Annotated in this window: 53 protein-coding genes (2 of these 53 only partly in view); 22 read left to right on the top strand and 31 right to left on the bottom strand. The window is 62.0% G+C overall.

What is annotated here, in order from left to right; genetic code table 11:
• The 4 genes from ASG68_RS23610 to ASG68_RS23595 all read left to right on the top strand — a co-directional run.
• A protein-coding gene (locus ASG68_RS23610) for a zinc-binding alcohol dehydrogenase family protein (RefSeq protein WP_062585970.1) crosses the window boundary here: on the top strand, positions 1–454 show its 3' end. It extends 566 nt beyond the left edge of the window; only the last 454 of its 1020 coding nucleotides appear in the window; the start codon falls outside the window, past its left edge; it ends in the stop codon at positions 452–454.
• A 276-nt stretch (positions 455–730) separates the two neighbouring features.
• A complete protein-coding gene (gene phaZ, locus ASG68_RS23605; RefSeq protein ID WP_062585968.1) occupies positions 731–2005 on the top strand; it encodes a polyhydroxyalkanoate depolymerase in 1275 nt (424 codons plus the stop codon).
• A gap of 146 nt (positions 2006–2151) precedes the next feature.
• On the top strand, positions 2152–2574 hold the full coding sequence (locus tag ASG68_RS23600; protein WP_062585966.1) for a DUF2852 domain-containing protein: 423 nt from the start codon (positions 2152–2154) through the stop codon (positions 2572–2574).
• Between the two features lie 123 nt (positions 2575–2697).
• Positions 2698–3456: a M48 family metallopeptidase gene (locus tag ASG68_RS23595; RefSeq protein ID WP_062585964.1), complete on the top strand. Its 759-nt coding sequence runs from the start codon at positions 2698–2700 to the stop codon at positions 3454–3456.
• A gap of 6 nt (positions 3457–3462) precedes the next feature.
• Here ASG68_RS23595 and ASG68_RS23590 read toward each other — a convergent pair whose 3' ends face one another.
• Positions 3463–3663 (bottom strand): YqaE/Pmp3 family membrane protein, encoded by a 201-nt coding sequence (locus ASG68_RS23590; RefSeq protein ID WP_062585962.1) that lies wholly within the window; start codon positions 3661–3663, stop codon positions 3463–3465.
• Positions 3664–3795: 132 nt separating this feature from the next.
• Here ASG68_RS23590 and ASG68_RS23585 point away from each other — a divergent pair, with 132 nt between their 5' ends.
• From ASG68_RS23585 to ASG68_RS23565, 5 genes are all read left to right on the top strand, one after another.
• Positions 3796–4479: a phosphoribosylanthranilate isomerase gene (locus tag ASG68_RS23585; RefSeq protein WP_062585960.1), complete on the top strand. Its 684-nt coding sequence runs from the start codon at positions 3796–3798 to the stop codon at positions 4477–4479.
• Entirely contained in the window at positions 4476–5696 is a 1221-nt protein-coding gene (gene trpB / locus ASG68_RS23580) for a tryptophan synthase subunit beta (RefSeq protein WP_062585958.1), read from the top strand. Before ASG68_RS23585 ends, trpB begins: the two co-directional genes overlap by 4 nt.
• Before the next feature lie 4 nt (positions 5697–5700).
• Complete coding sequence (gene trpA, locus ASG68_RS23575; protein ID WP_062585956.1) at positions 5701–6540, top strand: tryptophan synthase subunit alpha; 840 nt, start codon at positions 5701–5703, stop codon at positions 6538–6540.
• Between the two features lie 50 nt (positions 6541–6590).
• On the top strand, positions 6591–7511 hold the full coding sequence (gene accD / locus ASG68_RS23570) for an acetyl-CoA carboxylase, carboxyltransferase subunit beta (RefSeq protein WP_062585954.1): 921 nt from the start codon (positions 6591–6593) through the stop codon (positions 7509–7511).
• 97 nt (positions 7512–7608) lie between these two features.
• Positions 7609–8955: a bifunctional folylpolyglutamate synthase/dihydrofolate synthase gene (locus tag ASG68_RS23565; protein WP_062585952.1), complete on the top strand. Its 1347-nt coding sequence runs from the start codon at positions 7609–7611 to the stop codon at positions 8953–8955.
• A 68-nt stretch (positions 8956–9023) separates the two neighbouring features.
• Here ASG68_RS23565 and trxA read toward each other — a convergent pair whose 3' ends face one another.
• The 12 genes from trxA to ASG68_RS23505 form a co-directional block, all read right to left on the bottom strand.
• Positions 9024–9347 (bottom strand): thioredoxin, encoded by a 324-nt coding sequence (trxA, locus tag ASG68_RS23560; RefSeq protein ID WP_062586495.1) that lies wholly within the window; start codon positions 9345–9347, stop codon positions 9024–9026.
• Between the two features lie 89 nt (positions 9348–9436).
• On the bottom strand, positions 9437–13000 hold the full coding sequence (gene addA, locus ASG68_RS23555; RefSeq protein WP_062585950.1) for a double-strand break repair helicase AddA: 3564 nt from the start codon (positions 12998–13000) through the stop codon (positions 9437–9439).
• Complete coding sequence (addB, locus tag ASG68_RS23550; RefSeq protein WP_062585949.1) at positions 12990–16175, bottom strand: double-strand break repair protein AddB; 3186 nt, start codon at positions 16173–16175, stop codon at positions 12990–12992. Before addB ends, addA begins: the two co-directional genes overlap by 11 nt.
• Positions 16172–16918: a nucleotidyltransferase family protein gene (locus tag ASG68_RS23545; protein WP_062586493.1), complete on the bottom strand. Its 747-nt coding sequence runs from the start codon at positions 16916–16918 to the stop codon at positions 16172–16174. The genes addB and ASG68_RS23545 overlap by 4 nt, the downstream gene beginning before the upstream one ends.
• 42 nt (positions 16919–16960) lie before the next feature.
• Positions 16961–18451 carry a tRNA (adenosine(37)-N6)-threonylcarbamoyltransferase complex ATPase subunit type 1 TsaE gene (gene tsaE, locus ASG68_RS23540; protein ID WP_156373609.1) on the bottom strand — a complete coding sequence of 497 codons (1491 nt, stop codon included), beginning with the start codon at positions 18449–18451 and terminating at the stop codon, positions 16961–16963.
• Positions 18451–20931 carry a PAS domain-containing sensor histidine kinase gene (locus tag ASG68_RS23535; protein WP_062585945.1) on the bottom strand — a complete coding sequence of 827 codons (2481 nt, stop codon included), beginning with the start codon at positions 20929–20931 and terminating at the stop codon, positions 18451–18453. The genes tsaE and ASG68_RS23535 overlap by 1 nt, the downstream gene beginning before the upstream one ends.
• A 405-nt stretch (positions 20932–21336) precedes the next feature.
• On the bottom strand, positions 21337–22737 hold the full coding sequence (gene ahcY / locus ASG68_RS23530; RefSeq protein ID WP_062585943.1) for an adenosylhomocysteinase: 1401 nt from the start codon (positions 22735–22737) through the stop codon (positions 21337–21339).
• Positions 22738–22962: 225 nt separating this feature from the next.
• Positions 22963–23235, bottom strand: a complete 273-nt coding sequence (locus tag ASG68_RS23525) for an HPr family phosphocarrier protein (RefSeq protein ID WP_062585941.1) — start codon at positions 23233–23235, stop codon at positions 22963–22965.
• 13 nt (positions 23236–23248) lie between these two features.
• Positions 23249–23650 carry a PTS sugar transporter subunit IIA gene (locus ASG68_RS23520; RefSeq protein ID WP_062585939.1) on the bottom strand — a complete coding sequence of 134 codons (402 nt, stop codon included), beginning with the start codon at positions 23648–23650 and terminating at the stop codon, positions 23249–23251.
• 154 nt (positions 23651–23804) lie between these two features.
• Complete coding sequence (locus tag ASG68_RS23515) at positions 23805–24266, bottom strand: HPr kinase/phosphorylase (protein ID WP_062585938.1); 462 nt, start codon at positions 24264–24266, stop codon at positions 23805–23807.
• Complete coding sequence (locus ASG68_RS23510; protein ID WP_244484324.1) at positions 24263–26017, bottom strand: sensor histidine kinase; 1755 nt, start codon at positions 26015–26017, stop codon at positions 24263–24265. The genes ASG68_RS23515 and ASG68_RS23510 overlap by 4 nt, the downstream gene beginning before the upstream one ends.
• A 221-nt stretch (positions 26018–26238) precedes the next feature.
• Entirely contained in the window at positions 26239–26973 is a 735-nt protein-coding gene (locus ASG68_RS23505) for a response regulator transcription factor (protein ID WP_112408942.1), read from the bottom strand.
• 341 nt (positions 26974–27314) lie between these two features.
• Here ASG68_RS23505 and ASG68_RS23500 point away from each other — a divergent pair, with 341 nt between their 5' ends.
• From ASG68_RS23500 to ASG68_RS23480, 5 genes are all read left to right on the top strand, one after another.
• The gene (locus tag ASG68_RS23500; protein ID WP_062585933.1) at positions 27315–28925 is read left to right on the top strand and encodes a phosphoenolpyruvate carboxykinase; all 1611 of its coding nucleotides are present in this window, start codon (positions 27315–27317) and stop codon (positions 28923–28925) included.
• A 400-nt stretch (positions 28926–29325) separates the two neighbouring features.
• Positions 29326–29760 carry an alternative ribosome rescue aminoacyl-tRNA hydrolase ArfB gene (gene arfB / locus ASG68_RS23495; protein ID WP_062585932.1) on the top strand — a complete coding sequence of 145 codons (435 nt, stop codon included), beginning with the start codon at positions 29326–29328 and terminating at the stop codon, positions 29758–29760.
• 84 nt (positions 29761–29844) lie between these two features.
• Entirely contained in the window at positions 29845–30321 is a 477-nt protein-coding gene (gene lysM, locus ASG68_RS23490; protein ID WP_062585930.1) for a peptidoglycan-binding protein LysM, read from the top strand.
• A gap of 2 nt (positions 30322–30323) precedes the next feature.
• Entirely contained in the window at positions 30324–30764 is a 441-nt protein-coding gene (locus ASG68_RS23485; protein WP_062585929.1) for a hypothetical protein, read from the top strand.
• Positions 30765–30773: 9 nt separating this feature from the next.
• Entirely contained in the window at positions 30774–31385 is a 612-nt protein-coding gene (locus tag ASG68_RS23480) for an alpha-ketoglutarate-dependent dioxygenase AlkB family protein (RefSeq protein ID WP_062585927.1), read from the top strand.
• A 32-nt stretch (positions 31386–31417) separates the two neighbouring features.
• Here ASG68_RS23480 and ASG68_RS23475 read toward each other — a convergent pair whose 3' ends face one another.
• The 9 genes from ASG68_RS23475 to ASG68_RS31605 all read right to left on the bottom strand — a co-directional run bounded on the left by ASG68_RS23475 (position 31418) and on the right by ASG68_RS31605 (position 36736).
• On the bottom strand, positions 31418–31837 hold the full coding sequence (locus ASG68_RS23475; RefSeq protein WP_062585926.1) for a hypothetical protein: 420 nt from the start codon (positions 31835–31837) through the stop codon (positions 31418–31420).
• A gap of 61 nt (positions 31838–31898) precedes the next feature.
• Entirely contained in the window at positions 31899–32894 is a 996-nt protein-coding gene (gene coaA / locus ASG68_RS23470; protein ID WP_062585924.1) for a type I pantothenate kinase, read from the bottom strand.
• Between the two features lie 6 nt (positions 32895–32900).
• On the bottom strand, positions 32901–33215 hold the full coding sequence (locus tag ASG68_RS23465; RefSeq protein ID WP_062585923.1) for a phosphoribosyl-ATP diphosphatase: 315 nt from the start codon (positions 33213–33215) through the stop codon (positions 32901–32903).
• 17 nt (positions 33216–33232) lie between these two features.
• Positions 33233–34009 carry an imidazole glycerol phosphate synthase subunit HisF gene (gene hisF, locus ASG68_RS23460; protein WP_062585921.1) on the bottom strand — a complete coding sequence of 259 codons (777 nt, stop codon included), beginning with the start codon at positions 34007–34009 and terminating at the stop codon, positions 33233–33235.
• Entirely contained in the window at positions 34006–34749 is a 744-nt protein-coding gene (hisA, locus tag ASG68_RS23455) for a 1-(5-phosphoribosyl)-5-[(5-phosphoribosylamino)methylideneamino]imidazole-4-carboxamide isomerase (protein ID WP_062585919.1), read from the bottom strand. The genes hisF and hisA overlap by 4 nt, the downstream gene beginning before the upstream one ends.
• A gap of 1 nt (position 34750) precedes the next feature.
• Positions 34751–35401 (bottom strand): imidazole glycerol phosphate synthase subunit HisH, encoded by a 651-nt coding sequence (hisH, locus tag ASG68_RS23450; RefSeq protein ID WP_062585917.1) that lies wholly within the window; start codon positions 35399–35401, stop codon positions 34751–34753.
• Positions 35401–35874 carry a DUF2628 domain-containing protein gene (locus tag ASG68_RS23445; RefSeq protein ID WP_062601672.1) on the bottom strand — a complete coding sequence of 158 codons (474 nt, stop codon included), beginning with the start codon at positions 35872–35874 and terminating at the stop codon, positions 35401–35403. Before ASG68_RS23445 ends, hisH begins: the two co-directional genes overlap by 1 nt.
• Before the next feature lie 27 nt (positions 35875–35901).
• Positions 35902–36510 carry an imidazoleglycerol-phosphate dehydratase HisB gene (hisB, locus tag ASG68_RS23440; protein ID WP_062586491.1) on the bottom strand — a complete coding sequence of 203 codons (609 nt, stop codon included), beginning with the start codon at positions 36508–36510 and terminating at the stop codon, positions 35902–35904.
• 34 nt (positions 36511–36544) lie between these two features.
• Complete coding sequence (locus ASG68_RS31605; protein ID WP_156373591.1) at positions 36545–36736, bottom strand: hypothetical protein; 192 nt, start codon at positions 36734–36736, stop codon at positions 36545–36547.
• Here ASG68_RS31605 and hslV point away from each other — a divergent pair.
• The 5 genes from hslV (at position 36735) to ASG68_RS23415 (ending at position 41865) form a co-directional block, all read left to right on the top strand.
• Entirely contained in the window at positions 36735–37259 is a 525-nt protein-coding gene (hslV, locus tag ASG68_RS23435; protein WP_062585913.1) for an ATP-dependent protease subunit HslV, read from the top strand. The genes ASG68_RS31605 and hslV overlap by 2 nt on opposite strands.
• Positions 37249–37764, top strand: a complete 516-nt coding sequence (locus tag ASG68_RS23430) for a GNAT family N-acetyltransferase (protein WP_062585912.1) — start codon at positions 37249–37251, stop codon at positions 37762–37764. The genes hslV and ASG68_RS23430 overlap by 11 nt, the downstream gene beginning before the upstream one ends.
• A complete protein-coding gene (gene hslU / locus ASG68_RS23425; protein ID WP_062585910.1) occupies positions 37761–39068 on the top strand; it encodes an ATP-dependent protease ATPase subunit HslU in 1308 nt (435 codons plus the stop codon). Before ASG68_RS23430 ends, hslU begins: the two co-directional genes overlap by 4 nt.
• Positions 39069–39440: 372 nt before the next feature.
• Positions 39441–40373, top strand: coding sequence for a DUF1402 family protein (locus ASG68_RS23420; RefSeq protein ID WP_062585908.1), 933 nt, complete (start codon positions 39441–39443; stop codon positions 40371–40373).
• Between the two features lie 97 nt (positions 40374–40470).
• Positions 40471–41865 (top strand): cytochrome P450, encoded by a 1395-nt coding sequence (locus ASG68_RS23415; protein ID WP_062585905.1) that lies wholly within the window; start codon positions 40471–40473, stop codon positions 41863–41865.
• Here ASG68_RS23415 and ASG68_RS23410 read toward each other — a convergent pair.
• On the bottom strand, positions 41828–42445 hold the full coding sequence (locus tag ASG68_RS23410; RefSeq protein ID WP_062585903.1) for a hypothetical protein: 618 nt from the start codon (positions 42443–42445) through the stop codon (positions 41828–41830). The genes ASG68_RS23415 and ASG68_RS23410 overlap by 38 nt on opposite strands.
• A gap of 158 nt (positions 42446–42603) precedes the next feature.
• On the opposite strand from ASG68_RS23410, the gene ASG68_RS23405 reads away from it, so the two are divergent.
• Positions 42604–44604, top strand: a complete 2001-nt coding sequence (locus tag ASG68_RS23405; RefSeq protein ID WP_062586489.1) for a hydantoinase/oxoprolinase N-terminal domain-containing protein — start codon at positions 42604–42606, stop codon at positions 44602–44604.
• A 98-nt stretch (positions 44605–44702) separates the two neighbouring features.
• Positions 44703–46877: a malate synthase G gene (locus tag ASG68_RS23400; RefSeq protein WP_413814040.1), complete on the top strand. Its 2175-nt coding sequence runs from the start codon at positions 44703–44705 to the stop codon at positions 46875–46877.
• A gap of 708 nt (positions 46878–47585) precedes the next feature.
• Here the strand turns inward: ASG68_RS23400 and ASG68_RS23395 are convergent.
• Positions 47586–48248 carry a L,D-transpeptidase gene (locus tag ASG68_RS23395; protein ID WP_062585901.1) on the bottom strand — a complete coding sequence of 221 codons (663 nt, stop codon included), beginning with the start codon at positions 48246–48248 and terminating at the stop codon, positions 47586–47588.
• 181 nt (positions 48249–48429) lie between these two features.
• Here ASG68_RS23395 and ASG68_RS23390 point away from each other — a divergent pair, with 181 nt between their 5' ends.
• Positions 48430–48963, top strand: a complete 534-nt coding sequence (locus tag ASG68_RS23390; RefSeq protein ID WP_062585899.1) for an MmcB family DNA repair protein — start codon at positions 48430–48432, stop codon at positions 48961–48963.
• 10 nt (positions 48964–48973) lie between these two features.
• Here the strand turns inward: ASG68_RS23390 and ASG68_RS23385 are convergent, their stop codons facing one another.
• The 7 genes from ASG68_RS23385 to ASG68_RS23355 form a co-directional block, all read right to left on the bottom strand.
• On the bottom strand, positions 48974–49540 hold the full coding sequence (locus ASG68_RS23385) for an ActR/PrrA/RegA family redox response regulator transcription factor (RefSeq protein WP_062585897.1): 567 nt from the start codon (positions 49538–49540) through the stop codon (positions 48974–48976).
• A gap of 75 nt (positions 49541–49615) precedes the next feature.
• Positions 49616–50920, bottom strand: coding sequence for an ActS/PrrB/RegB family redox-sensitive histidine kinase (locus tag ASG68_RS23380; RefSeq protein ID WP_162243525.1), 1305 nt, complete (start codon positions 50918–50920; stop codon positions 49616–49618).
• Between the two features lie 31 nt (positions 50921–50951).
• Positions 50952–53411 (bottom strand): ATP-dependent helicase HrpB, encoded by a 2460-nt coding sequence (gene hrpB / locus ASG68_RS23375; protein ID WP_062586485.1) that lies wholly within the window; start codon positions 53409–53411, stop codon positions 50952–50954.
• Between the two features lie 5 nt (positions 53412–53416).
• Positions 53417–54076 (bottom strand): ATP-binding cassette domain-containing protein, encoded by a 660-nt coding sequence (locus ASG68_RS23370; protein ID WP_062585893.1) that lies wholly within the window; start codon positions 54074–54076, stop codon positions 53417–53419.
• On the bottom strand, positions 54077–55747 hold the full coding sequence (locus ASG68_RS23365; protein ID WP_156373589.1) for an ABC transporter permease: 1671 nt from the start codon (positions 55745–55747) through the stop codon (positions 54077–54079).
• Positions 55748–55778: 31 nt separating this feature from the next.
• Positions 55779–57017 (bottom strand): ABC transporter substrate-binding protein, encoded by a 1239-nt coding sequence (locus ASG68_RS23360; protein ID WP_062585889.1) that lies wholly within the window; start codon positions 57015–57017, stop codon positions 55779–55781.
• A 133-nt stretch (positions 57018–57150) separates the two neighbouring features.
• Positions 57151–57671, bottom strand: partial view of an ornithine cyclodeaminase family protein gene (locus ASG68_RS23355; RefSeq protein ID WP_062586482.1) — the 3' portion only. Its footprint extends 421 nt past the window's final position; the window shows 521 of its 942 coding nt (coding positions 422–942); its start codon lies beyond the right edge, outside the window; it ends in the stop codon at positions 57151–57153.

Raw genomic sequence — 57671 nt, 5'->3', positions numbered from 1 at the left:
CGATGCCAGCGCCGAACGGCTGGAGATGGCTGCTGAACGTCTCGGGTTCGCAGATGGCATCCTCGCTGGCGATGGCGCATTCGAGGCGGTGATGTCGGCCACCCGTGGTGATGGCTTCGACGTGGTCTTCGACGCGACCGGCCATGGCGGATCGATGGAAAAATCCTTCGCCTTCGTTGCCCATGGTGGTTGCCTGGTCTTCGTCAGCGTCGTCAAGGATGACATTCGCTTCTCCGATCCGGAGTTCCACAAGCGGGAAATGATGCTGATCGGCAGCCGCAACGCGACCCGGCAGGATTTCGAGCATGTGGCAGCGTCGATCCGCGCCGGCCATGTTCCGGTCAGCGCGCTGATCAGCCACCGCACGACGCTTGATGCCGTTGTTAAAGATCTGCCGCGCTGGGCGCATGAAAAGGCTGGGTTGATCAAGGCGGTGGTTAAGATCTCGCGATGACGTCAACAGAGATGCATCAACACGATGATCGGCCTGGACGCGGGTTTTACTTCACCGGAACGTGAAGGCAGGCTCGGGCAAGCACCTTTACCTAGTATCAAGCCCTTCCGTGGCAAGATACGGATCGACCCTTGTCAAGCCGGGCATGCGGCATATTTATTGCGTTGCACAAGAAAAGTGCTAGTGTCTGGCGACTGCGGGAAAAAGAACAAGAAAGCAGTGTTGCGTCCGATGGGAGCGGCGTTGTCGTCTAGGGTAACAAGGAGAACGCTTCCAATGTTCTACCAGCTATACGAATTGAATCATGCGATGATGGCGCCTTGGCGCGCGGCGGCCGACGCGATGCGGCTTGCCTATGCCAACCCGCTCAATCCATTTGCCCATACCTATGCCGGTCGCGTGGCCGCTGCAGGTCTGGAAGTCTTCGAGCGGACGACTCGTCGCTACGGCAAGCCGGAATTCGGCCTGCCGGAAACCTTGGTCGATGGTGTTTCAGTGCCCGTGCAGGAACGTTTCGTCTGGCGCGCACCTTTCTGCAACCTCATCCATTTCGAGCGCGCCGTGCCGAAAGGCCGTGCCGCCGATCCGAAAGTGCTGATCGTCGCGCCGATGTCCGGACACTACGCGACTTTGCTGCGCGGCACCGTTGAAGCGCTGATGCCGCAGTCGGACGTCTATATCACCGACTGGATCGATGCGCGCACCGTGCCTCTGACCGAAGGCAATTTCGACCTCGATGACTATATCGATTATGTCATCCAGATGCTGCATTTCCTCGGGCCGGACACGCATGTGATCGCCGTCTGTCAGCCGGCGGTGCCGGTCTTGGCCGCCGTTGCCCTCATGGAAGCCAATGACGATCCGCTGTCGCCCTCGTCGATGACGCTGATGGGTGGACCGATCGACACGCGGATCAATCCGACGGCAGTCAACCAGCTCGCCAAGGACAAGCCGATCGAGTGGTTCCGCGACAATGTCGTCATGCCGGTGCCGTTTCCGCAGCTCGGCTTCATGCGTCCGGTCTATCCGGGCTTCCTGCAGCTTTCCGGCTTCATGTCGATGAATCTCGATCGCCACCTGACGGCGACCAAGGATTTCTTCGAACATCTCGTCAAGAACGACGGCGATGCCGCCGAAAAGCATCGCGACTTCTACGACGAATACATGGCGGTGATGGACCTGACGGCGGAATTCTACCTGCAGACCGTCGAAGTCGTGTTCATGCAGCACGCCCTGCCGAAGGGCGAGATGATGCATCGGGGCCAGAAGGTCGATACGACGGCAATCCGCAAGGTGGCGCTGCTGACGGTCGAAGGCGAGAACGATGATATTTCCGGCGTCGGCCAGACCAAGGCGGCGCAAACGATCTGCACCAACATTCCCGAAAACATGCGCCAGCATTACGTCCAGCCGGATGTCGGCCATTACGGCGTGTTCAACGGATCGCGTTTCCGCCGCGAAATCGCACCGCGCATCCTCGCATTCCACCGCGAGCATGCCCGTGGCGCCAAGCCGGTTCGCCGGGTGATCAAGGGCGGAAAGACCGCCTGATCCGCCGACTTATATCGATTTCATCAATCGATATCAGGGGCTTGACCGAATTTGCGGACAATTGTCTTGCAGAGCGGCAGGCCTCTTCCCATCTCGTAATAAGCGGGCCCGAAGGAGAGGCCCACTTAGAACGAGGACTTCTCAACATGAACCAATCTGCATTGATCCGTCCGGACTGGACGCCCGCGACCATTGCCATGATGGTGCTCGGTTTTGTGGTTTTCTGGCCGCTCGGCCTCGCCATGCTGGCCTATATCCTGTTCGGCGAACGGCTGAAGGGTTTCAAGAAGGATGCCAACGCCACGGTTGACGGCTTCTGCTCGTCCTTCAAGCGCAAGGGCCATGGTTTTGGTCGCTCTGGCTTCGGCACCGGCAATGTCGCCTTCGACGATTGGCGCGATGCCGAACTGGCACGCCTTGACGAAGAACGCCGCAAGCTCGACGAAATGCGCGAGCAGTTCGACGAATATGTCCGCGAGCTTCGCCGAGCCAAGGACCAGGAAGATTTTGACCGCTTCATGCGCGATCGCAATTCAGGTGGCTCGGTGCCGGGCTTCCCGGCCAACTGATCCGTTCGGATCAGCCCAACAACAGAACCGGTATCCTCGTGATGCCGGTTTTTCTTTTTGATGAGACTGCCGCAAACTCCTGCGGATCATGCGTTCTTCAAGCGAATCGGTTATCACATCCCTATGTTTTCCCTGCTTCGAAAGCCGCGCCAGCCCAAATCGCCGCCACCGCCGGTGAAGCGGACGATCGATGTCGCCGGAAAGGTCATGCCGCTGACCATTCGCCAGAATGCGCGGGCGACACGGATGACGCTGCGCATCGAGCCCGGTGGCCGGGCCTTGAAGATGACCATTCCGGCCGGACTGCCCGAGCGTGAGATCAAGGCCTTTCTCGATCGCCATCAGGGATGGTTGATGACGAAGCTTGCGCGCTTTTCCGGCGAGAGCGTTCTGGAGGAAGGCGGCACGATCCTGCTGCGCGGCGTCGCGCACCGGATTGAACGGACGGGAAAGCTGCGCGGCCTGACGGAAGCAGTCGTCGTCGATGACGAAGCTGTGCTGCGCGTCAGTGGCGCCGAGGAACACCTGCGCCGGCGGATCGCGGATTTCCTGAAGAAGGAAGCCCGGACGGATCTGGAGCGGCTGGTGGCCTTCCATGCTCGGAAGGTCGGCCGCAAGGTCAAGTCATTGAGTTTCAAGGATACCCGCAGCCGCTGGGGCTCCTGTGCCGCCGATGGCGCCTTGAGCTTTTCCTGGCGCATCGTCATGGCGCCGCCGAAGGTGATCGACTATCTCGCCGCCCATGAAGTCGCGCATCTGCGCGAGATGAACCACGGGCCGGATTTCTGGGATCTCTGCGAAGAGCTTTGCCCGGCCATGGAGGATGCCAAGCGCTGGCTGAAACGCAACGGCACGATGCTGCATGCTATCGATTTCGACTAATCGACATCAGCGCCGGTACTGGCTGCCCAGCGCATCTCTAATCTTTTCGTCCGTCTTGTACTGGCTGAGCGCATAGACCGACCAGATTGCAGCCGGTATCCAGCCGATCAGCGTGACCTGCAGGATGAGGCAGATGATGCCGGCAATCGGGCGGCCAATGGTGAAGAATTGCAGCCAGGGCAGGATGATGGCGAGGATCAGGCGCATGAGCGTCTCCGTGTTCTTTGAAGACGATATGGGGCCGTCGTCCCCGTCTCGCAATGGCTGAAGCTTCGTTCGCGTCAAGGTTTGCCGTGTTTTAGCTCGACTCAGACGGCATTTCGTGGCAGGTCGCTGTGCATGAAAACGGAAGTGAAAATTTGCGGGTTGAAGACCGCCGAGGCTGTCGACAAGGCGGTTGCGCTGGGCGCGAGTCATACCGGCTTCATCTTCTTCCCGAAGAGCCCGCGCAATATCGAGCCGGATGATGCCGGACGGCTCGCGGACCGCATTCGCGGCAAGGCGAAGATCGTCGCCGTCACCGTCGATGCCAACAGCGATATCCTCGACGAGATCGTCTCCGTCATGTCCCCCGACATGCTGCAGCTTCATGGCAGCGAAAGCCCGGAGCGTGTCCTGACCATCAAGGCGGTCTATGGCCTGCCGGTGATCAAGGCGCTATCGATCCGCGATGCCGATGACCTGCGCCGGATCGAACCCTTTATCGGCATTGCCGACCGCTTCCTGTTCGACGCCAAGCCGCCAAAAGGTTCGGACCTGCCGGGCGGCAACGGCGTGTCCTTCGACTGGCGGCTGCTGGAGACGCTTGACGACAGCGTGGATTACATGCTTTCCGGTGGTTTGAATGCCGACAATGTCGGTGAAGCGCTGGCGCTGACGGGCGCCACGGCGGTGGATACCTCGTCTGGCGTCGAAAGCGCGCCGGGGGTCAAGGACCTCAAGCGCATGGAAGAATTCTTCGATGCCATTGCCCGCGCCGAAGCGGACATGGCGGAGAGTGTATTGGCAGGGAGAAGCAAGTGAACGAGACACCAACCCCGAATTCGTTCAGAACGGGTCCCGACGAAGACGGCCGTTTCGGCATCTTCGGCGGCCGCTTCGTCGCCGAAACTCTGATGCCGCTGATCCTCGACCTGCAGGACGAGTGGAACAAGGCCAAGACCGATCCGGAATTCCAGGCTGAGCTGAAGGATCTCGGCGCCCATTATATCGGCCGCCCGAGCCCGCTCTATTTTGCCGAACGCCTGACCGAGCATCTCGGCGGCGCCAAGATCTATTTCAAGCGCGAAGAGCTGAACCATACCGGTTCGCACAAGATCAACAATTGCATCGGCCAGATCCTGCTGGCCAAGCGCATGGGCAAGACCCGCATCATCGCCGAGACCGGCGCCGGCCAGCATGGCGTTGCTTCCGCGACGGTCGCTGCCCGCTTCGGCCTGCCCTGCGTCGTCTACATGGGCGCCACCGACGTGCAGCGCCAGGCGCCGAACGTGTTCCGCATGAAGCTCTTGGGCGCTGAAGTGAAGCCTGTGACGGCCGGTTCCGGCACGCTGAAGGACGCGATGAACGAAGCCCTTCGCGACTGGGTCACCAATGTCGAGGACACCTATTACCTGATCGGCACCGCAGCCGGCCCGCATCCCTATCCGGAAATGGTCCGCGATTTCCAGGCTGTGATCGGCACCGAAGCGCGTGCGCAGATGCTGGAAGCCGAAGGCCGGCTGCCGGATTTGGTGATCGCTGCCGTCGGTGGCGGTTCGAACGCGATCGGCATCTTCCATCCCTTCCTGGATGACGAGTCGGTTAAGATCGTCGGCGTCGAAGCGGGCGGCAAGGGCCTCGACGGCGAAGAGCACTGCGCTTCGATCACCGCCGGCACGCCGGGCGTCCTGCATGGCAACCGCACCTACCTGCTGCAGGATGAGGACGGCCAGATCAAGGAAGGCCATTCGATTTCCGCCGGTCTCGATTATCCCGGCATCGGGCCGGAACATTCCTGGCTCGCCGATATCGGCCGGGTCGAATATGTCCCGATCATGGACCACGAAGCTCTGGAAGCCTTCCAGACACTGACCCGCCTCGAAGGCATCATCCCGGCGCTTGAAGCGGCCCACGGTATTGCCGAAGTGATCAAGCGCGCGCCTAAGATGGGCAAGGACGAGATCATCCTGATGAACCTGTCCGGCCGCGGCGACAAGGACATTTTCACGGTCGGCAAGATTCTCGGTATGGAGCTTTAAGAGCATGACCGCACGCATGGACAAACGATTTGCCGATCTGGCCGCCGAAGGCCGCCCAGCGCTTGTCACCTATTTCATGGGCGGAGACCCGGATTTCGAAACCTCGGTCGCCATCATGAAGGCGTTGCCGAAGGCCGGATCCGACGTGATCGAGCTCGGCATGCCGTTTTCCGATCCGATGGCCGACGGCCCGGCGATCCAGCTGGCTGGCCAGCGCGCGTTGAAGGGCGGACAGACTCTCGCCAAGACACTCGAAATCGCCCGTCGCTTCCGCGAGGACGACCAGGATACGCCGATCGTTCTGATGGGCTATTACAATCCGATCTACATCTACGGCGTCGAGCGGTTTCTCGATGACGCCCTGTCGTCCGGCATCGACGGCCTGATCGTCGTCGACCTGCCGCCGGAAATGGATGACGAACTGTGCATCCCGGCCCTGAAGAAGGACGTCAACTTCATCCGGCTGGCGACGCCGACGACGGATAATAGGCGCCTGCCGAAGGTGCTCGAAAATACCTCCGGATTCGTCTATTATGTCTCGATGAACGGCATTACCGGATCGGCACTTCCCGATCCGTCCTTGATCGGCGGCGCCGTGCAGCGCATCAAGGATCACACGAAGCTTCCGGTCTGCGTCGGCTTCGGCGTCAAGACCGCGGAACATGCAAAAGCCATCGGTGCATCCGCCGATGGTGTCGTCGTCGGCACCGCCATCGTCAATCAGGTGGCATCCAGTCTGACCGAAGACGGCCAGTCGACCGGAGCGACGGTGCCGGGCGTGGAAACGCTGGTTCGCGCCCTTTCCGCCGGTGTTCGTTCCGCAAGACTTGTTGCGGCCGAATAATTGCCCATTTTATAGGGCAACAGCGGTCCTAGACACTCAGGAGTTTGGATTTGAACTGGATCACCAATTACGTTCGCCCGAAGATCAACTCGATGCTCGGCCGCCGGGAAGTTCCGGAAAACCTCTGGATCAAATGCCCGGAAACCGGCGAGATGGTGTTTCACCGCGATCTCGAAGAGAACAAATGGGTCATTCCCGCATCCGGCTTTCATATGAAGATGCCGGCCAAGGCGCGGTTGAAGGACTTGTTCGACGATGGCGTCTACGAGGCCTTGCCGCAGCCGAAGGTGGCGCAGGACCCGCTGAAGTTCCGTGATTCGAAGAAATATGTCGACCGCCTGCGCGACAGCCGCGCCAAGACCGACCTGGAAGACACGATCGTTGCCGGTGTCGGCCGTTGCCGTGGTGTCAAGCTGGTCGGCGTCGTGCATGAATTCAACTTCATGGGCGGCTCGCTCGGCATTGCCGCCGGCGAGGCGATCATCAAGGCCTTCGAAAAGGCGATCGAGGAAAAATGCCCGCTGGTCATCTTCCCGGCCTCCGGCGGCGCGCGCATGCAGGAAGGCATCCTGTCGCTGATGCAGCTGCCGCGCACGACTGTCGCGGTGCAGATGCTCAAGGAAGCCGGTCTTCCCTACATCGTCGTGCTCACCAATCCGACCACCGGCGGCGTGACAGCCTCCTACGCCATGCTGGGCGACCTGCACCTGGCCGAGCCGGGCGCTGAAATCTGCTTTGCCGGAAAGCGCGTCATCGAGCAGACCATCCGCGAAAAGCTGCCGGAAGGCTTCCAGACCTCGGAATATCTGATGGAACACGGCATGGTCGACATGGTCGTGAAGCGCCATGACATTCCCGATATGCTGGCCCGCGTCCTGAAAATCCTCATGAAAAAGCCCGTCAGCGCTGCCAAGCTGAATGGTTCCACGGCGGTTACGGCTGTTCCGCTCGCGGCTGCAGCCAGCATCTGAGCCTATTCGCACCCCGTTCCTCAAGACGGGGTGCCATTCGATACAGGAACGCTCCCGGGCCGCCCGATGGGCGTTTGACCAGCGGTTTGCAGGAGCCATGATGTCGACAATCAACGTCACCGAAGCGGGGCAGGAGATCGACAAGCTCCTGGCGCTTCATCCCAAGGGTTTCGATCTCTCGCTCGACCGGATCACCCGGCTGCTCGATCGTCTCGGCAATCCGCAGGACCGGCTGCCACCCGTCATCCATGTGGCCGGCACCAACGGCAAGGGCTCCGTCACCGCCTTTTCCCGCGCGATCCTGGAAGCCGCAGGCCTCAGCGTTCACGTCCACACCTCGCCGCACCTCGTCAACTGGCATGAGCGTTATCGCCTCGGCAAGAAGGGCGGCCGTGGTGCGCTGGTGGGCGATGCGGTTCTGGCCGATGCCGTCCGGCGGGTGGCTGAGGCCAATGCCGGCGAAAAGATTACCGTCTTCGAAATCCTGACCGCCGTTACCTTCGTGCTGTTTGCTGAACATCCGGCGGATGTGGCGATCATCGAGGTCGGCCTCGGCGGTCGTTTCGATGCGACCAATGTCATCAGGAAACCGGCAGTTTCCGTCATCATGCCGATCTCGCTCGATCATCAGGCCTATCTCGGCGACCGGGTCGAACTGATTGCCGCCGAAAAGGCCGGGATCATGAAGCGCGGCTGCCCGGTGGTGATCAGTCATCAGGAAGAAGACACGGCGCGCGATGTGCTCGTTTCCATCGCCGAACGCCTGTCCTGCCCGCTGACCATCTACGGCCAGGATTTCATGGCGCATGAGGAATTCGGGCGGCTGGTATATCAGGACGAATTCGGCCTCGCCGACCTGCCGCTGCCGCGCCTGCCGGGCCGTCATCAGTATGGAAACGCCGCCGCCGCCATCCGGGCGGTGAAGGCAGCCGGTTTCGATCTGACGGACGGCGCCATCGAGGCTGGCCTCGTGAATGTCGAATGGCCAGGCCGATTGCAGCGGTTGACCGAGGGCAAACTGGCTTCGCTCGGGCCGAAGGGTGCTGAAATCTGGGTCGATGGCGGGCACAATCCCGGCGCCGGCCAGGTGATCGCGGAAACCATGGCCAATCTGGAGGAACGCGAGCCGCGGCCGTTGTTCCTGATCATAGGCATGATCAACACCAAGGATCCCGTCGGTTACTTCAACGCCTTCAAGGGGCTGGCCGAACAGGTCTTTACCGTGCCGATCCGCGCGTCGGATGCCGGGATCGATGCTGTGGCGCTTGCCGATGATGCCGCCTCGGCCGGCTTCGAGGTTGCGGCCGTGTCTACGGTCGCCGAGGCGCTTGCTGCGATCACCGAAATCTTCGCCGATGAGCCGGTGCCGCCGCGCATCCTGATCGGTGGATCGCTCTATCTGGTCGGCGATGTCCTGGCCGACAATGGCACACCGCCGAAATAACCGTCCTTCTCGCAGGCAACAAAAAAGCCCGGTCTCCCGGGCTTTTTTAATAAGATACTGATGATCGATCAGGCGGCGGCGTTGGAAATCCAGGTCGTCAGGGCCGTCTTCGGCGCTGCACCAACCTTGATGTCGGCCACTTCGCCAGCCTTGAACATGGCGAGAGTCGGGATCGAGCGCACGCCGTACTGAGCGGCGATTTCCGGGTTTTCGTCAATGTTGACCTTGGCGACCTTGACCTTGCCGGCCATTTCATTGGAAATTTCTTCCAGGCTTGGAGCGATCATCTTGCACGGGCCGCACCATTCGGCCCAGAAATCGACGATGACAGGCTCGGAGGCGTTCAGGACTTCGTCCTGAAAATTGGAAGTATCGACTTTTACGGTAGCCATAGGCTGCTCCTTGGTTTCGAAATCGGCGTTCTTCGAACGGTTGTCCATCATGTGATGGCTGAGCGTGAGCTTTTCAATGCATTCCTATCTCACTTTGTCGCGAGGTCTACAAGACTTCCGTCGAGCATCTCCTGCGGCAATGTGAGAACCGTCGGTCCTTCCGTGTAGATCAAAACGCATTGGAACCGGTGACCCTGGTAAAGCGGCGCCAGAAGCGCACGGTAGATGGCGAGCTGCGCCCGGTAGACGAAGGGCACGTCCTCGGCCGAAGCGGGAATTTCGCGGTTCGTCTTGAAGTCGGCGATGATGACGGTGTTACTGGTGACGGCCAGCCGGTCGATCCGCCCGGAGACAGCGAAATCCCGCTTTCCGAGCTTCAGCGTGCCCATCACCGACACCTCTGCGCGGCTCGTCTCGGCAAACAGATTTTGCAGATCGGCATGCCGCATGACAGTCAGCACCGAGGCGATCAACGCCTGCCGCTCCGCCTCCGGCCAGCGCGGCACGGACCGGAGCAGATAGCGTTCGGCCGCCGCGTGCCGCTCTTCCGGTGCGATCGATGGCAAAACCTGCAAGAAACGGTGCAGGATGGCGCCACGCAGCAGCGACGAACCGGGACTGATCTTGCGCGAAAACAGCGCCGAGCCGACGATCCCACCTGTTTCATCCTCGTCGATGACAGCGCCGGCGCCGGAGGGGCTCAGCGGCCGCGGCAGGTGGCGTTGGGGCGGCAAAGGGATCGACAGCGCCGAAGGCAGATCCGGGCGGCGGATGTCCGCCTGCTCCTTGCCTTCCTGCGTTTTCAGCTCGCGGCCGCTTGTCGAGACCTGCCAGCGATAGCCCGTCCATTCCTGCTCACTGGTCGCAAAGGTAATCGGCGTGCTGCGGCCGCGCTCATCGACCGACAGGCTCGCCGTTACCATGGCGTGCCAGCTGTCGGGATTGGCGCGCTTGCCCTGATAGCCACAGACGATCAGCCGGTCGGCGGCGCGCGTCATGCCGACATAGAGCAGGCGGCGATATTCCTCTTCCGCTGATGTCTTTAGCCGGTCGGTATCCGCATCGATCAGCGCATTGGAGGCCGCACCCGGCGGGCGCCAGACCGGCAGCGGGACCGTGTCGTGCTGATCGTCGCTGCGGATCATCCGCAGGCCGGACACATGCTGCGAATTGAAAGCCTTGCCGCCGCCATCGACGAGAAAGACGACAGGCGCCTCCAGACCCTTGGCCGCATGGACGGTCATGATCCGGACTTCGTTGCGCTCCTTGTCCTGCTCCCGCTTGACGGTTGGCGCTTCCATTTCGAGGCCTGAAATGAAGGCCTGAAGACCAGGCAGGCCGTTCTTTTCATGATCGAGCGCGAAGGTCAGGAATTCGTCGAGGATATCGCTGACTTCGCTCCCGAGCCGGCCGAGAAAAGCGGCGCGGCCGCCGTCATGACCAAGGATGCCGGCGTAGAAATCATGCACCGGCTGGCTGCGCGACAGGGCGCGGTATCGCCGCAATGCGGTGAGCGCGGCGTGATATCGGCTGGTTTCGTCCGTCCCGAGGTTGCCCAGCCGCTGCCAGAGGCTGACGGAGGCGGGACGTCCCGTCGCCAGTTCGGCAATGTCGTCTTCGGAAAGATTGAACAGCGGGCTTTTCAGCAGGGCCGCGAGCGACAGATCATCCTGCGGCAGGAGCACGAAGCGCCCGAGCGCCATCAGGTCCTGAACGGCGATATGGTTGGTCAGCACCAGCCGGTCGGCGCCGGCGACGGGAATGTTGCGCCGGGTTTTCAGCGCCCGCGTCAGCGCGTTGACAAAGGCATCGCGCTTGCGCACCAGCACAATCACGTCGCCCGGTTGCATCGGCCGCCGGACACCCTTTTCGATGACAGTTTCCTTGCCGATCCAGTCGGCGAGCACGGCAGCGATGCGCTGGGCGAGAATATTGGCCGGCGCATCCTCGGGCGTGGCGTCGAAGGGGGCGGTCCAGTCCCCTTCCTGAATGCTGTCGGCCGGCGCGATCGCATCCCAGACCTCGACCAGACCCGGATGACCGATGCGGTTGGAGGCATGGATGACCGCTTCGCTGCGCGCACTCAGACCCCTTGCATGAACAGGGTTTTCGAACACGATATCGACGGCCGACAGCACGTCTTCCGTGGAGCGGAAGGACAGTTGCAGGCGGATCGGGCTGAAGGCCTTGCCGCCGCTCAAGACACGCCGCTCGGTCTCGATGCTCTCGTTGGAAAACCGCTCCGGCCGGGCGCCCTGGAAGGAATAGATCGACTGCTTCTCATCACCGACGGCAAACATTGTGCGGTTGCCGCCACGCGCCGTCTCGCCGGAAAAGAAATCCTCCGCCAGCGACTGGATGATCGTCCATTGGACGGGGCTGGTATCCTGCGCTTCGTCGACGAGGATGTGGTCGATGCCCTGGTCCAGCTTGTAATGGATCCAGCGGCTGACATCGCCGCGCACCAGAAGCGTCGCCGTCCGGTTGATCAGGTCGTCGAAATCCAGCTGGCTGCGGCTTTTCTTGATGTCCTCGTAATCGCTGTTCAGCCGATCGGCGAGCACCAGCGCAGCCCTTGTCGCTTCGAACATGGCGATGACATTGAGCCGGTCGGTTGCGGCGATCATATGGTCGCGCGCGGCGAACACCAGATCCTCCAGATCCGGCGCCTTGTCGCGCATCGATTTGGACAGAAAGGCGGACTCGGCCCGTGGCTTGCCGGTTCCGGTGAAGAACAGATCGACCAGCGCATTGTAACGCTGCAGCGGATCGTGGAGTTTGGCAACAGTGCGCAGCCCCTCGGCGAATTCCGTGACCTTCACGCCACCGGCCGAAAGGGCAAGGCCGATATAGCGCTCCAGTCCCGCGCCGTTCAGTCCGGGCAGCGGCCAGAATCCGGCTAAGGTTGTGTCGTGTGTCTCATCCGGCCGCAGCCCGAGCGCCAGCCGCAGGGCGGGATCGATCCCGCCCTTGTTCGCTGCATCGTCGAGAAAGAGCTGGATCGGGGTGCGCTGGCCGACGATCGCTGACAGAAGTTTCTCCAGCCCGGTATCATCAGCGAGGTCGAGCACGGTCGCGAAGGCTTCGGTGAGTTCGCGGTCCTCCTCGCTCGCAGTCGCCGTCAGGAGCGCGCGGCGGGCGTCGGCGAGAAGCGTGGCGGAAGCGCGGTCGTCGAGGACGGAGAAATGGCCGGCGACATTGGCCTCCAGCGGAAACTGGTGAAGCAGGGCTTCGCAGAAGGCGTGAATCGTCTGGATCTTCAGTCCACCAGGTGTTTCCAGCGCACGGGCAAACAGGCGCCGCGCCTCCTGCCGCTTGATGAGATTCGGCCGTTCGCCCTCGATCGCGGCGATGCGGTCATCCAGCGTGTCGTCGTCCAGCGTCACCCATTCGGCCAGTCGCTCGAAGACGCGGTTCGACATTTCCGATGCCGCCGCCTTGGTATAGGTCAGGCACAGGATCGCGGATGGGCGGCAGCCGGACAGCAACAGCCGGATGACACGCTGGGTCAGAACATGCGTCTTGCCGGAGCCGGCATTGGCGGAGACCCAGGCCGAACGGGCGGGATCGGAGGCCAGCGCCTGCTTGGCCGAGGTCCAGCCGAGCCAGGCTTCCGGCGTCGGCTCGAGAGGGCCGAAATCATCATCCCTCATTGGCATCATCCTCCCCATCCGCCGTCGCCCATTCGGCAACCCGGGCCAGATGGTCATATTCGCCGCCGTAGTCGCGTTCCTTCTGCACGATCAATCGCGAGGCGAAACCATATTTTCCGCTCATCAAGGCGGCGAGAAGGCCGGTCAGTTCCTTCAGCGAATCCTCCGCCAGTTGGTCCGCCGATTTGGTCTCGACATTGGCACGAGCCTTGGCGTTCTCGTTGTTGACCTCCTGCACGGCAAATCGTTCGCCGGGTTTCAATCTGACGTAAAGCAGAGACTGCGGATGCCGTTTGCCGGCCTTCTCGAAGGCCCCGGCCTTGAGCGCCGCGGCCTCCAGCGCCAGTTGCGGGTCAAGAAGGGCGCGTGCTTCATTCACGGAGGGGCTCGATCCGGTCTTGTAATCGACGATCACGGCGCTGCCGTCACCGAGGATGTCGATCCGGTCGGCTATCCCGGTCAGCTTGATGTCGGAGACGCCGAGCTCCATCGATGCATAGAGTTCGGTGAAGCTTTTGCGCACGTCCTGCTGCCGGCCGGCTTCCCAGTCGATGAAGGCCTTGCCGACAGCGGCGAAGCGGGGGCGCCAGACGATATCGATATGGGCGGGCAGGGCCTGCTCATCGAAGGCTTCGCCCAGAATCCGGCTCATTTCTTTTTGAGCCTGTGGTGAAGTCGCATCCAGCTTGGCGCGGACGAAGCGCTCGACGATCTTGTGATAGAGCGTGCCGCGCTCGGCCGCACCCGGATCGCGGTTAAACGGATCGATCGGCTGCAGCCGCAGGATTCGCCGTGCATAGACGGCGTATGGGTCACGTCTGAGCCGGGTGACCTCGCTGAAGGAATAGCTGCGAGGCTGCTGCTCGGCCGGTGGCCTGGGTGCTGGCTGCTTGGCGAGAGACTGGGTCACCCCCTGATCGAGCATGCCGGCCCATTGGTGATAATCATGCCCGTTGTCTCGAAGGCGGGCGGCGAAGTCCTTGCCGCCGACGGCGAGCAGCCGCTGCAGCCAGCGGGAGGCGACGGTCGGCGTCGCGCCCTTGCGCATGGCGCGGGTGAGGATCAGCCGGCGGGTGCCGCAGGCCATCTGGAAGTCGTGAGCCAGCTGACCGATGCGACGTTCCGGCGGTTCGAGCCCGATCGTCGTCTTCATCGTGCGTGACAGGAAGGGATCGTTTGCCGATTGCCCCGGCCATGTGCCCTCGTTCAGGCCGCCGAGCACGACGAGATCGACGCTCTGCAGACGCGATTCCAGCGCGCCGAAAATGAAGACGCGGGGATGGCGCATGGCGCGCGGCTTGATCGCCTCGCTGGCCGACAGCGCCTCCACGATATCGCTCCATTGCGGACCATCGGCGGTCAGCTGGCCATCGGTATCGATGACGGCGCGCAGCAGGTTCGCCAGCGCTTCGCCGGCTTCCCCCAACCACAGCCCGGCGAGGCTGCCATTCTCGTCGACCGCCACCGCTTCCAGCGCGCGGCCGGTCTTTTCGGCCCATTCGGAGAGGGTGAGCGCGGCGGTGAGGCCGCGTCCAGACCTGTGATGGCGCACCAGCGTGCCGGCCAAGGGTTCGACCGAGGCAGCGATCCGCCGGGAAAGGTCGCGGGCCTGTTCGATCGCCTGCTCATCCAACTGGCCGCGCCATTCCGGCAGGTGCTTCTTGCCGACTTCGCGTTGCAGCGCCTCGTCAAGCAATGCTTCCAGTTCGGATATGTCGGCACTGCCGGTTCCGCCACGCAGCGCCATCAGTTCCAGCGTCGTGGCCGCTTGGTGCATCGACGCTATGTCGAGGCCGAAGCGGGCAAGGGGATGCTTGAGAAGCGCGGTGATGGCAACGGGATCGCCCGGGCGAAGGCTGGCTTCAAGCAGCAGGCGCACGAGGCTGCCGGGGCCGGTGGCCGACAATGGTGTGCCGGCGGAATCATCGGCCTCAATGCCGAAGCGTAGCAGTTCACTCGCCACACGGCGGGCGAGGTCGCGATCGGGCGTGATCAGCGCTGCCTGGCTTTCCTCGCTGCCCTGCAGGGCGAGCCTCAGCGCAATGGCGATGGCGGTCGCTTCCTCGCGCTCGTTGGCGGTTTCGATCAACGCGGCATCGGCAAAGGCATCCGTCAAACGTACAGGATCGACATCGTTGCGCAGGCTTGTCCAGCCGCTGGTCGCCTGTACCGGCAGAAGCGCATGCGAGATCAGTTCGGCGCGATAGGCGAGGTCCGAATCACCGGAACCGAGCGGCACGACGGCATGGCGGGCAATGCCCATGGTCTTCAGGAGGCGGAAGAAGCCGTATTGCGGGTGGCTTCGGCTGGCGGAATCGCCAAATCCCGTAACCGCCTCCGGCGCGATCATCACCCATTCCGCATCGCTCATCGTCTGGTCGAGGCCGGGCAGCACGATGGTTCCGTTTTCGAGCTTCTGCACGGCGGCGATCAGCTTGGCCGTGGCGGGAATGGAGCCGGTCGAGCCGGCAATGATGATCGGCCCGGGAACCTTGCCGCTGGCGATACGCTGCGCTTCCGCCTCGAGAATGGCATTGCGGTGGCGGGCCGGCGAGGATTGCTTCAATTCCTCCAGCCGGTCGGGCCAATAGGCGCTGGCGATCTGAAGGAAGGCCGACGTCAGCTCCCACCAGAGGGCATGCTCTCTATCGTCGAGCTTTTTTAGCGCATCCCAACCCAATTCCTCCGTTTCCATCGCATCGATGATCTCGGAGAGATTGCGCGCCAGCCAGATCGCATCCGCCGGACTGGCTGGCGCGATCAGCGGGCTTTCCGAATGCACGTCGAGCACGGCCTGCGGCAACCGGTTGCGCCAGGCGAGGATCAGCCGGCCAAGCTCGATCAGCCGCGCGACATTGGGCAATGGCGGGGCGAGATCGAGGATTGCCGGGATTTCTGCATCGAAGAAGCCGCTATCGTCATCGGTTTCGCCGAGCGCACGGATCATCGGCAGGATTGCCGAGCGGCCGCCGAGATAATCCACCAGTTCCGAACGCAACACGCGGGCCGATCGCCGTGTCGGCACGAAAATGGTGACACCGGCCAGAGACAGCGGATCGGCAGTGTCATAGCGAAAGCCGGGAACAAGCGCGCCAGAACACAGCTTTTCGACCAGCGTCCGCAGGAAGGGACGGCCGGGCGGAATGGTGAAGACGTTGGAGACGGCGTCCGTCATGCCCCGCTGCCAAGCCGGCGAATGGCATCCTCGGCCTCGCCGATCGCCTCCGGCGTGCCGACGGTCATCCAGTGACCGGAGAGCACGATGCCGAAAAGCCGGTTTTGCGCGATCGCCCGGTCGAAATAGATATTGAGGTTGAAGGCGTCGGTCGGGGCATCGTCGAAGAGCCGGCTATGCATGGCGATCGCGCCGGCGTAGACCACCGGGCTCGGCATGCCCTCGCGGTAACGGGACAGCCTTCCATCTTCGCCCAGCGAAAAGTCCAGCTTGCCATTATGGCCCGTCGTATCCTCGTTGCGCACGCAGAGCAGGGCCATATCCATCGTCTCTGGATCAAAGAAGGAGGCGAGACGCGATAAGTTGGATGGAACGCCCGGCTGTTCGCCGACCCAGAAGAGATCGGCGTTCATGACCAGAACCGGCCCGTCGTCCAGCAGCTTCAGCCCCTTGGCAAGGCCGCCGCCGGAATTCATCAGGGCCTCCCGCTCGTCGGAAAGGACGATCTTCGGGCTCTTCCGTTCCGAAAGATGCGCTTCCATCTGGTCGGCGAAGTGATGGACATTCACTACGGCCGTTTCCACGCCGGCAACTTGAAGAAGGTCCAGCACATAATCGATCATCGGCTTGCCCGCGATCCTGACCAGCGGTTTCGGCATGGTATCGGTGATGGGGCGCAGGCGGGTGCCGAGCCCTGCGGCAAGCACCATGGCGTTTTTGATAGGCCTTAAATGGATGGGCATGGGCAGCACGGGATCCACTGATTTCTCAACCGGTGATTCGGTTTAGAGGATTCCAGCCTTTATGCACCAATCGCGCAAGGGCGCGAGCGCGTCATGTTCGAGCGCCACCTGAAGGTAGGAGAAGGTACGCGGCATGTGCTTCATATAGAAGGGCTTGCCGTCGCGCTGCATCAGCCGTACCCAGATACCGACGAGCTTGCAATTGCGCTGGGCTGACATGAGATGCCAGTCCCGCTGGAAGGTCGCTTCGTCGAAAGCGCCGAGGGCGCTGCGTTCCGAACTGTAGAGCGAAAGCATCTGCCTGCACAGATCCGGTTCGATGGTGACGCGCGCATCCTGGGTGATCGAGGCGACGTCATAGGCCGTCGGCCCGATCATGGCATCCTGGAAATCGATGATGCCGATCCGGTCGAATCCGGACTGCTCGCCACGCCAGATGATGTTGGGCGAATGGAAATCCCGCAGCAGCAGTTTCTTTTCCGAGGTCGCCAGCAGGTCGATCAGATGGTCCCAGACATCGAAATAGGCGGTGCGTTCCGCGTCAGATGCCTTTTCGCCGCGCTTCCACGGCAGATACCAGTCGATCAGCAGGCTGGTCTCGATCTTCATCGCCGTGCGATCGAAATCAGGAATGTGATGCGTGATGGCAGGGGAAAGGAGGATATCGCGAGTGACGGGTTGGGCATGCAGATGCGCAAGCACGCGCACGCTTTCCAGATAGCGTTCGGCAATCGGCGCGCCGCTCTCATCAAGAATCCCCGTGCTGCCGAGATTTTCGATCAGCAATAGGCCGGCGTCGAGATCGCTCTCGTAGATTTCCGGTGCCCGGAACCCCTTGTCGCGGATGTCTTGGTCGACAGCAACGAAGGGAATGACGTCTTCGGCCAGATGCGCCAGCTGCTGGTAATATTTCCCGTCCTGCAGAACCGGGCCGGGCTTGATCCGGGCGGAATCCATCAGGATGCGCATCGGCTGGCCATGAAGCAGAATTCGCTCATAGGCGCGGGCGGAGGCGTCGCCACTCAAGTGCCGGCGTTTTGCTGCGCCCTGACCACGTTCCCGCAGGAAGGTGCGGATGGAAAGGCTGCGGTGAATCCGGCTCAAGGCCTGCTCGTCGCCGGTGATCGACAGCTCGCGGCCATCGCCCTGATGCGTGAATGTAATGGTCAACCGCGACTTCGGCAGGGCCGCCTCGGCATTTTCCGGCCATTCGACCAGGCAGATGCCCTGCGACAGGGCCTCGTCAAAGCCGAGTTCATCAAGTTCGGAAACATCGGCGAGGCGGTAGAGATCGAAATGCGAAACCGGGATGCGCAGGTCGTAGCTCTGGACGAGTGTGAAGGTCGGGCTTGGAACCTCCAGCCCTCCGTCATCCGCCATGGCCCTCAGCAGGGCGCGGGCCAGCGTCGACTTGCCGGCGCCGAGATCGCCTGAAAGCGCCAGGCAATCGCCAATCTTCAGGGCCAGTGCGAGGTCTTCGCCAAGCTCGATCGTCGCCGCCTCGTCCTTCAGGAAAAGGGTAATTGCCTGCATCATTCAGCCGCTTGGAATTTCGGCAGTTCGCCGGACGGAATGCGGCAGGTAACTTCCGTGCCTTCGCCCTCGCGGCTGCGGATCTCGACCTTGCCGTGATGCAGGCTGACGAAGCTTTCGACGATCGACAGGCCGAGACCGGCGCCGCCGTGCTGTCCGTGACTTTCGAAGCGGTTGAAGACGGTGTCGAGAATGTCCTGGGGAATGCCAGCGCCGCTATCGGTGACGCTGAAGACGAAGTCGCTGCCGTCGCGGCGGCATTTCAGGCCGATTGTGCTGCCATCGGGCGCGAAGTTCGCGGCATTGGTCAGCAGCTTGATGAGAATCTGCTTGAGGCGTTGATGATCGGCAACGAACAGGCCGAGCATATCAGGTGCATCGATCTGCAGCGTGACGGCGCTTTCCTGCAGCCGGTCGGCCATCTGCAGCGACACCTCGTCGAGGAAATCGGTCAGGTTGATTTCCGACAGATCCAGTTCGACAATGCCGGCATCGACGGTCGCGAGATCGAGAATGTCATTGACGATGGTCAGGAGCAGCGAGGACGAGGTCGAGATGTGATCGACATATTCGGACTGACGTTCGGTGAGCGTGCCGAAGGCCGGCGTCTTCAGGAGATCGGCGAAGCCGATGATGTTGGTCAGCGGCGAACGCAACTCGTAAGAAACGTGCTGGACGAAATCGTTCTTCAGATGATCGGCCATCTGCAGCGCGTCGTTCTTTTCCGTCAGCGCCCGCTCGACCCGCGCACTGTCGGTGATGTTAACGAAGGTCAGCATGGTCTGGGCGTTCGGCAGCGGGATAACGGCGAAATCGAGGATGAGGCCGGTCCGCAGCTCAAGGATGCCCTGGCACGACGGTCGCTCGTCGTCGAAACTGGTGATCAGGTGCGAGAACCGCTTCCAGCCGTCGGGCAGATCGTAGGACGGCGCGCAGGCCTGCTCGATGGCGCGGATATGGGTGCCGGGCATGACCTCCATTTCGCTGACGCCCCAGAGTGCGCGGAAAGCAGGATTGGAGAGCTTGATCCGGCCATCGGGTCCGAACACGGCAACACCTTCGGACAAATGGTCGATGGTTTCGCCCTGAACCTGAACCAGCGTGTTGTAGCGTGTTTCCAGATCGACCTTTTCCGTCAGGTTTTCGAAAACCCAGGTGGCGCCGCCCTGCGGACGGGCAGTTGCGAAGACACGCAGGGTCTGGCCGTTCGGCAGATGCCAGAGGTCGGATTGTGTCTCGATCGCCTGGTAGACGGCAAGCGCCGAATCCTTCCACTGCTTCCAGTTCAACTGCTCCGGCAGCTTGCCGCTGGCGCGCAGCCGGTCGAGGATCTCGCCATTATCAGGTTTGCGCTCAAGGAACGCCATGTCGAGGTCCCACAGGCTCTGGAATGCCTGATTGTAGAACTGCAGGCGCTGGCTGCCATCGAAGATCGCGACCGGGGTTGCCAGGTGATCGAGCGTTTCGGCGTGGCTTTTCAGCGTCCGGTTCAGTTCCTCGCGCACGGCTTCGACGTCGGAGACATTGATCGCCATGCCGGCCGAACCCGTCGTGCTCTTGGTGTCGACGACGTCGAAGAAGGTGCGGTTACCGCGAACGACGGTCGAGACCTTGTCGCGATAGGGCGAATCATAGGTGCTGGCGGCGCGAATCTTTTCGCGGGCGACGGTGGCCAGCAGTTCCCGGCTTTCCTTGACGGCGGCCGAAGGATTGGCCGCTTCGACCGCGTCACTATAGGCTTCGTTGACCCAAAGGATGCTTCCGTCTGTGCCGCGCTGCCAGACGGGCAAGTCGATGGCATCGAGCAGCGTATGGAGGCTGGAGAGCGAGCTGTGCAGCCGGTCCCGCTCCAGTTTGACCTCCGCCAGTTCGGCGCGCAGGTTGTTGAGTGCGACGAAACGCACGAAGGCGCGACCGCCGGAGACGCGGCCCTGCGCCTCGATGATCTCGCCGCGCGTGGTTTCAACCACCAGATCGAAGCTCTGGGCGGTAAGGCGCAGCGTCTCGATGGCTTTTTCCAGCTCGGACGAGGACTGCGGCTTGATCCAGCGGCCGAACGCCAGGAAGTCGCGATCATCCTGCGGCGCGCCCGTCTCGGGGGGCAGCTGTCCGAGGAATTCCGCCTTATCCGACAGTCCTTCCCAGACGACGATGCGGCGGTTCTTGTCCGCGATCAGCGCCTGGAAGCGGGAAATGCGGTGATTGGCGTCGGCAAGCGCCGCGGTCAGTTCGCGATTGTCGGTCTCGATATTGCCGCGCTGGCGAATCAGCCAGACGGCCGAGATCATCGCGGCCGAGATAACGCCGATGAGAACGGAAAAGGTAATCACCTCGGAAGAGCGGAAGAGGCTTACGGTGGTCAGGTCCTCGACCGCGGCAACCGCCGGGCCGGCCAGAGCCGCAAGCGCTGAGCTTGCCAGGAACCGTCGCAACAGGGACGGAATCCGGCCGCTTGCGCGTTTCGAAGGATCTCTTTCCATGGCGTGCTTCCCCGTTTGCACCACACACGATCGGTGACCCGGAAACCCGAATCACGGACGATCTGATGTGTATTCAACACCTTGAATCGTGTCCCGACCTTGTCGGTCAGGCACGGCGCAAGGCCATCGGTCCGGTTGCAAATCGCCATGCAGTATAAATCGAAATCCCGCGTGAGCAGGCCTCGTTCAATTCCGATTGCAGTCCGGCATGTCTTTGTCTGTATGCCGCCTTAACGACAAGACATCCCCGATTCCGGACGCGTCTGTTCCGCATCTTCGTCCCGAATCATTGTCCCAAAAACATACGCCTTGAGGGAATCCTCGGGAAGGGCGAGGCGAAAAAAGAGGCCGCGATCTTTTGTCAAGATCGCGGCCTCTATATGTTGTGGATTATCCGGGTAAGGATTAATAGCGGTAGTGTTCAGACTTGAACGGGCCCTGCGGCTTCACGCCGATATAGCCCGCTTGCTCTTCGGACAGTTCCGTCAACTTGGCGCCGAGCTTGGCGAGGTGAAGGCGGGCAACCTTTTCGTCGAGATGCTTCGGCAGGATGTGGACGCCCTTTTCATAAGTGTCACCCTTGGTGAACAGCTCGATCTGCGCCAGAACCTGGTTGGAGAACGAGGCCGACATGACGAAGGACGGGTGACCGGTGGCGTTGCCGAGGTTCAGGAGGCGGCCTTCCGAGAGAAGGATCATGCGGTTGCCCTTCGGGAACTCGATCAGGTCGACCTGCGGCTTGATGTTCGTCCACTTCAGGTTCCGCAGTGCCGCGACCTGAATTTCGTTGTCGAAATGGCCGATATTACCGACGATCGCCATATCCTTCATCGCGCGCATGTGGTCCATGCGAATGACGTCCTTGTTGCCGGTCGTCGTGATGAAGATGTCGGCCGAAGACACGACATCTTCCAGCTGCACGACTTCATAACCGTCCATGGCCGCCTGCAGGGCGCAGATCGGATCGACTTCCGTGACCTTGACGCGAGCACCGGCGCCGGAAAGCGAAGCAGCCGAACCCTTGCCGACATCGCCGTAACCGCAGACGACGGCGACCTTGCCTGCCATCATCACGTCGGTACCGCGACGGATGCCGTCAACCAGCGATTCCTTGCAGCCGTACTTGTTGTCGAACTTCGACTTGGTAACCGAATCGTTAACGTTGATCGCCGGGAAGGGCAGCAGGCCCTTGGCGTGCAGCTGGTAGAGACGGTTGACGCCGGTGGTGGTTTCTTCCGTCACGCCCTTGATGGCGTCGCGCTGCTTGGTGAACCAGCCCGGGGAAGCAGCCAGGCGCTTCTTGATCTGGGCAACGAGGATTTCTTCTTCCTCGGATTCAGGCTTGGAGAGAACGTCCTCGCCGGCTTCGGCGCGGGCGCCGAGCAGGATATACATGGTGGCATCGCCGCCATCATCGAGGATCATGTTGGAAACGCCGCCATCGGCCCACTGGAAGATCTGGTCGGTATAGGTCCAGTATTCCTCGAGCGTTTCGCCCTTGACGGCGAAGACCGGAACGCCGCTGGCGGCGATCGCTGCGGCAGCATGATCCTGCGTCGAGAAGATGTTGCAGGAAGCCCAGCGCACTTCGGCGCCCAGTGCAACCAGCGTCTCGATCAGGACGGCCGTCTGGATGGTCATGTGGAGCGAGCCGGTGATGCGGGCGCCCTTCAGCGGCTTGGCTGTGCCGAATTCCTCGCGGCAGGCGATCAGGCCCGGCATTTCGGTTTCGGCGATGGTGATTTCCTTGCGGCCAAAATCGGCGAGGCCGATATCGGCGACGTGATAATCGTTCTTCGTGCTCATGGCAGTCTCCGGGCTTGGTGACCATGCGGAAGGCCTGGTGGAAATCAGGCCGGGCAGGGCGCACTAAAATTCGTTCTTCCCGCCCATCGGCAGGAAGATTGTTCCCCATCTATCAGGATTCACGAACAGGAGCAACAGGACATAAAGAAGTCTTTATATCTTTATATCGCGTCAGCCATTCCCTTTTGCTCTGGAGGGAAAGCCCGCGTCAGCGCCGTTGAGCGCTTACATTTCCTCGCCGAACTTGTCGGCGACCAGCGCGTCGAGGGCATCGAGCGCTTCCTGCGCCTGGCGACCGCTGGCGGTTACGGCGACAGAGCAGCCGGTGCTGGCCGCCAGCATCATCAGGCCCATGATCGAGGTGCCGCCGACGGTCATGCCGTCCTTGGAAACATGAATTTCCGCATCATAGCCTTCGACCGTCTGGACGAACTTTGCGGAGGCTCGGGCGTGCAGGCCGCGCTTGTTGACGATCAGGAGGTCGCGGGACAGCGTCATGGCGGGTGTCTCGTTATTTGCCACTGAGGACACGGCTTGCGACATTGATATATTTCCTGCCTGCCTCGGACGCTTCCACGAGCGCCTTGTCCATGTCGCTTTCGCCGCGAACGCCCGCCAGCTTGATCAGCATCGGCAGGTTGACGCCGGCAATGACTTCCACTGTGCCGCTCTGCATCACCGAAATGGCGAGATTGGACGGCGTGCCGCCGAACATGTCGGTGAGAATGATGACACCATTGCCTTCATCGGCGGACAGGACGGCCTGGAGAATATCCTGCCGGCGCTGGTCCATGTCGTCTTCCGGGCCGATGCAGACAGTCTCGATTGACTTTTGAGGACCGACGACATGCTCCAGCGCATGACGAAACTCTTCAGCCAGCTTGCCGTGTGTGACAAGCACAAGTCCGATCATGATGTCTTTGCTCCAACTGCATCTGCAAATCTAGGGATGGTCAGATATCGCAACGCAGCAATTTCGTCCACCATCGGGGCGGCCATCTTGGCAAGGAAAAGGCGAAGTGCAAGTCAAAAATCCTCAAATGCCGGTTTTGGAGGCACGATTCTCCTTAAAATTCGGCATTTGGAGGCAAAAGACGGCGCAAATTGTCGAGCGAATTCAGGCCTTCCAGCACGGGCAAGCGAAGTAACGGTAAAAAATCGCCTGAAGGCAGCGAAAAGACCTCATTTTCGGGCGGAAGACGGGGTCCAAAAGGTGATTTTATCGGTAAAATGGCAAAATCCATGACTGCAACCGGGATGGTTTCGATCGTGACGATGCCAGCGCCTCGAATTTCGGCGAGGCCGGCAATCGATGCGGGGCGGCGGGCGATGACCCGCCCGTTTGTCACCGAAATGAAGACCTGATCGTCGGCAACAAGCGCTGAAAACAGTCCCGCCCGTCGCGCGTCCGCCATGCAGGAAAGCGCTGTCGCCGTCTTGCCGGCGCCGGATGGGCCGACAAACAGAAATCCTTTCGTACCGAGAACCACTGCGGTGGAATGGATGTTGACCGCCGCGTCCGCCGTCACGAATTGCTCTCGATCGGCAGGGAGAGAATGAAGCGGGCGCCGGTCACGTGGCCGTTCGCATCGATCATGTTCTCGGCCTTCAACGAGCCGCCATGGGCTTCGGCGATCTGGCGGGAAATGGAGAGGCCGAGGCCGGAATTCTGGCCGAAATCCTCGCCTGCCGGCCGGTCGGTGTAGAAGCGCTCGAAGATCCGGTCGATGTCTTCGGCCTGGATGCCTGGACCGTTATCCTCGACATAGATAATACAGCGGCTCTTGGTGCGCGTGAGCCGCAGGATGATACGGCCGCCTTCGTCCGGCACGAAGGAACGGGCGTTCTCGATGAGGTTGGTGATGATCTGGCCGATGCGCAGTTCGTAGCCGCCGACATCGAAGCGTGCCTTGGGATTGTCCTTGCGCTCGACGACGAAGCTCAACTGCACCGCCTTCTTGCCGCTGCGAATCTGCCGCGAGATATCGACGAGGTCGCCGAGCAGCTTTTCGAGGTCCACGGCCTTGGCATCGCTGCGCGCCAGTTCAGCATCGAGACGCGATGCATCCGAGATATCGCTGATCAGGCGGTCGAGGCGGCGCACATCGTGCTGAATCACATCCATCAGACGCTTCTTGGAATCGTCGGTGCGGGCCAGCGGCAGCGTTTCGACGGCGCTGCGCAGCGAGGTCAGCGGGTTCTTCAGCTCATGGCTGACATCGGCGGCGAAATTCTCGATCGCCGCGATCCGGTCGTAGAGCGCGGTGGTCATTTCGCGCAGCGCGATGGACAGGTTTCCGATCTCGTCCTGGCGCGAGGAGAAGTCGGGAATTTCCTCACGTTCCTTGGCGCCACCGCGACGAACACGGACGGCAGCGGCCGCCAGACGGCGCAACGGATTGGCGATCGTGCTCGACAGGAGTAGAGACAGGATGACGTTGACCAGCGCCGCGACCCCGAAAACCCGGATGATCGCCAGCCGCTCGGCATGGACGATCTTGTCGATATCGCCGGCCTGGGTGGAGAGCAGCAACACGCCGAGAACGGCGCGGAAGCGCTGGACCGGCACGGCGACCGAGACGATCAACTCGCCCTTTTCGGTCACGCGCACGACGGCACCGCGCACACCGGTCAGCGCATTCATCACTTCCGGATAGATTGAGCCGTTACCACCCGGCGGTTCTTTGTAGAGCGGCAGGTTGCCCGGCTGCAGGATGCGGTTGAACCAGCTGTTCATCCGCTCGGAGAAGGTCACAGGCTCCGGCTCGATCGGCGGCAGGTCGAAACGGAGAACCTGGCCGCCGGTATAGAGGTGACGCGAATCGAGCAGCAGGTCGGCATCGGCATCGAAAAGCCGGGCGCGGGTGCGGGTCGGCGAGATCAGCCGCCTGAGGACGGGTGCCACGCGCTCCTGCGTGATCGGGAATTCGAGGTCTTCGTCGCTGGGGATTGGTGTGATGCTCTGGCCGGCCTGCAGCTCCAGCAGTTTTTCCGGGTCGATTGTGATGGAGTTGGTATCGACAGAAGCGGAGGCCGCGATCGCGCCGGCAATGATCTCGCCCTGGGTCAGAAGGCTCTCGACACGGGCGTCGATCAGCCCCTCGCGGAACTGGTTGAGATACATGATGCCGCCGACCAGAACGACGAGCGCAACGAGGTTGAAGAACAGGATACGGCGGGTGAGGCTGGAAAAGACGGCATTGCCGAATATCCGGCGGATCAGCGTAAACGGATGCGCCCAGGTCCGGCCTGTCTTGGCCTTCCCGTCGCTGTCATCCATTTCGATGTTTCGCAAGACTTCGACCAAGCCTTCAACTCCCGCTTTCGCGGCTCCTGCATGTCATGGCAGCACCGGTGCCGCCGCCCGAAGGCAATTTGCCCGTCATCGTCATCGCTGCGTCGCGACGCAGTCCGGCGCGGTCCCGTATCATACAGTTCCGCAAGAGGCCATGCCAGACCGCTGATGGAACGGTCCGGCGCCGGAAGTATATTTGCCGAAACTCAGGCCGATTCGCGGAAGCGGTAGCCGACGCCATAGAGCGTTTCGATCATGTCGAAATCGTTGTCGACCATCTTGAACTTCTTGCGCAGCCGCTTGATGTGGCTGTCGATGGTGCGGTCGTCGACATAGACCTGCTCGTCATAGGCGGCGTCCATCAGCGAATCGCGGCTTTTCACCACGCCGGGGCGCTGGGCCAGCGAATGCAGGATGAGGAACTCGGTCACCGTCAGCGTCACCGGCTCGTTCTTCCAGGTGCAGGTGTGGCGTTCCTGGTCCATCGACAGCTGGCCGCGTTCGAGCGAGCGGGCCTGCACGTCGGCAGCCGCCTTGGCGGCACCACCGCCGGAGGATGCCGCGGCAGCCGCTTCGCGATTGGCCGAGCGGCGCAGGATCGCCTTGACGCGCTCAACCAGAAGTCGCTGCGAGAACGGCTTGGTGATGAAGTCGTCGGCACCCATCTTCAGGCCGAACAGTTCGTCAATCTCCTCGTCCTTGGAGGTGAGGAAGATGACGGGGATATCGGATTTCTGACGCAGCCGGCGCAGGAGCTCCATGCCGTCCATGCGCGGCATCTTGATATCGAAGATGGCGAGCTGCGGCGGGCGGGCCAGCAAACCGTCGAGCGCCGATGCACCGTCGGTATAGGTCTCGACCTTGTAGCCTTCCGCCTCCAGTGCAATCGACACCGAGGTCAGGATATTCCGGTCGTCATCGACAAGTGCAATCGTCTGCATCGTGTATGGCTCCACCATTCTTTTGCGCCTCCGAGGTGAACCCCGTCGTCGGGGCTCATGCTGCGGTACGCCGCGTTTCTTGAGTATAAAGGTGGAACAAATTGTGGCGAAGGCAAACCCTAAAACAGGAGAGTGTTTCGAAGTGGCCTGTTTGGATTGAAAAAGCATGCCTCGAAAACGCTGATTTAAACCGATTAAAAAAGCGATATTTTCTTTTAAATCGATTAATATACTGAAATCATTATATTTTTTAAGACAGCAATCTTGTCTTTTCCAAGCTGTTCTTCTATGGTCGCTAAAATTCAACGTCTGTCGGTAAATCAACGGAGGATAGCCGGATCATGAAGGAACTTGGTATTCACAACCCGTCGCTTGGGCTGGAATCGATCGGTTTCACCAACCTGGACATGGTTCGGTATAACTTCGGCACCTCTGAACTCTATGAGGAAATCCTCCGTCGCGGGGAGGCGCAACTGACCGCACACGGCGCCGTTCGGGCTCTCACCGGCCAGCACACCGGCCGTTCGCCGAAGGACAAATTCGTGGTTCGCGACGAAACCACGGCCGATAAGATCTGGTGGGACAACAACAATGCGATGTCCCCGGAGCATTTCGATATCCTGCACAAGGACATGCTGGAGCATGCCAAGGGTAAGTCGCTCTACGCTCAGGATCTGATCGGCGGCGCGGACAAGGCGAACGCCCTTCCGACCCGCGTCATCACTGAATTCGCCTGGCATTCGCTGTTCATCCGCAACCTGCTGATCCGCCCGGATCGGGCGACGCTCGCCGCCTTCGTGCCGAAGTTGACGATCATCGACCTGCCGGATTTCAAGGGTAATCCTGCGCGTCACGGTTGCCGGACGGAAACGGTCATTGCCTGCAACTTCACCAAGGGCATCATCCTCATCGGCGGCACGTCCTATGCCGGCGAGATGAAGAAGGCCGTCTTCACCATGCTGAACTACCTGCTGCCGGCCAAGCGCGTCATGCCGATGCACTGCTCGGCCAATGTCGGTCCGGATGGCGATGCCGCCGTCTTCTTCGGCCTGTCGGGCACCGGCAAGACGACGCTGTCGGCCGATCCGAAGCGTACGCTGATCGGTGACGACGAGCATGGCTGGGGTGAAGACGGCATCTTCAATTTCGAAGGTGGCTGCTACGCCAAGACAATCCGCCTGTCGGCCGAAGCCGAGCCGGAAATCTTCGACACGACCCGCCGTTTCGGCACCGTGCTGGAAAACGTCATTCTCGATGAAAACCGGGTACCGGATTTCAACGACGGTTCGCTGACCGAAAACACCCGCTGCGCCTATCCGCTGGACTTCATCCCGAATGCAAGTGCTTCGGGGACAGCCGGTCATCCGAACACGATCATCATGCTGACGGCCGATGCGTTCGGCGTCATGCCGCCGATCGCCCGTCTGACGCCGGATCAGGCCATGTACCACTTCCTCTCGGGCTACACCGCCAAGGTCGCCGGCACAGAGAAGGGCGTGACAGAGCCGGAAGCGACCTTCTCGACCTGCTTCGGCGCACCGTTCATGCCGCGTCATCCGTCGGAATACGGCAATCTGCTGAAGAGCCTGATCGCCGAACACGGCGTGACCTGCTGGCTGGTCAACACCGGCTGGACCGGCGGCGCTTACGGCACCGGCAAACGCATGCCGATCAAGGCGACGCGGGCCCTGCTCGCCGCAGCCTTGGATGGCTCGCTGGCTTCGGCCGATTTCCGCACCGACGGCAATTTCGGCTTCGCGGTCCCGGTCGCCGTTCCCGGTGTCGATGCGAGCATCCTCGATCCGCGCTCCACCTGGGCCGATGGCGTTTCCTATGACGCCCAAGCCCGCAAGCTGGTCGATATGTTCGTCGCCAACTTCGCCAAGTTCGAAGATCATGTCGATGGCGGCGTGCGGGATGCAGCCCCTGGAATCAAGCTGGCTGCGGAATAAGCCGGTTCTATCGATCGTAGGCTATGATTCACGTGAAACCCGGTTCGAAAGGACCGGGTTTTGCTGTTTGGCAGCCATGTTTTCGATGCGTGAAATACTGTCGGGTACAGAGCTACCCCAAAACTCCGCCACTCCTGTGCTTGTCACAGGAGTCCAGCCAGCCCAAGTCATTGGGCTGAAAAGAGTCTTTTCGCAGCGCGGACGCGCTGCGGCTGGATCCCCGCCACAAGGGTGAGGATGACGGAGGGTGGGACGCCCGTTTTGATTAAAGCCGCTGAAACACGGACCCCTGTCGCATAATGTTTGTCTAGCAGCGTCGGGTCTTTTTCCACCTTCACCCCGCTACCGCGTTTTCAAGCAGCCGATCCTGTGAGATAGAGCGCAGGAAGGAAAACACGTCATGGCCAGCGAACCGCTCTACATCAACGACCGAATCGTCATCGCCGGCTGGGAGCTGACGGAGCAATTCGTGCTGGCCGGTGGGCCTGGCGGGCAGAACGTCAACAAGGTCTCGACCGCCGTTCAGCTGTTCTACCCGATCGCGACCTCGCCCGCACTGCCGGAGCGAGTGCGCGACAATGCCATCAAGCTGGCGGGCCGCAAGGTCTCCAAGGATGGCGTCCTGATGATCGAGGCGAGTCGCTTTCGCAGCCAGGAGCGCAACCGCGAGGATGCGCGCGAACGGCTGAAGGAGCTGATCCTGAAGGCTGCCGAACCGCCACCGCCACCGCGCCGCAAGACAAAGCCGACCAAGGGCTCGATCGAGCGGCGGCTGAAGGAAAAGACCGGCCGCGGCGAGGTCAAGAAGATGCGAAGCCGCCCGCAAGGCGATTAAAGCCTGAATTTTCCCGCAGGCCTTGTTTTTTACCTGTCACCGCACTCTGTTACGTCGGATCGAACACGCAAAAGGAGATGTGCCATGGGTCTGTTCAGCTTTATCAAGAGTGCGGGCAAGAAACTGGGTATCGGCGGGGACGATGACGCGCCGGATGCCGAAGCCGTCAAGAAGGAACTCTCGTCCCACGACCTCGGCACCGACAAGGTCGATGTGGCCGTGGAAGGCGACAAGATCGTGCTGACCGGCACGGTGAAGGATCAATCGGCGTTCGAAAAGGCCGTGGTCGCGGTCGGCAATACGCTCGGCATCTCGCAGGTCGAGGCGTCCGAACTGAAGGTCGCCGAAACACCGGCGGCAGCGCCGGTGGCGGCGAAGGAGCCCGTCTTCTACACCGTGAAGAAAGGCGACAATCTCTGGAAGATCGCCGAGGCCCAATATGGCAAGGGCAAGGGCGCGAAAAACACCGTGATCTTCGAGGCCAACAAGCCGATGCTGTCCCATCCCGACAAGATTTATCCCGGCCAGGTCCTGCGCATTCCGGATCTGGATCAGGCATAATCATGAACAAGGCCAGCGCTTTTCTTCTGGTTTTCATGGCCGTCATCCTGTCGGCTTTCAGTGGATCGGCGCTGGCCCAGACGTTTCGCGAGCCCGCCAAGGGCTCGGCGGAACGCGCCGCGATCATGGACACGCTGCGTCCCGCCGTCGAAGCGGAATTGCGTGGCCCGGTCGAGTTCGTCGTAACGACGATCCGCGTCACACCGAACTGGGCCTTCGTCCAGGTCGAGCCGCAACGGCCGGGCGGTGGTGTCATCGATCCCGAGGAAACCGGCTTTGCCGGCGAATCCGACATGATGGACGGACTGACGACCTATGCACTGATGGGGTTTCAGGCCGGACGCTGGAACCTGATCGATCACATTGTCGGCCCCACGGATGTCGGTTACGCCGCCTGGCAGCAGCGCTACGGCGTTCCGGCCGCGTTGCTTGGTATGGAATAGGCGCCTCCCATGCAGGTCCTGCCCAAGGGCATCCGCCATCTTCCGGGCTTTCTCGACCGGGACAAGCAGGAAGCGCTTGTCGAAAGCATCCGCGCAATCGTTTCGGAAGCGCCGCTGTTCGTGCCGGTCATGCCCCGCACGGGCAAGCCGATGTCCGTGCGCATAACCAATTGCGGCGTGCTGGGCTGGGTCACGGACAAGGATCGCGGCTACCGCTACCAGCCGGAGCATCCGGTCACCGGCAGACCTTGGCCCGCCATTCCCGCGGCACTTCTCGACCTCTGGCGGACGGTTTCGGGAAGTCCGAAACTGCCGGAAGCCTGCCTCGTCAATTTCTACACTGACGACGCCCGCATGGGCCTGCATCAGGATCGGGATGAACAGGACCTGGAAGCACCAGTCGTCTCCGTTTCTCTCGGCGACACCTGCCTGTTTCGCGTCGGCGGCCGCGAGCGCACGGACCGGACCCTGTCCTTCAAGCTGTCGAGCGGCGATGTCGTCGTTCTCGGCGGCGAGGGGCGCCTGGCGTTTCACGGGGTCGACAAGATTTATCCGAATACGTCGATGCTGTTGAAGAACGGCGGGCGAATCAATCTGACGCTTCGGCGGGTAACGGTTTGAATCTCCTGTGAGGTATGTTTTGGAACTGACGTTCAACGCATCCAATATCCGTCAATAACGGTCCCGAGATCTTCCAATTTACTACCTTTTACCGTGACTGACCCTCGGAGATCCGAGCCGCGCGCGAGGCAGTAAGCTTGAACGCCGATGCGTCTCCGATCAGCAGGATCAAGCCCTTCCCAGCGAGCGGTTTGAACCTTCACGACGGTGTTTTTTTCGCTGTAGGCAATACTCTCGATCACGCCCCGCGCGTGCCAGTCGGCGAGCGCTCCTGCTGGATCGCCTTTGACGCTGTCGCAAACGACCGTATCGATTGGAAGTTTGGTACTGCCGCGCAAGCAAAACGCCGACGCGCCGATGGAGACAATCGCGATAGTCATCACCAGGAGCCGAGTGATCCCCGTTTCGGTTTTCGCTGGGCGTCGAACAGCATGGTGAAAGAACTCTGCCATAGCCACGCCTCTGCCGGGTCAGTTACTGTTTTTGCGAACCCGCTTTAAAGGAAACATCGCTTCACAGCTTCCGCAGCGCCACCGTCTCGGTCAGATGGTTCTGACCCTTCTGCAGGATCAGGTCGGCGCGGGGGCGAGTGGGCAGGATGTTCTGGCGCAGGTTTTTCAGGTTGATGTTGTGCCAGAGCCCCTCGGCGATCGAGAGGGCCTCTTCTTCGCTGACTTCGGCATAGCGTTTGAAGAACGAATCCGGGTTGCGGAAGGCCGTCTCGCGCAGGCGCATGAAGCGGTTGACGTACCAGGTGTGGATCAGGCTTTCCTCGGCGTCGATATAGATCGAGAAATCGAAGAAATCAGAGACCATCGGCACGATCTTGCCATCCGCCGGCAGATTGCGCGATTGCAGGACGTTGATGCCCTCGAAGATCAGGATGTCCGGCCGGTCGATGGTCCGGAACTGATCGGGCAGGACGTCATAGGTCAGATGCGAATAGGTCGGCGCCTGGACATTCGGTTGGCCGGCCTTGATGGCCGAGAGGAAGCGCAGGAGCGCGCCGATATCGTAGCTTTCCGGAAAACCCTTCCGGTCCATCATGTTTTCGCGCAAAAGCGTCGCGTTCGGATAGAGAAAGCCGTCCGTCGTCACCAGATCGACCTTCGGGCTGGAGGGCCAGCGCGACAGGAGCTCGGCGAGAATACGGGCGGTCGTCGATTTTCCCACCGCGACGGAACCGGCAATGCCGATCACGAACGGGGTTTTCGCCTCGCCGGACATGCTGAGGAACCGCTGGCGCTGGGCAAACAGCATCTGCGAGGATTCGACATGGGCGGACAGAAGCCGCGACAACGACAGATAGATGCGCCGGACCTCGCTGAGGTCGACCGGGTCGTTCAGCGAGCGCAGGCGGTGGACCTCGTCGGCCGTCAGCGTCAACGGCGTGTCCGCACGAAACCTCGACCATTCCTCGGCGGAAAAGAACCGGTAGGGCGAATAGTCCTTGTTGTCGAAATGATCCGGAATGTCGGCTGGCACGATGTCTTTTGCGGCGATGGTCATGAACTGTTACCGGCTTGCCTTTTCCTGGAGACCCGACTGGCTGGTCCGCCGCTCGAGCTCCGCCATTACATCCTGCAACGGAATATCAGCAATTTTCAATACGACCATCAGATGATAGAGCAGATCGGCGCTTTCAGCCACGAGACCGGCGCGATCCTCGGAAATCGCCGCGATCACGGTCTCGACCGCTTCCTCGCCCAGCTTCTTCGCCGCCTTGCTCTGTCCATGGGCCACGAGTTTCGCCGTCCAGGACTCGTCCGGCGATGCCTTCGCGCGTGCGGCAACGATCGCTTCGAGGCTGGAAAGAGTGAAATCGCTCATCTGTCGTGTCCTTGCGCTCAGTCGAGCCGCATGGCGATGCCATGCTCTGCCATATAGCGCTTGGTCTCGCCGATGCTATAGGTGCCGAAGTGGAAGATCGAGGCGGCGAGAACCGCCGTCGCATGGCCATCGCGAATGCCCTCGACCATGTGATCGAGCGTGCCGACGCCGCCGGATGCGATGACCGGGACGGAAACCCGGTCGGCGATCGTGCGGGTGAGCGCGATGTCGTAACCGGTCTTGGAACCGTCGCGGTCCATCGAGGTCAGCAGCAGTTCGCCGGCGCCGAGCTTGACCATCTTTTCCGCGAAGGTGACGGCGTCGATGCCGGTCGCATTGCGGCCGCCATGGGTGAAGATCTCCCAGCGTTCTTCCTCGCCGGGCTTCGACACCTTCTTGGAATCGATGGACACGACGATGCACTGGTTGCCGAACTTGTCGGCGGCTTCAGCCACGAAATCCGGGTTGCTGACTGCCGCCGAATTGATCGACACCTTGTCGGCGCCGGCGAGCAGCAGCTTGCGGATATCGGCGACACTTCGCACGCCGCCACCGACGGTCAGCGGCATGAAGCAATGGTCGGCCGTGCGGGCAACCACGTCGAAGATCGTGTCGCGATTGTCGGAGGAGGCGGTGATGTCGAGGAAACAGAGTTCGTCTGCGCCGGCCGCGTCATAGGCCTTGGCCGATTCGACGGGGTCACCGGCATCGATCAGGTCGACGAAGCTGACGCCCTTGACGACGCGGCCGTCTTTCACGTCGAGACAGGGGATAACACGGGCCTTGAGGGTCATGCCGCTTTTCCTTTCGCGCCGCGAATGAGCGACAGCGCTTCCGCCGGATCGATGCGCCCATCATAGAGCGCGCGGCCGGAAATGGCGCCTTCGAGCTTGGCCGCATCCGGCCGGATCATCCGGCGGATATCGTCCATCGAGGCGAGACCGCCGGATGCGATGACAGGGATGGAGACGGCGTCGGCCAGTTCCAGCGTCGAATCCCAGTTGATGCCGGTCAGGATGCCGTCGCGGTCGATATCGGTATAGATGATCGCCGAAACCCCGGCGCCCTCGAATTTCTGCGCCAGTTCGATGACGCCGAGTTCGGAGGCTTCCGCCCAGCCCTCGACGGCCACCTTGCCGCCCTTGGCGTCGATGCCGACGGCGACCTTGCCGGGGAATGTCTTGCAGGCCTCGATCACCAGCGCCGGATCGCGCACCGCGACCGTGCCCAGGATGACGCGCGCCAGCCCGCGACCGAGCCAGTTCTCGATATGATCGAGCGTGCGGATGCCGCCGCCCAGTTGCACCGGGTTTTTCGTGGATTTGAGGATCGCATCGACGGCCGCGCCATTGACGGTCTCGCCGGCAAAGGCGCCGTTGAGGTCAACGACGTGCAGCCATTGGAAACCCTGGTCCTCGAAGGCCTTGGCCTGGGCGCCGGGGTCGGGATTGTAGACGGTCGCCTGGTCCATGTCGCCCAGCTTGAGGCGAACGCACTGGCCGTCCTTGAGGTCGATGGCGGGAAAAAGGATCATGTCAGGGCTTCCAGCGCAGAAAATTCGAAATGAGGGCGAGGCCGAGCGTCTGGCTCTTCTCCGGATGGAACTGCGCGCCGGCCTTGTTGCCGCTGGCAACGAAGGCGGTGACGTCGCCGCCATAGGATGTGGTGGCGATCAGGTCGTCCGGATTCTCGACGGCGAGATGATAGGAATGGACGAAATAGGCGTGCAGTCCGTCCGTACCGGTCCTGATCCCGTCGAACAGCGGATGCGCCTTCTTCAGTTCCAGCGTGTTCCAGCCGATCTGCGGGATTTTCAGGGTCGGATCGGATGGCACCATTTCCACGACATCGCCCTTGATCCAGCCGAAGCCGTTCGTCGTGGTCTTTTCGAGACCGCGCGACGACATCAGCTGCATGCCGACGCAGATGCCGAGAAACGGCCGCCCGGCCTTTTCCACGGTCTCCGCCAGGGCAGCCTGCATGCCGTCGACGGCATCGAGGCCGCGGCGACAATCGGCATAGGCGCCGACGCCGGGCAGCACGATGCGGTCGGCGCTTGCAACGCGGTCCGGCTTGTCCGTCAGGTCGATTTCCGCGTCGATGCCGGCTTCACGCGCGGCGCGCTCGAAGGCCTTGGTCGCCGAGCGCAGATTGCCCGATCCATAATCGATGATCGCAACGCGCATCAACGTTCCCCATAATTCTCGAAAAGTCCGAAAGCCGCACGGCCCTCGGTGGATTGCGTGGCAGCCGGCAGAGCCGGTGCCCGCCAGTTGTCTGTTGCCGGCACGGTCGCGGCGATCTGATGGTCGTAGATCATTTCCGCCGTCGTCAGGTCATCGGCGGTAATCACCGCCTGCAATGTCCAGCCTTGGGCTTCCAGCCGCCGGGCAATGAAGGCCGGGCCTTCGAGTGCGACGAGCATACGAAGCGCAAGCTCGATCAGGAGGCCCGCCAGCATGGCGCTGGGGTCCTGAGTCAGGAAGGTAACCAGTCCCTGGAAGATGGCGACCGCGATGCCCGCGATCCACTGGCGCTTGAACAGCAGCCAGATGGCCGGGAAAACGAAGGCGAGCCATGAAAACTTGTCGGCGATGAACCGGGCACCGTCGTCGTTTTTCGGTGCTCCGGGAGATGTCAGAACCAGATAGGAGGCCATGTCAGCCAACTTTCAAACAAGTCCGGGTCAGACCAGCGTGCCCTTTGTCGAGGGGACGCGGCCTGCCTGGCGCGGATCGATCTCTGTCGCGGTGCGCAATGCGCGGGCAACGGCCTTGAAGCAGGTCTCGGCGATATGATGGTTGTTGGCGCCGTAGATGTTCTGGATATGGAGCGTGATGCCGGCATGCTGCGACAGGGCCTGGAAAAATTCGCGCACCAGTTCGGTATCGAACGTGCCGATCTTCGGTGCCGAGAAGGCGACGTTCCAGACGAGGAAGGGACGCCCCGACACATCGACGGCCGCCTTGGTCATCGTCTCGTCCATGGCGAGATCGATCGACGCATAGCGGGTGATGCCGCGGCGGTCGCCGAGCGCCTTGGACAGCGCCTGGCCGATGACGATGCCGACATCCTCCACCGTGTGATGGTCGTCGACATGCAGGTCGCCTTCGGCCTTGATGTCCATGTCGATCAGCGAATGGCGCGAGAGATGGTCGAGCATATGGTCGAAGAAGCCCACGCCGGTCGAGATTTTCGACACGCCGGTCCCGTCGATATTGACGGATACGGTCACCGAGGTCTCGTTCGTCTTGCGCGAAACGCTGCCGGTGCGGGTTGCTTGCTGGTCGGCCATCAGGGTCTCCGGAATGGAATAGAGCCGCTCCATATCAGGCGGTGGCGCAAATATCCAGAAGTGCCGCCACGATTCTGTCATGCATGAAACGCAGGCCGTTCAATCGCGCCGGGAGCAGGCGATGCAGCCTATTTGCAATCATGAAAAGCACACTTACATAGGCTTCAACGGAGCCGGTGTTCGGCTCCTCGAAACGGCCCGGCATCCGGGCAGGCAGGGTTTTCATGACAACAATTATTACCGTCCGGAAGGACGGACAGGTGGTGATGGCCGGCGATGGCCAGGTGAGCCTCGGGCAGACGGTGATGAAGGGCAATGCCCGCAAGGTCCGCCGTCTCGGCAAGGGCGAGGTGATCGCCGGTTTCGCCGGCTCCACCGCCGATGCCTTCACGCTGATGGAGCGGCTCGAAGCCAAGCTCGAGCAATATCCCGACCAGCTGATGCGCGCCGCCGTCGAGCTTGCCAAGGACTGGCGCACCAACAAATATCTGCGCAATCTCGAAGCGATGATGCTGGTCGCCGACAAGTCCATCACCCTTGCCATCACCGGCAATGGCGACGTGCTCGAGCCCGAACATGGCACGATCGCCATCGGTTCGGGCGGCAACTATGCCTTTGCGGCGGCGCGTGCGCTGATGGATTCGGACAAGTCGGCCGAGGACATCGCCCGCAAGGCCATGCAGATCGCCGGCGATATCTGCGTCTATACCAATGGCAATGTGGTGGTCGAAACGCTCGATGCAGCCTGATCCCCGCTACCATTTCCGCGATGTGCGCCGGGAGGATTTCCCGATGCTCGGCCGCTGGCTCACCGAGCCGCATGTCGCGAAATGGTGGGGTGAGGCGGATGAAGAGCTGGAAGGCATCGAAAGCGCGATGACGAGCGTGGAAACCCGCGCGCTGATCGTCGAACTCGATGGCCGGCCGATCGCCTATCTGCAAAGCTATGATCCGCATCTGGAGCCGGGGCATCCCTATCAGGACCAGCCGCCGGGGACGCTCGGCGTCGATATCTCGATCGGCGACCCCGTGCTCATCGGCAAGGGCCACGGAAGCGCGATCATTCGCCAATTCTGCGCCGGGCTGTTTGCCGGCGGCGCATCGCGCATCGTGATCGATCCCGATCCGGACAATGCGCAAGCCATTCGTGCCTATGAGAAGGCGGGCTTCCGTTTTCTCGAACGGCGTCAATCAATCTACGGTCCGGCCCATTTCATGGCGCTGGACAAGCCTGAAGAAACGGATTTGCCATGACCACATTCTCACCCCGCGAAATCGTGTCGGAGCTGGACCGGTTCATCATCGGTCAGCACGATGCCAAGCGTGCCGTTGCCATCGCCTTGCGCAACCGCTGGCGCCGCCAGCAGCTCTCCGACGAGCTGCGCGACGAAGTCATGCCGAAAAACATCCTGATGATCGGCCCGACCGGTGTCGGCAAAACGGAGATTTCCCGCCGTCTGGCCAAGCTCGCCGGCGCGCCCTTCATCAAGGTCGAGGCGACGAAATTCACCGAAGTCGGCTATGTCGGCCGCGATGTCGAGCAGATCGTCCGCGACCTTGTCGAAGTCGGCATCGGCCTCGTGCGCGAAAAGAAGCGTGCGGACGTCAAGGCCAAGGCGCATCTCAATGCCGAGGAGCGCGTGCTCGATGCGCTGGTGGGCGCCACCGCTTCCCCGGCCACCCGCGACAGTTTCCGAAAAAAACTGCGCGCCAATGAGCTCGACGACAAGGAAATCGACATCGAGATCGCCGATACCGCGCCTCCCGGGGGCGGCTTCGAAATTCCGGGCATGCCCGGTGCCAATATCGGCGTGCTCAACCTGTCGGAAATGTTCGGCAAGGCCATGGGCCAGCGCAACAAGAAGGTTCGCACCACGGTCAAGGAAAGCTACGGTATCCTGATCAACGACGAATCCGACAAGCTGCTCGACAACGAGGAAATCCAGCGCGAGGCGGTTCGCTCGGCCGAAAACGACGGCATCGTCTTCCTCGACGAAATCGACAAGATTGCCGCCCGCGATGGCGGCATGGGCGCCGGTGTGTCCCGCGAAGGCGTGCAGCGCGACCTGCTGCCGTTGGTCGAAGGCACCACGGTCGCGACCAAGTATGGTCCGGTGAAGACCGACCATATCCTGTTCATCGCGTCGGGCGCCTTTCATGTCGCCAAGCCGTCGGACCTGCTGCCGGAGCTGCAGGGCCGCCTGCCGATCCGCGTCGAGCTGAAGGCTCTCACCAAGGAGGATTTCCGCCGCATCCTGACGGAGACCGAAGTCGGCCTGATCCGCCAGTACAAGGCACTTCTGGAGACCGAAGGCGTCGACCTCGACTTCACCGAGGACGCACTCGATGCGCTGGCCGATGTGGCGGTCAAGCTCAACACCAGCGTCGAAAACATCGGCGCCCGCCGCCTGCAGACGGTGATGGAGCGAGTTCTCGATGAAATCTCCTATGCCGCGCCCGACAAGCCCGGCGAGAAGCTGACGATCGACGCCGACTACGTGAAGAAACACGTCGGCGATCTGGCCGCCAACACGGACCTGTCGCGGTATATTCTGTAAGCAGATAGATGGGCGCGGGGTTTCTGGCTCCGCGCTACTCTCAAACTCCGTCATCCTCGGGCCTGACCCGAGGATCTGCTGGTGTCGCACCTTGCTCGCAGTCGCGATCCCCGAAAAACCCATCACAAGCCGATACGCTGATGGATCCTCGGGTCAGGCCCGAGGATGACGGAGGGTGGGGCCAAGATCGGTGCTCCATCGAAAATGGTCGCACGGCAGTCCATCGCTCAACCGCCATATCGCTTCCTGCAAACCTCGCCTTCCATGTTGTCTCCCGACCCCGCACGCGATAAGTGTTTGTCCGTGCCGGGCATGATTCCGACACGATTTTGCCGCATGCGTCCCGGCATTCAGTTCACAGGAAGACAGATCGTGCGCTCCATCCTTTCGATGCTTCTCGTTGCGACAACGCTGCTGGTCTCCGGCCCGGCCTTGGCCGAGGTTCGCGTCATGCCGGAGGGGAACCATTATCAGGAGCAGCCGAATGTTCCCGGCGCTTCGGTGCGCCGTACCAAGGCGGGCAAGACGTCGTTCGATGCGAAATACCAGAAGGTGCGCAATCTTCTCGTCAACGACCGCAAGCTGATGAGCAAGATCAAGTCGACGGCGCGGGCCTACGGCATCGATCCGATCCACATGATCGGCGCCATCGTCGGCGAGCATACCTATAATGTCGATGCCTATGACCGGCTGCAGTCCTACTACGTCAAGGCGGCCGCCTATGCCGGCGACAGCTTCCGCTTCGGCTATGAGGACGAGACGGTGGCCCAGTTCGTGGCGCGCCCGGAATTTTCCAAATGCGCCGGCAAGAAGAGTTCCTATGCGTTGTGGAGCTGCCGCGAGAGCGTCTGGGACAGCCAGTTCCGCGGCAACAATGTCGGCGGCACCTCCTATCCCAACAACCGGTTCAGCGCCGTGTTCTTCCAGCCGTTTTTCGCCGGCCAGACATTCGGCCTCGGCCAGATCAATCCGCTGACGTCGCTGATGCTGACGGACATGGTCTCGCGCGTTTCCGGCTATGAGCGGCTGGATGAGAACGATGCGAGCGCCGTCTACAAGGCGATCATGGACCCCGATCAATCGCTCGCCTATATGGCGGCCTCGATTCGCCATTCCATTGATGCCTACAAGTCGATCGCCGGCGTCGATATTTCCAACAATCCGGGCATCACGGCGACCCTCTATAATGTCGGCAATCCCGACCAGCGCGCAGCTGCATTGAAGAACAAGGGTGGCTGGCCGGAAGAGAATTATTACGGCTGGCTGGTCAACGACAAGATCGACGACCTGCGGGGTCTGCTCTGAGGGCAGGCGGGGGCGACGTTCTTTCCCTTTAAAGCCCGCCTGTCCAGTCCTATGTTTTGAAAGGTGCCGCGCCTGACGGGGCCTTGAGGACAATGTCATGGACATGAGACCCGAACCCTTCGAGCCGCCGGCACCGGTCCCGAGACCCGTGCCGCCGTCGAGGCTGCAGATCATCCGCACGGCACTGCGCAATCCGCTCGAGCTCTGGGGCGAGCCGTCCTATACGCTGCCCTGGATCGACACCAGGTTCGTCACCCAGCGCACCCTGATCGTCAACGACCCCAATCTCATCCGTTACATTCTCGTCGAGAACGCCTCGAACTACGAAATGTCAAAGGTGCGCCGCCTCATCCTGCGGCCGATCCTGCGCGATGGCCTGCTGACGGCGGAGGGCGAGGTGTGGAAGCGGTCGCGCAAGGCGATGGCGCCGGTGTTCACGCCGCGCCATGCCCGTGGCTTCGCGGCGAAGATGCTGTCGAAGACGGAGGAATACGTCGCCCGTTATGAAGAAGCGGCGGCGACTGGTGCGGTGGTCAATATCGCCAACGACATGACCGAGCTGACCTATGAAATCCTGTCGGAAACCCTGTTTTCCGGCCAGATCGCGGCGGAAAGCGAAGGCTTCACCGAAAGCGTCGAACGGCTGCTGCATCGCATGGGCCGGGTCGATCCGATGGACGTGCTGCTGGCGCCGACCTGGGTGCCGCGCCTCACCCGCATCGGCGGCAGGAAGTTGATGGCGGAGTTCCAGGCGATCGTGGCGGAGACCATGGAGGAGCGCCGCCAGATCATCCGGAACGATCCGGATGCGGCACCGCAGGATTTCCTGACGCTTCTGTTGCAGCTGGAGCGGCCCGAGGGCCTGTCGACCGATGAAATCGCCGACAATATTCTGACTTTCATCGGTGCCGGCCACGAAACCACGGCCCGTGCGCTGGCCTGGACGCTCTATTGCGTCGCCAATTCCCCGCATGTCCGCGAACAGATGGAGGCGGAGATCGATGCGGTTCTGGCAAGCGGTGCCGACCCGGTCGATTGGCTCGATCTGATGCCACATGTGCGCGCTTCGTTCGAGGAGGCGATGCGGCTCTATCCGCCGGCGCCCTCGATCAACCGTGCCGCGATCAAGGCCGATGCCTGGACCTCGCCGGAGGGCGAGCGGGTGGAGATTCCCAAGGGCATCGCCGTCCTGATCATGCCCTGGACGCTGCACCGGCATGAACTCTACTGGGATCGTCCGCGCGCCTTCATGCCGGAGCGCTTCCTGCCGGAAAACCGCGACAAGCTGCACCGCTTCCAGTACCTGCCGTTCGGCGCCGGACCGCGCATCTGTATCGGCGCCACTTTCGCGCTGCAGGAGGCGGTGATCGCGCTCGGCGTGCTGATGAAACGCTTCCGCTTCGACATGACGCCACAGACGAATCCCTGGCCGGTGCAGCGGCTGACGACGCAGCCTAGGGGCGGGCTGCCGTTGAAGGTGTCGGCTCGCTGAAGGTTTTGCCCGGCGTTTCCGCCTGCACGCCCTTGATCGGCGAATCCGTCGGCACCGGCTGCTGCGTCTGCTTCTTCGGCTTCTTGATCGTCTTGATGGCGGCGCAGGTCGCGTCGCCGACGCCCTCGCAGGGCTTGTAGACGACGATCTCGCTACCGGCGCCATCATCCCAGACCGCCTGGATCGTCACCGTCTTGGCTTCGCCGGCCGGAAGCGAGATGTAGACATACTTGCTGGTATTGTCTTCCGGCAGGTTGAACGGGATCTGCGGATTGCATTCGCCGAGCGGAAAGCGCTGGTCGAGCTCGTCGGAATTGATCGAATAGCGAATCTCCGACAACCGGCAATGCATCGTCTGCAGCGCGGTGAAATAGATCAGCTGCTTGTCGTCGTAATTGCGAAACTGGATCCAGCCGGTCGTCTTGTTGGCGTCGAGCATCGCCTTGTAGATCGCCACATCGGGCAGGATCGGCTTGTATTCCTCTTCGTCCTCGGCTTCCTGCGCAAAGCCGGTCGTGACGAAAGCGAAGCTGCCCAGCAATGCGAGCCCCAGCAAAAGCAGATGTGAAAAGCGGATCATGCGATGGTCCCCTGTTGCCTGCGCCAAGTGTTTTGACCCATTCTGCGCAGCCCGAATGTCGATGTCGGCGAGGCGATGGCCTTTCGCTGGCAGATGTCATATCACCTCATCCATATCCTTTGAAGCCGGGTTTCCGGCGCTGCCTGAATGGACCTCTCGTGACTGAACATCTTCTTCTCGGTATCGACACCGGCGGAACCTACACCGATGCGGTTCTGTTCAGCGAAACGGCCGGGGTGGTCGCCAAGGCCAAGGCGCTGACGACGCGCCACGACCTTTCCGTCGGTATTGGCGGCGCGGTGGAGGCGGTTCTGGAACAGGCCAAGGTGCCGGTCTCGGCCATCGGCCTGGTCTCGCTCTCGACGACGCTGGCAACCAATGCGCTGGTGGAAGGGCAGGGCGGCCGCGCCGGTCTTGTGATGATCGGCTTTGGTCCGGAGGACCTGAAGCGCGACGGCCTGCAGGAGGCGTTGGGTTCCGATCCGGTGATCTTCCTCCCCGGCGGCCATAATGTCCATGGCGGCGAGACCCTGCTCGACATGACCGCGCTGGACGAAGCCCTGCCGCAGCTCTCCAGCCAGGTCTCGTCCTTTGCCATTGCCGGCTATTTCGCCGTTCGGAATCCGGCTCATGAGCAGCGGGTGCGCGACCGTATCCGCGAGGTCTCGCATCTGCCGGTCACCTGCAGCCACGAACTGTCCTCCAAGCTCGGCGGGCCGCGCCGCGCCCTGACGACGCTTCTGAATGCCCGTCTTGTCTCGATGATCGATCGGCTGATCAGCGCCTGCGAGGGCTTCCTCAAGGCGCGCGGCATCGACGTGCCGATGATGGTCGTGCGCGGTGATGGCGCGCTGATTTCCGCCGCCGAGGCGCGACTGCGACCGATCGAGACGATCCTCTCCGGCCCCGCCGCCAGTCTCGTCGGCGCACGCCACCTGACCGGCCTCGACAATGCCGTGGTGTCCGATATCGGCGGCACGACGACGGATGTGGCGGTACTGGATCAGGGCCGGCCAAGGCTCGATGGCGAAGGTGCGGTGGTCGGTGGTTTCCGTACCATGGTCGAGGCGGTCGCCATGCGTACCTTCGGTCTCGGCGGTGATTCGGAAGTGCGAATCAACGATCGCGGCCTGAAAGCGACGATCGATCTCGGCCCGCGCCGGTTCCTGCCGTTGAGCCTTGCCGCCGCGCAGCATCCGGATGCGGTGATCTCGGCGCTCGAACGACAGTTGCGCACCGCCCATGTTGGTCGTCACGATGGCCGCTTCGCTGTTCGCACCGGCCTTCCCGATCATCTGGCGAGCGGCCTGCAGCCGCAGGAACAGGCCCTTTACGAGCGGATCGGTGCCGTGCCGGTTGCATTGGAAAACCTCCTGGCCAGCACGCTGCAGAAGGCGACGCTGGACAGGTTGGTCGCGCGCGGCCTCGTGCATATCTGCGGGCTGACGCCATCGGATGCCATGCATGTGCTCGGCCGCCAGGGCCAGTGGAATGCCACGGCTGCCCGGCTCGGCGCCGAACTTGCCGCCCGCACCCGCGACGGGTCCGGCCGCCCGATCGCATCGACGCCCGAAGACCTGTCGGAGATGATCGTTGCCCGGCTGACGCGGCAATCGGCCGAAGTCATCCTGTCCTCGTGCTTGGCGGAAGACGACGCTTCGATCGATCCTGCCATTTCGGTCGCGGTCGATCGGGCGCTGAAGCGGGAAAAGGGCATCGTCAATTTTTCGCTGGCGCTCGATCGTCCGCTGGTGGGCTTGGGTGCTTCGGCACCTGTCTATTATCCGGCGATCGCCGAAATGCTCGGAGCCGAATCCCGTATTCCCGAAGAGGCCGGTGTGGCCAATGCGGTGGGTGCCGTGGTCGGCCAGATCAGGACATCGGTGATCGTTTTCGTCACGGTGCCGGAGGAAGGTATCTTCATCGTCAACGGCGCCGGGCCAAGCAGCCGGTTCACTGATGAAGAGAAAGCGTTCTCCTTCGCCCGCGAACGGGCGGAAACGGCGGCTCTCCAGTCGGCGCAGGCGAATGGCGCGGAGGAGCCGGTCGTGGTGATCCGCGAGGATGTCGATGCGCCCGAGATCGAAGGCAACAGAAAGCTGGTGGAAGCCCGCTTCACCGCCGTTGCCAGCGGCCGTCCACGCGTTGCCCACGATTGATCTTTTCTTTTTCGGAAATAATTCTTCGCATTATCGCTGCATTGACTGGGAGCGAATCCGTGAGAGACTGCGCGCCTCCCCACTTTAAGCGTTAATTCATGGAGTTGGTCATGGGCCGGATAGAAAAACACGGGTTGGCAATCGATGCGGACCTGCACGATTTCCTCGTTGCCGAGGCATTGCCGGGAACGGGCGTCGATGCCGACGGCTTTTTCGCCGCCTTCTCCGAGATCGTCCATGATCTGGCCCCGAAGAACCGCACCCTGCTTGCCAGGCGCGATGCGCTGCAGGAACAGCTGGATGCCTGGTACCGGCAGAACGGCGCACCGGTCGATATGGCCGTTTATGAAGCCCTCCTGCGCGAGATCGGTTATCTCCTGCCCGAAGGTCCGGATTTTTCCGTCTCCACCAGCCATGTCGATCCCGAGATCGCCGTCCTCGCCGGCCCGCAGCTCGTCGTTCCCGTCATGAATGCGCGTTATGCGCTGAATGCCGCCAATGCCCGCTGGGGGTCGCTCTACGACGCGCTCTACGGCACCGATGTCATCAGCGAGGAAGGCGGCGCGGAAAAGGGCAAGGCTTATAATCCGGTTCGTGGCGAGAAGGTAGTCGCCTGGGCCAAGGCCTTCCTTGACGAGGCCGCACCACTCGATGGCGCCCGTTGGGCCGATGTCACCGAGATCGAGGCCGGCGCGGCACTGCGCCTGACAGCCGGCGACCGGGCAGTTTCGCTGAAGCGGCCGGAGCAATATGCTGGTCATGCGGAACACGACGGCTGGCGCCATCTGCTGCTCAAGAACAACGGGCTCGGCATCGAGATCATCCTCAATCGCGACTGGGAGATCGGCAAGACCGATCCGGCCGGCATTGCCGGGGTCAATCTCGAGGCGGCCCTGACGACGATCATGGACTGCGAGGATTCGGTCGCCGCCGTCGATGCGCAGGACAAGATCCTCGTCTATCGCAATTGGCTCGGCCTGATGAAGGGCGATCTCAAGGAGACGTTCCGGAAAGGCAGCGAGACCGTCGAGCGCAAGCTCTACAGCGATTTTACCTATACGGCGCCGGATGGCTCGCCCTTCACGGTCAAGTGCCGCTCGCTGATGCTGGTTCGCAATGTCGGCCACCTGATGACCAATCCGGCCATCCTCGACCGTGATGGAAACGAGGTTCCGGAAGGCATCATGGATGCAATGATCACGGCCCTGATCGCGCTCTATGATATCGGCCCGAATGGCCGCCGGATGAATTCGCGCGAAGGCTCGATGTATGTCGTCAAGCCGAAGATGCATGGCCCGGACGAAGTCGCCTTCGCCTCGGAAATCTTCGGTCGCGTCGAGCAGGCGCTCGGCATGGCCCCGAATACGATGAAGATGGGCATCATGGACGAGGAGCGTCGCACGACGGTCAACCTCAAGGAATGCATCCGCGCCGCCAAGGAGCGGGTCGTCTTCATCAACACCGGCTTCCTCGATCGCACCGGCGACGAGATGCACACGTCGATGGAAGCGGGTCCGATGATTCGCAAGGGCGACATGAAGCAGGCGGCCTGGATCGGCGCTTATGAAAACTGGAATGTCGATATCGGTATAGCCTGCGGCCTGTCCGGCCATGCGCAGATCGGCAAGGGCATGTGGGCCATGCCGGACCTGATGGCGGCGATGCTGGAACAGAAGATAGCGCATCCGAAGGCCGGTGCCAATACCGCCTGGGTTCCCTCGCCGACGGCAGCGACCCTGCATGCCACCCATTATCACAAGGTCGATGTCGCTGCGGTCCAGTCCGGGTTGAAGAGCCGCGCGCGGGCAAAGCTCTCCGATATCCTGTCCGTCCCGGTCGCCTCGCGGCCGAACTGGACGCCGGAGGAAATCCAGCGCGAGCTCGACAACAATGCCCAAGGCATTCTCGGCTATGTCGTCCGCTGGATCGACCAGGGCGTCGGCTGCTCCAAGGTTCCCGACATCAACAATGTCGGCCTGATGGAAGACCGCGCCACGCTGCGCATCTCCGCCCAGCACATGGCCAACTGGCTGCACCACAAGGTCGTCACCGAAGCACAGATCGTCGAAACGATGAAGCGCATGGCAGCGGTCGTTGACGGACAGAACGCGGGTGATTCGGCCTACACGCCGATGGCCGGCAATTTCGACGGCTCCATCGCCTTCCAGGCCGCACTCGAACTGGTCCTCAAGGGACGCGAACAGCCGAACGGCTACACCGAACCGGTCTTGCATCGCCGCCGGCTGGAACTGAAGGCGAGCCAGGCGGCATAGGCGAATCAACGTTAGACGGTTGCGTTACTTGCACTTCCCTTCTCCCCGCGTGCGGGGAGAAGGTGCCCGAAGGGCGGATGAGGGGCTTCACCTTTGCGAAGGAGAGCTTTGCCCCTCACCCTAGCCCTCTCCCCGCAGGCGGGGAGAGGGGACGACGGAGCTTGCCGCCGGAGAGAAGATTCCACACCCGCAACGACGCCGTGAGCAACTGTATTCTTCACAAAAAATCATCCCCGCTCATCCCCGCCAAGAATATCCACCCCATACTGATGACGCCTCCATCGCCGGAGTGTTTCGCGAGACGGTCGCGGGCAGGTGGGAGCTGGTGCCTGTAGCGGCGGCCGTAACGTGCGGTCTTCGATGCAGGGGATGGTGTCCGAAGCGGGTAACCGCTTTAAAAATGTCTCCCCCGCTGCTTCCAGGCCGCGGTTTGGTCGAGCCATGCAAGTCCGGGCGCAAATGCCGGGATGCAGCGAGACAGGATCGCCATTCGTAGGGGCCGGAAGCCCCGAGACAAGCCAAAGGCCACGCGGAAGCGAAGCCACACTAACTTTAACTTGAGAGGTTTCGCTTTCGCGTGCGCTCTCCATGCTCTTTGAAAAACGCAGGCTGTGATCCGTCGTGTGGATGCGAACCCGTACGTATTGCCGAATCAAAAATCCCCGGACAAGCCGGGGATCTGAAAGTCTCTGCAACAAAGCGCAGCTCTTACTGCTGAACGATGACCATGGTGTTCTTGCCCGGACGGACGCGGGCGTAGAGATCGATGATGTCCTGGTTGATCATGCGGATGCAGCCCGAAGAGGCAGCCGTGCCGATCGAGGACCACTCCGGCGATCCGTGGATGCGGAACAGCGTGTCCTTGCCTTCATTGTTGAAGAGGTACATGGCGCGTGCGCCGAGCGGGTTGCGCAGGCCGGGACCCATGCCGTTTTCGACATATTGCGCGACGTCAGGCTTGCGAACAGCCATTTCCTTCGGCGGATGCCAGGTCGGCCATTCCTGCTTCCATGCGACATAGGCGCGGCCTTCCCATGCAAAGCCAGCCTTGCCGACGCCGATGCCGTAGCGAACGGCCTTGCCGCGCGGCAGCACGAAATAGAGGAAGCGATTCGGCGTGTTGACGACGATCGTGCCCGGCTTCTCGTCCGTCGCGTAATCGACGATCTGGCGATGGAAGCGCTCGTTGACCTTGTTGATCGGGATCGCCGGCAGCGCATATCCGTGATCTTCGACCGGGCCATAACCGTCTGAGAAGATTTGGTTCGTTGCGACTTTTTCACCGACGGGAGTGATCGGCGTCGTGGAGCAACCGGACACGGCGAGGGTGGCCGCGAGGCTGCACAGCAGGACTGCATTGCGGAAGCGCATGGGTGTCTCTTAAAAGGAAGTTAAGAATATCTGGGTCGTCTCGACCATCAGTGATTATGGTTTATTTTCGATTAATATCCCGATTGCAAGTGAATGCGGTGCAGCATTTCATCCGGACAGATCGAATTCCCCACGGAGTGTTTTTTTGCAACAAAAGCCCGGTTATGCCAGACTTTAATGCATGGCGATTCTCTCTATCCACAACGACAGTCCCCTGATCGACGGGCGTCAGTCGCAGCGCGCGCTGATGGTGCGTCGCGGGGTGCAGCGATTCTTGCATGAAATGCGCCATGCGGTGCTGCCGGAACTGACCCTGGCCAGCGGACGGCGGGCGGATCTGATCTCGATTTCCCCCAAGGGCGAGATCTGGATCGTCGAGATCAAGACCTCGATCGAGGATTTTCGGGTCGATCGCAAATGGCCGGACTACCGGATGCATTCCGACCGGCTGTTCTTTGCGACGCACAATGGCGTGCCGCTCGATATCTTCCCGGAGGAATGCGGGCTGTTGTTGTCGGATGGCTACGATGCGGAAATGGTCCGCGATGCGCCGGAACACCGGCTGGCCGCGCCGACACGCAAATCGGTCTCGCTGAATTTCGCCCGTGTTGCGGCACAACGCCTGATGCTGGCCGAATGGTCCGCCGATCGCGCCGGCGACACCAGCCCACGCATGCAGGAGATCGTCTCGGGCTCGCTCGACGGCGACGTTTAGCCAGTGATCCTTACTTAGGCGCGCGTTTCGCCAGGATGCGCTGCAGCGTACGGCGATGCATGTTCAGCCGGCGCGCGGTCTCGGAAACGTTGCGCTCGCACATTTCATAGACACGCTGGATATGTTCCCAGCGGACACGATCGGCTGACATCGGATTTTCCGGCGGTTCGGCGCGCTCTCCGGCGCGCTGGACGAGGGCGGCGAAAATGTCGTCGGCATCGGCCGGCTTGGCGAGATAGTCGACAGCGCCCAGTTTCACCGCGTTGACGGCGGTGGCGATATTGCCATAACCGGTCAGCATGATGATGCGGGTATCGTCGCGCCGGGCGCGGATCGCCTCGATCACATCGAGACCGCTGCCGTCACCGAGTCTGAGATCGACAACGGCATATTTCGGCGGCCGGGTCTTGGCCTTGGCGATGCCCTCGGCGACCGATTCGGCGATATCGACGGAAAAGCCGCGCGTTTCCATGGCGCGGGCCAGGCGACGCAGGAAGGGCGCATCATCATCCACGATCAGAAGCGTGGTGTCCTGACCGATCAAAGCGGCATCGGATTCGCTGAGTTTGTCCGTCATGTCGTCATCCTTGAATGCAGTCGTCCTGCTGATTCTATGTAGCGTCGCTTATTCGCGGTTCCAAACGCCGTAAAGTCATTTTCCGAGCTTAACATCCATCAGAATGCGCGGCCATTCGACGCTGACGCGCGCACCGGGCCGTTCTGGACCTCCATTTTCGAAGGTCAGCTTGGCGCCCGAACGCTCCAGCAGCGTCTTGGCGATGAAAAGGCCAAGGCCGAGGCCGCCGGCGCTGTCATCCTTCTGCCGCTTGGTCACATAGGGCTCGCCGATACGGCTCAGGATGTCGGGCGCATAGCCGTCACCATCGTCCTCGATTGTCACCGAGACGATCTCCGCCGTGTGGTTGACGGTGACCGTCACTTCCTTCTTGGCATAATCGACCGCGTTTTCCAGAAGGTTGCCCAGCCCATAGAGGATGCCGGCATTGCGGGCGCCGACCGGCTCGGTGGCGCGGTTGCCCTTTTCGACCAGTTTGATCTGGATGCCGAATTCGCGATGCGGCGCCATCACCTCCTCGATCAGCGAGGACAGCGGCAGATGGCGCATATGCGCTTCGTCCTCCGAGGACAGCGTTGTCAGCCGGCGAAGGATGTCACGGCAACGTTCGCTCTGACTGCGCAGGAGGTGGACGTCCTCGCCGAATCGCGGGTCGTTGCCGAGTTCACGCTCCATTTCCTTGGCCACGACGCTGATGGTCGCGAGCGGTGTGCCGAGTTCGTGTGCGGCGGCGGCGGCAAGGCCATCGAGCTGCGACAGGTGCTTTTCCCGTTGCAGCACCAGTTCGGTTGCTGCCAGCGCTTCCGACAGCTCGCTGGCTTCCAGCGAGACACGGTAGGTATAGAAGGCGGCAAAGACCGTAGTCGAGACGATGGCGAACCAGAAGCCGGCGGTCAGGACCGACGGCACCATCAGCACCACACCCGGATACCAGGGCAGCGGAAAGGGCGAGAAGGCGAGTGCTGTCACGCCGACCAGCGCAAGGCTGGCGAGCGCGATGCTGTGCCATTTGGGCTGTGAGGTCGAGGAAATGATCACCGGCACGCAGACGAGCGGCGCGAAGGGATTGGATAGACCGCCGGTGATGAACAGCAAGGCTGTCAGTTGGGCAAGATCAATGCCGAGCAGCGCGAAGGCGGCTGGCGGCTGCAGCCGGTGCGTCGGCGGATAGCGGATGGTGAGATAGGCATTCACCCAGGCGAGAAACGCGATCAGCGAGCAGCAGGCAATCAGCGGCAGCGGGAACCTGAGCCAGAAGGCGACGATGACCACCGCGATCGATTGTCCGCCGACCGCGAGCCAGCGCAGGCGGACAATGGTTTGCAGGCGCAGGACCCGGCTTGTGGTCGAATCGTCTGCCTCGAGTGCTGCCGTTGTCATCCGGGTTCCTGTCATGGTGCGCATTATCCTGTCATGTACCACGCGGTTTCGCCCGTGTCGTCGGAGCGGCATTGGCCGGATCTTCAGGCCAGGGATGACGCGGATAACGGCCGCGCATGTCGGCGCGCACGTCCTTCCAGGAGCCGGCCCAAAAACCCGGCAGGTCGCGTGTTGTCTGGATCGGCTTGTGGCCGGGGGATATCAGTTCCAGCAGCAGTGGCAGGCGCCCGCCGCCGATGGCCGGATGCGTCTTCAGCCCGAACAGTTCCTGCACGCGGATCGAAAGCAACGGCTCGTCGCCATCGTAGTGGATCGGGTGCCGCTGGCCGGTCGGTGCCTCGAAATGCGTCGGTGCGAGGCGAGCAAGATCACGCGAGACCTCCTGCGGCACCAGCGCCTGCAGGCCTTCGGACAGGGTGCCGGAATGGATGTCGTCGATGCCGCGCGCCTCGCCCTGGAACGGAATGAACCACTCATCCATGCGAGACAGCAGCGCGTCATCTGACATATCCGGCCAGGGCTCGCCGATCGTGCGGTGGAGAAAGCCGATCCGGTCGCGCAGCTGCGCCGCTTCCTTCGAGAAGGGGAGCACGGCAAGACCGAGCTGGCGCACGCCTTCGGCCAGCGCCCTTGCGGCTGGCTCGCCCTTCGGCTTGGGCAGCGGTGACTCTTCGAAGACGATGGCGCCGAGCCGGGTTACCCGCCGGGCACGCACCTGCCGGCTCGGCCGGTCGAAGAAGGTCTGGTCTTCGCGTACGATCGCCTGCGGCATATCCGCCTCGACATCGGAGCGGGAAATTTCGGTTGCCGCGAGAATGCGCTGGCCACCGGCGCGTCCGGTGAGATCGGCAATAACAATCATCGCACTGCCCGCCAGCCGTTCGGTGTCCGGCAATTCCGCACCGCGGCCGTTGGCCATGACGAATCGACCGCGTCCGCCCCGTTGCAGCGCAATCCGATCCGGAAAGGCTTGCATCAGCAGAACGCCCGGCTGCACGGGATCGCCGGATTGTTTTCCGGCGCTCAGGGATTTCGCCATGCGCCGGGCAAGACCACGGGAGGCTTCAGCCCGATCGCCGCGCTCCGTCTTGAAGCGGCGAAGCCGATCCTCGAGATCGATGCTGTTTCCGCCCAATCCCTGTTCGGTCAGCAGAACGGCGAGAAGGCAGGCTTCCTCCGCCTGGCCATCCCCGGCCGCGGATACGGCCATTGCGGCAAGGCGGGGCGGCAAGGCCAGTTGCCTGATCTGCTTGCCGCGCGCCGTCAACGCTCCGCTCGCATCGAGCGCCCCGAGCTGGACCAGAAGCGCCTTTGCCTCCTGCCAGGTCGTAGTTGGCGGCGGATCCAGAAAGGCAAGACCGGAGGGGTCGGTGACGCCCCAATGGGCGAGATCGAGCACCAGCCCGGAGAGATCGCTTGCGAGGATCTGCGGTGGCGTGAAGGCCGGAAGGGCTGCCGTCTGGCCCTGATGCCACAGCCGGATCGCGATGCCCAGCTCCGTTCGCCCGGCACGCCCCGCCCGCTGGTCAGCCGATGCGCGCGAAACCCGCACGGTCTCGAGCCGGGTAATGCCGGTCGATGCCTCGAAGGCCGGTAAGCGCTGCAAGCCGCTGTCGATGACGATGCGCACGCCGTCGATGGTGATCGAGGTTTCGGCGATGGAGGTCGCCAGCACGATCTTGCGGGTGCCGACTGCAGCCGGACGGATCGCCGCGTCCTGCTCCTTCTGGCTCAAGTTGCCGAACAGCGGCGTGACGATGGTTTCCGGCCCGAACCGGCCCTCCAGTCGCTCGGCGGTGCGGGCGATTTCGGCCTGTCCCGGCAGAAAAGCGAGGATCGAGCCCGTTTCCGTCCGGTGCGCCTCGACGATCGCGCGGGTCACTGCATCCTCGATCCGTTCGGTAGGCGGTCGTTCCTGATAGCGCACATCCACCGGAAAGCTGCGGCCAAGACTTTCAATGACGGGGGCATTGCCCAGCAACTGCTGGACACGGCCGACATCCAGCGTCGCCGACATGACGATCAGTTTCAGGTCGTCGCGCAACGCCTGCTGCACATCCAGCGCCAGCGCCAGCCCGAAATCCGCATCGAGCGAACGTTCGTGAAATTCGTCGAACAGCACGGCGGCCACGCCGGGCAGTTCCGGATCGTCCAGCAGCATGCGGGCAAAGACGCCCTCGGTCACCACTTCGATCCGCGTTCTGGCCGATATCCGGCTATCGAGGCGCATCCGATAGCCGACGGTTTCCCCAACGGTTTCGTCGAGCAGGCTCGCCATGCGGCCCGCGACGGCGCGAGCAGCCAGCCGGCGCGGCTCGAGCAGGATGACCCGCCCATCGCCGCGCCAGTCCTGGCTCAGGAGAAACAAAGGCACCAGGGTCGTCTTGCCGGCGCCGGGCGGTGCAGACAGGACCACGGCCGGTGATTTCGCCAGGGCTTCGCCGAGCGCAGGCAGGATGGCGCGCACCGGCAGGTCGGGCAGGGTCTCGATCGTACTCACGGTTCGCTCCCGATGGTGATCGTTTGACCGCCAGCGGCAAGCGCATCCGATCGATCATGGGTAACCAGCACGACCGGCAGCTTCAACGCCTTTGTCCGCGTGAAAACCAGATCGCGAATTTGTTGCCGGAGATCGGCGTCCAGCTTTGAAAAGGGTTCGTCGAGCAGCAGGAGGCGCGGTGCTGACAGCAAGGTCCGCTGCAGCGCCACGCGAGCCTTCTGACCACCCGAAAGCGTCGCCGGGTCCCGGTCGAAGAAATCGCCGAGCTCGATTTCGACGAGGGCCTGTTCGACCAGACGACGCCGCTCGCTCGCACCGCGAATGGTCGATGACAGGCCGAACATGAGATTGTCGCCCACCGAGAGATGCGGAAACAGCAGGGCATCCTGAAACAGCATGCCAGCCCCGCGCTTTTCGGCGGAAATCTCGGTCAGATCTCTGCCGTCAATCAGAATCTCCCCGCTGGCGGCAAAGGCAGGATCAAGAAAGCCGCCGAGATAGGAAAGCAGGGCCGACTTACCGGAGCCGGACCGCCCCATGACAGCAAGAATTTCGCCCGGGCGAACGGTTGCCGACAGACTAAGCAGGGGCTTGCCGGCGAGGCTGATCGCTATCTGCCTGAGCTGCAGGCCGTCTGTCTTGCCGTCCGGGTTCATTCAAATCCTCATTACGCGCCGGTGGCGGAATAGCAAGCGCGGCACCAGCGACGCAATCAGAAATCCGATGAAAGGCAACAGCGCCTGCAGCAATGCATAGACGCTGATGACCCGCCGGTCGCCGCCCGAGGACAGGGCGACGGCCTCGGTGGTGATGGTGGTGATCCGCCCGGCGCCGATCAAGAGCGTCGGCAGATAGAGCCCGATGGAAACCGCAAAGCCGATCGCGAAGGCCGTCAGCCAGGCGCGCGTCAGCATCGGCAGGCGAATACGCAGCAGGATCCGCCACGGACCGGCCCCGAGTGCGGCGGCCATCTGCTCGTAACGTGTGTCAAGCGCCTGCCAGGGCGCCGACAGCGAAAGAAAGACATAGGGCAGCACGAAGATCAGATGGACGAACAGCAGCAACGGAAAGGAGGCTTGCAGCCCGAGGATTAGACCGAAAATCTGGATACCGAACAGGAAACAGATCTGCGGAACGATCAGCGGCATATAGAGAACAAGCTGAAAGGCGCGACGACCCTGAAACCGATTCTGCCAGAGAAGGCCGATCACCAGCAGGACGGCGATTGCGCCCGCGCCGGCTGAAAGGGCAAGCGTCATCAGGATCGGAGTCGCAATCTGCGGCAAGGCGCGAATCCAGGGGAGCAAGGTCAGGCTTTGGGGGAGTGCGGCCGGAAACGGCCAGAGACCGGCAATCGACCACAGCAACAGAACCAGCAGACCCGAAAAGACGGTTGCCGCCGACAGCGCCATGCCGGCGCAGGCACTCCAGCGAACCAGGCGGTCGTCGGTCCCGCGACGTCCGGATTTCGACATGGACCGGAGAAGGACGCTGCCCGCCGCCTCGGCGATCCGCCACAAGACCATTGCCGCAACCGTCACGCCGAGTTGCAGCACAGCGCCGGCCGACGCCAGAAACCGCATGCCGAGATCGCTGTCCGTCATCCAGTCGGCGATGCGCACCGAAAGCGGTGCCGGCAGGCTCGGCCCGAGAATGACGGCGACATCAACCACCGACGTCGCATAGGCGATCACCGCGAAGACCGGCAGGCGGATTTGCCGGTAAACGAGCGGCCAGATTCCGACGAGAAAGCCGCGAACGCGGCCATATCCGAGGCTCGCCACCAGCTGCCGCGTCTGGGCAAGCGGCACCTGCGGCAGGGCCGCCAGCGTCACCAGGAAGAGAAACGGCATTTCCTTGGCGATGAGACCCGCCATCATCGTCAATCCGAAGGCATCCTGCGGGATGAGCCAGTCGGGTGGGCTCGTAAACCCGCTCAGCCCCGGCGAAACGAGCCGCAGCAGCAGGCCGGACGGCGCGACGAGAAAGGCAAGCCCGAATGCGGCGGCCGCATGTGGGACGGACAGAAGCGGCGACACCAGATGCTGGATGCGCGAGAATGTCCGCGTTCCCGCATAACCGGCGGTGAACAACATCACCAGAACCAATGATACCGCCGTCGTCACCAGCCCGGTCGTAAGACTGATCAGCGCGGAACGCAGAAGATGCGGTTCGGTGAGCAGCATGCGGAACGGTTCGACAGTCAGGTGATTGCCGCCGAGCGCAGGCAGGTAGCCGAAAGCCGGAGCAATCGTGCCGATTAGTCCCAACAAGACCGGAAGGCCGATGCAGACGAGAACGATATCGGAGAGCGCGGAACGTCTCATCCTGTGAGCATCTTTCCGCAGCCGAACCTGCTCAGTTTGCCGCCCCATACCGCTTGATCCATTCCGCCTCGATCCGGGTCATCCAGTCCGGATGCGGTTCGGGCAAGGCGGGACCGAGCCTGTCGGGCGACAGCGTCGCGACGCCCAGATCGAGCGCCTGGAACGCCGCCCTGTCCGCGTCCGGAAGCGCGGCCATGTCCAGAACCGTCGGATCGCCCCAGATTTTCGGATCCTGTTTGCGAAGCTGGGCTTCCGGCGACAGCAGGAAATTGGCCAGAACCAGTGCGCCGGCCTTGGCCTTGGCATTGTAGGGAATGGCCACGAAATGCGTATTCCCCAGCGTGCCGCCGGAAAAGACGAAGGACCGGACCGTATTCGGCAGTTCCCCGGCGGCGATCCCTGCCGACGCTTCTGCGGGGTTGAAGGCGAAGATGATGTCGAGTTCGCCATCGGCGAGCTTCTGCTTCATGTCCGGATAGTTTTGCGGAAAAGCCTTGCCCTTGCGCCAGAGCAGAGGATTGAGCTGATCGAGATAGGCAAACAGCGGTGCCGTATCCTGGGCGAATGTCGTTTCGTCGACCGGCTTCTGCAGCTTCGCCTTGTCGGCGATCGTCTCGCTCAGCACCTGCTTCAGGAACGTCGTGCCCATGAAATCCGGTGGCTGCGGATAGGAAAATTTCCCTGGATGTGCCTTTGCCCAGGAGAGAAGACCGGACGTCGAATCCGGCAGCTCGTTCTTCGGCGTTCGGGTTTCGTCATGAAAGAACACCAGCTTGGCCGCACCCCACGGGCTTTCCAGCCCCTCGGTCGGAATGGTGAAATCGGTGGTGATCGTCGGCTGGTTGCGGATGTCGGCAAGTGGCCAGTTTGGCAACTTCGTCGCCCAGCCTGGCGAAAACAGCAGGTCTTGCCGTTTCATAGCGGCGAAATTCTCGCCGTTGATCCAGATGAGGTCGACCGAGCCGTCCTTGTCGCGGCCGGCGGTTTTCTCGGCCAGCACTGTCGAGACCGCCTTGGCTGTGTCGTCGAGCTTGACCTGGACGACGGTGACCCCGAATCGCGCCTTCACTTCGTCGCCTGCCCAGCGGATATAGGCGTTGATGTTTTCCGATCCGCCCCAGGCATTGAAATAGACGGTTTGCCCGCGCGCTTCAGTCAGCACCTCATCCCACCTGGCTGCATCCGTGGCGCCCGCGATGCTTATATTGGAAAGCCCGGCCAAAGCGACGAGTGACGCTGCCGCCAGAAGGCGCCGGATTGACGTGACCATGATGCCTCCACCCGTGTCGAAAGACCCTCAGCCTAAGCCGGGGCACTGATCCGTCAACGGGGTACGCTGTCCGGTTTCATCACGATGCGGTGACAGCCGGCGCTTTCCCGACGCCGGCCTCATTGTACGAGACCTAGCCGCGCAAGGTCTCGAAGGCGAGGATCGCGCCGGCGAGATCTTCCAGTGCCGCGCCGACCGATTTGAACAGGGTGATTTCATCGGCGTGGCTGCGGCCCGCATGCCGGCCGCTTGCCAGTTCGGCCAGATCCGCCTGCAGGTCGCTCGCCTTGATCACGCCTGCCTTCAGCGGCTGAACGAGGTCGCCGCCCTCGCTGAGCGCTCCCTCGCGGGTATCGACGAACAATGTTGCGCGCTCGACCGCCCGGTCGTCGGATTCGCGCATGCTCGGCTTGAAGGCGCCGACGAGATCGAGATGCGCGCCGTCCTTCAGCCACTCACCCCGGATCAGCGGCTCGGACGACAGGGTAGCGCACGAAATGATATCGGCTTCGCGGGCAGCGGCCTCGATATCATCAGCGACGGAAACCGTGACGCCGGGAATCCTGATCTCGCTGGCGGTCGCTGCCGCCTTGCGCGGATCGCGCGCCCAGATCGACACCTCCTTGATGGGGCGAATGGATGCATGCGCCTCGA

The organism is Rhizobium sp. Leaf453 (genome assembly GCF_001425605.1).
Lineage (GTDB): Bacteria > Pseudomonadota > Alphaproteobacteria > Rhizobiales > Rhizobiaceae > Pararhizobium.
This window is presented reverse-complemented; position numbering and strand designations above follow the sequence as displayed.

Excerpts from the sequence above, each read along its gene's own strand:
- phaZ (WP_062585968.1), top strand. The coding sequence starts at position 731 with ATGTTCTACCAGCTATACGAATTGAATCATGCGATGATGGCGCCTTGG.
- ASG68_RS23600 (WP_062585966.1), top strand. The coding sequence starts at position 2,152 with ATGAACCAATCTGCATTGATCCGTCCGGACTGGACGCCCGCGACCATT.
- ASG68_RS23595 (WP_062585964.1), top strand. The coding sequence starts at position 2,698 with ATGTTTTCCCTGCTTCGAAAGCCGCGCCAGCCCAAATCGCCGCCACCG.
- ASG68_RS23590 (WP_062585962.1), bottom strand. The coding sequence starts at position 3,663 with ATGCGCCTGATCCTCGCCATCATCCTGCCCTGGCTGCAATTCTTCACC.
- ASG68_RS23585 (WP_062585960.1), top strand. The coding sequence starts at position 3,796 with ATGAAAACGGAAGTGAAAATTTGCGGGTTGAAGACCGCCGAGGCTGTC.
- trpA (WP_062585956.1), top strand. The coding sequence starts at position 5,701 with ATGACCGCACGCATGGACAAACGATTTGCCGATCTGGCCGCCGAAGGC.
- ASG68_RS23565 (WP_062585952.1), top strand. The coding sequence starts at position 7,609 with ATGATGTCGACAATCAACGTCACCGAAGCGGGGCAGGAGATCGACAAG.
- trxA (WP_062586495.1), bottom strand. The coding sequence starts at position 9,347 with ATGGCTACCGTAAAAGTCGATACTTCCAATTTTCAGGACGAAGTCCTG.
- addA (WP_062585950.1), bottom strand. The coding sequence starts at position 13,000 with ATGAGGGATGATGATTTCGGCCCTCTCGAGCCGACGCCGGAAGCCTGG.
- addB (WP_062585949.1), bottom strand. The coding sequence starts at position 16,175 with ATGACGGACGCCGTCTCCAACGTCTTCACCATTCCGCCCGGCCGTCCC.
- ASG68_RS23545 (WP_062586493.1), bottom strand. The coding sequence starts at position 16,918 with ATGCCCATCCATTTAAGGCCTATCAAAAACGCCATGGTGCTTGCCGCA.
- tsaE (WP_156373609.1), bottom strand. The coding sequence starts at position 18,451 with ATGCAGGCAATTACCCTTTTCCTGAAGGACGAGGCGGCGACGATCGAG.
- ASG68_RS23535 (WP_062585945.1), bottom strand. The coding sequence starts at position 20,931 with ATGGAAAGAGATCCTTCGAAACGCGCAAGCGGCCGGATTCCGTCCCTG.
- ahcY (WP_062585943.1), bottom strand. The coding sequence starts at position 22,737 with ATGAGCACGAAGAACGATTATCACGTCGCCGATATCGGCCTCGCCGAT.
- ASG68_RS23525 (WP_062585941.1), bottom strand. The coding sequence starts at position 23,235 with ATGACGCTGTCCCGCGACCTCCTGATCGTCAACAAGCGCGGCCTGCAC.
- ASG68_RS23520 (WP_062585939.1), bottom strand. The coding sequence starts at position 23,650 with ATGATCGGACTTGTGCTTGTCACACACGGCAAGCTGGCTGAAGAGTTT.
- ASG68_RS23510 (WP_244484324.1), bottom strand. The coding sequence starts at position 26,017 with ATGGATGACAGCGACGGGAAGGCCAAGACAGGCCGGACCTGGGCGCAT.
- ASG68_RS23505 (WP_112408942.1), bottom strand. The coding sequence starts at position 26,973 with ATGCAGACGATTGCACTTGTCGATGACGACCGGAATATCCTGACCTCG.
- ASG68_RS23500 (WP_062585933.1), top strand. The coding sequence starts at position 27,315 with ATGAAGGAACTTGGTATTCACAACCCGTCGCTTGGGCTGGAATCGATC.
- arfB (WP_062585932.1), top strand. The coding sequence starts at position 29,326 with ATGGCCAGCGAACCGCTCTACATCAACGACCGAATCGTCATCGCCGGC.
- lysM (WP_062585930.1), top strand. The coding sequence starts at position 29,845 with ATGGGTCTGTTCAGCTTTATCAAGAGTGCGGGCAAGAAACTGGGTATC.
- ASG68_RS23485 (WP_062585929.1), top strand. The coding sequence starts at position 30,324 with ATGAACAAGGCCAGCGCTTTTCTTCTGGTTTTCATGGCCGTCATCCTG.
- ASG68_RS23480 (WP_062585927.1), top strand. The coding sequence starts at position 30,774 with ATGCAGGTCCTGCCCAAGGGCATCCGCCATCTTCCGGGCTTTCTCGAC.
- ASG68_RS23475 (WP_062585926.1), bottom strand. The coding sequence starts at position 31,837 with ATGGCAGAGTTCTTTCACCATGCTGTTCGACGCCCAGCGAAAACCGAA.
- coaA (WP_062585924.1), bottom strand. The coding sequence starts at position 32,894 with ATGACCATCGCCGCAAAAGACATCGTGCCAGCCGACATTCCGGATCAT.
- ASG68_RS23465 (WP_062585923.1), bottom strand. The coding sequence starts at position 33,215 with ATGAGCGATTTCACTCTTTCCAGCCTCGAAGCGATCGTTGCCGCACGC.
- hisF (WP_062585921.1), bottom strand. The coding sequence starts at position 34,009 with ATGACCCTCAAGGCCCGTGTTATCCCCTGTCTCGACGTGAAAGACGGC.
- hisA (WP_062585919.1), bottom strand. The coding sequence starts at position 34,749 with ATGATCCTTTTTCCCGCCATCGACCTCAAGGACGGCCAGTGCGTTCGC.
- hisH (WP_062585917.1), bottom strand. The coding sequence starts at position 35,401 with ATGCGCGTTGCGATCATCGATTATGGATCGGGCAATCTGCGCTCGGCG.
- ASG68_RS23445 (WP_062601672.1), bottom strand. The coding sequence starts at position 35,874 with ATGGCCTCCTATCTGGTTCTGACATCTCCCGGAGCACCGAAAAACGAC.
- hisB (WP_062586491.1), bottom strand. The coding sequence starts at position 36,510 with ATGGCCGACCAGCAAGCAACCCGCACCGGCAGCGTTTCGCGCAAGACG.
- hslV (WP_062585913.1), top strand. The coding sequence starts at position 36,735 with ATGACAACAATTATTACCGTCCGGAAGGACGGACAGGTGGTGATGGCC.
- ASG68_RS31605 (WP_156373591.1), bottom strand. The coding sequence starts at position 36,736 with ATGAAAACCCTGCCTGCCCGGATGCCGGGCCGTTTCGAGGAGCCGAAC.
- ASG68_RS23430 (WP_062585912.1), top strand. The coding sequence starts at position 37,249 with ATGCAGCCTGATCCCCGCTACCATTTCCGCGATGTGCGCCGGGAGGAT.
- hslU (WP_062585910.1), top strand. The coding sequence starts at position 37,761 with ATGACCACATTCTCACCCCGCGAAATCGTGTCGGAGCTGGACCGGTTC.
- ASG68_RS23415 (WP_062585905.1), top strand. The coding sequence starts at position 40,471 with ATGGACATGAGACCCGAACCCTTCGAGCCGCCGGCACCGGTCCCGAGA.
- ASG68_RS23410 (WP_062585903.1), bottom strand. The coding sequence starts at position 42,445 with ATGATCCGCTTTTCACATCTGCTTTTGCTGGGGCTCGCATTGCTGGGC.
- ASG68_RS23400 (WP_413814040.1), top strand. The coding sequence starts at position 44,703 with ATGGAGTTGGTCATGGGCCGGATAGAAAAACACGGGTTGGCAATCGAT.
- ASG68_RS23395 (WP_062585901.1), bottom strand. The coding sequence starts at position 48,248 with ATGCGCTTCCGCAATGCAGTCCTGCTGTGCAGCCTCGCGGCCACCCTC.
- ASG68_RS23390 (WP_062585899.1), top strand. The coding sequence starts at position 48,430 with ATGGCGATTCTCTCTATCCACAACGACAGTCCCCTGATCGACGGGCGT.
- ASG68_RS23385 (WP_062585897.1), bottom strand. The coding sequence starts at position 49,540 with ATGACGGACAAACTCAGCGAATCCGATGCCGCTTTGATCGGTCAGGAC.
- ASG68_RS23380 (WP_162243525.1), bottom strand. The coding sequence starts at position 50,920 with ATGACAACGGCAGCACTCGAGGCAGACGATTCGACCACAAGCCGGGTC.
- ASG68_RS23370 (WP_062585893.1), bottom strand. The coding sequence starts at position 54,076 with ATGAACCCGGACGGCAAGACAGACGGCCTGCAGCTCAGGCAGATAGCG.
- ASG68_RS23365 (WP_156373589.1), bottom strand. The coding sequence starts at position 55,747 with ATGAGACGTTCCGCGCTCTCCGATATCGTTCTCGTCTGCATCGGCCTT.
- ASG68_RS23360 (WP_062585889.1), bottom strand. The coding sequence starts at position 57,017 with ATGGTCACGTCAATCCGGCGCCTTCTGGCGGCAGCGTCACTCGTCGCT.